The following is a 57671-nucleotide window of genomic DNA, read 5'->3' as shown; positions in this document are numbered from 1 at the left end:
GCGAAACGCTGAGGGTTCCGGCCGGGCGACCAAGACCAGCGTGGTCGCCCGGGCGTCGGCGAGCGTCTCGACCGTCTGGCGATAGACCGCAGCCTGGGCCTGCAGTCCCGCCAAGGGCCCCAGACAGGACGTACCGGTCGTGTTGGCCTCGATGTAACCGGTCCAGGCCGACGGCAATGTCAACAGCCGCAGGGTATGCCCGGTGGGTGCGGTGTCAAACACCACATGGTCGAACTGTGCCGTCGCCTGCTCGTCACCGAGCAGCTTGGCAAACTCGTCAAAGGCCGCAATCTCAATCGTGCACGAGCCGGAAAATTGCTCTTCCATGCTTTGCACGGCCGCTTCGGGCAACACCCCGCGATACGGTCCGACCATCCGCTCTCGATACTCCGCCGCGGCCGCCTCCGGGTCGAGGTTCAAGGCGAGCAGGTTCGGTACCGATTCGACCGGCGTGGGCTGCGTACCCAGCTCGGTGCCCAACACCTCGTCCAGGTTCGAAGCCGGATCGGTCGAAACCAACAGTACCCGCCGGCCGCGATCCGCCAACCGTACCGCCGTCGCACAGGCCATCGACGTCTTGCCGACTCCGCCTTTTCCGGTGAAGAACAGGTTGCGTGTGGGAGAATCAAGAAAACTCATTGCGAAGGGCCTGAACGTTGCGAAGGTGTCGGGTGTTAAACGTGGTGTCGGGTGTTAAGCACGTCGCAACATTTCATTCGGCTTTACTCTCCCGCTGCGCGGGAGGGTGTTGTCGCGGGGTTTCACCGAAAGATTCATGCCGACGTGCTTAAACGTGGTGCCGGGGGTTAAACGTGGTGTCGGGTGTTGGACGTTGCGAAGGTGTTGAACGATGAACGAGCGAGATCAACAGCACCCTGGCGTGCCCCCGCAGCAACCCGAGTCGGCAGCGGTGGGCAGCGAGGTTTTGGCTTTCATGGTGGTCCCGGTCCACAACGCGAGGTTTTCTCGCGAGGGATACTCGCTGCGGCTGACCACGCGATCCTCCACGATCACCAGCGGCAGACACTCGACGCCCTCCTCGTCCAACAAGCGTTGGACGGTCGGGTTCTGGGCGAACCGGGCCGGGTCCTGGGCGAGATTCAAACGCTCCACGTCGTGGCCCTGCGATCGCAACCAATCCAGGTCGGCGGCGAAACGCGGCAACACCGGATCGACTTGGGGGCCGCACACGCCGGTAGAACAGCACAGGGCTTTATCGAATACTTGGACTCGGGTCATCGGGTCATCCTTTGGGGGTAACGGAATCGAAAACTCTAAAAACGTCTATCGACGATCAACGATAGGTCGGGCCAAGAAAAAAAGACCGATTACAGTTCCGCAATCAGACCTTTCAATCTCTCCAGCCGCTCGGGGTGGATGCAGTAGCAGACCTTGGGGCCATCGACTTCGCCCTGAATCAGCCCCGACTTCTTGAGGATCTTCAGGTGCTGCGACACGGTCGACTGCGCCAGCGGCAAGCAGTCGACGATCTCGCCGCACATGCAGGCTTGGCGACCGATCAGGAGCCGAACGATTTGCACCCGAGCCGGATGAGCGATCGCCCAAGCCAGCCCGGCGAGCTCCTCTGCCGTCGCGTCCGCTTGCAGGTGAACCGGAGCCGAGTCGCAGCGCTTCGCAGCGGCTTTTTCCGGGGTCGTCGTCGCGGTCGTCCTTTTCTTCGCCATCGGATCCTCTCGTTCGTTGATCTACGATGGACGATAGGCTGCAGCGGCCCGGCGGTCAATCCTGCTTCTGCCACGTTTTAGCTCGCACTGTAAAACCGCTCCGAACCGCCGCGGGTGCGTTTTGACAGGCCCCCAAAGGACGGGTAGACTTTAGTCCCGAAGCGTCGTTCGCCGCAGTGGCGGCGTCGGCTGCCGCGCTTTGAACTTGTCTACCGAAAAAAAACGATGGCAGACGAACCCACAATCGATTCGGGCTCGACCATCGCCGGCAGGGTCGCGCAGGACAATGGCCGGCTGGATTTTTCTCTTCACGCGGACACGGCGGCGGCGACCAGTCCTGAAACCGGCCCGGAAGTGATGCGGGCAACCGCCCCCAGAAGTCGTCTCGGGGACTACAAGATCGTCCGGGAAATCGGCCGGGGCGGAATGGGCATCGTCTTCGAGGCGATTCAGTTGTCGTTGAATCGCCGCGTGGCCCTGAAGGTCCTGCCGCTGGGGTGCGAGACCAGTCCCACGCGAATCGAACGCTTTGAACGCGAAGCCCTGGCGGTCGCGCATCTGGAACATCCGCGCATCGCCAGCGCGTACACGCACGGAAAACTCGAAGGCGTGTACTGCTTGGCGATGCAGTATATCGACGGCGAGAATCTCTCTCGATTTGTGTCGCGGCAACGACGCTTGCTCAGCGGATCGGAGCGACCGACCAGCGACCGAGACACCGTGGCGGAGAGATCGCACAGCGAGCCTGCGGCGGTCGACCCAGCGAGTGTCCGGCGACCGGAAATCAATCGCCAGGCATCGCCGACGGAGTATTTTGCGGCGGTCGCGACGATGGGCTATCAAGCCGCCGATGCGATCGCCTACGCGCACGGGCAGGGCATCATCCACCGGGACATCAAACCCTCGAATCTGATCTTGGATCGTGATGGAAACCTTTCCATTGCGGATTTCGGTCTGGCCCTGATGGACTCCAGCGACGCGCTGACGGCGACCGGCCAACCGCTGGGCACGCTGCGATACAGCAGTCCCGAACAGGCGGTCGGCGACCGCGAGATCACCGCCGCGACGGACATCTATTCCTTGGGTGCAACCCTTTACGAACTGGCTACGCTCCGTCCTCCCTATCTGCAGCTGAGTCCCGTGGCGATGCTGCACCAGATCATCGAACGGTCACCGGTCGCACCCCGAGTGTTGGATCCGAGCGTGCCGGCGGACCTGGAATGCATCATCCTCAAAGCGATGAGCAAACGCCCGCGGGACCGCTATGCCAGCGCCGCCGAACTGGCCGCGGACCTGCAGCGTTTCGTCAATCACGAACCCATTCTCGCTCGACCACCATCGGCAATCCGCCTGGGGCTCCATTGGTTTCGCCGCAATCCGCTTTACGGCATGACGGTCCTGCTGGCGGTGTTGTTGTTGTTGACCGTCCTGGGGGAATTAATTGTCCTGAATCTCCAGCGTTCACGATTTGTACGAGAACTGTCGACGAAGAACGTCCAGTTGCAGGACCTGCTGGAAAAGAAGCGGCGGGAGTCGTTGGTGCTCGAGCAGCAGCGCAGCGAGCTGGAGTCCCACTATTACGCGGCCGAGATGGAGTCGCTGGGCCGACTGGTCCAGAACAAGCAGTTTTCGGCCCTAGCGAGGCAACTCGAACAGGATCGCCGGCTCCGCCCTGGCCGGCAGACTTCGCATGGCTTCCTCGCCCGTTATCTGCGCTCGTTTGTCAATCCATCCGTGCAAACGTTACGTGCGCATGACGATCCGGTTCTCTCGTCGGCCTATTGCCAGAGGCGGTCGGTTCTGGTCACAGGCGATAAGAACGATCGGATCTTGGTGTGGGACACTCGTTCCTGGCAGGTGATTGCGGAGATGGCTTTTCCCGGCGAGGTCCGGGACCTGGAGTTTTCGCCCGATCAAAATCTGCTGGTCGCCGCCGGCAGCGGTGGAGAGTTGCGGATTTTCCGATGCGACGATTGGCAACTGGTCCACGGGATGGTCGAACACCAAGACGCGATCCAGGGCATCGCGTTCACGCCCGATGGCAGGCAGCTGATCTCCGGTGCGAGGGACGGCCGGGTGATTTTCTGGGATACCACGACTTGGCGACCAACACGCACCACCGACGCCCACGATAAGGTGTATGACGTCAGCGTCTCGGGCGACGGAATGTGGTTGGTCACCTCCGGCAGCGATTGCCGGACCAGGGTTTGGAAGATCGCCACCGGCGAACTTGATGGCGACTTCTGCCAGCACGAGCAAACGGTTCTCAAGACGGCGATTTCCCGCGATGGCCGCCTGATTGCCAGCGGCGGTTACGACGATCGCGTCGTCATCTGGGACCGAGAATCCAAAGAGCAGTTGGCGCGTGTGTCGATAGACGAACAAACTTGGTGCTTGGAGTTTCTGCATGACGAAAACGTTTTGGCGGTCGGCACCAACTTTGGCACCGTCTGCTTGTTCGATTTAGACAATCCTCGCCAGCCGGAGCTGAGCCGCGAAATTCACGCGGAGTCCGGTTGGGTGCGGTCCTTGTCGTGGCTAGAAGGTCAAGACCTGCTGGCGACCACGGCGCAGGATGGCAGCATCCAGCTTTTCAAAGGGCCGGTGGCTCCCGTCCATCGCCGGTTCGCCACGCCAACCGTCCGCCAGATCCGCTTCTCGCCAGACGGAAAGCAATTCGCGGCCGCCGAGTACGACGGCGGCTTTGCGGTTTACGAAGCGTCCGCCCCACAGCGGGCAACGCCCATTCGATTGGACCCGCAATGGGAAGGACTGATCGACAAGGTCCGGCAGGTCAGCTATCTACCCGACGGTCGGCTTCGCATCTCAGCCATTCGAAATGACTATCGTGCGGTGCTGGTCATGACGATCGACCAAGGCCAGAGACAGTCTCACGAACTTCATTTCGACGCCGATCTGGAACGTTTCTTTCTCAGCGCCAATGGGCGACTTGGTGTGAGCGTTGAAACGAATCGCCGCTTGACCCTCTGGGACCTCCACTCGTTCACCGCGATCACTTCGTTCCACACCCCCGACAAGGTCAACGATGTGGCCTTCTCGCCGACCGACGCGAATTGCCTCGCGATCGCTTGTCGGGCGGGTGACAAAGGCTACAGCGACATTTTCTTAAAGGACGGCGATCATCCATCGCTTCAGCAGCCATTGTTTCACCAGACCCAGCACGGACTCTATACGCTCGACTTTTCACCGGACGGAACGACGCTGGCCGCAGCCGGCTATTACGGTCGGATTCTGCTTTGGGACGTCTCCACACGAGAACCCGCCGGCAGCATAGAGGCCGGCGAACAGATCGTTTCGCTGTGTTTCTCAAACGATGGCAGGCATTTGGCCACGGGCGGTAACCAACTGAAACTTTGGCATGTGCCCACCGGCCGCATGTTGATTCACTTGGGACCCAAGTACGAATGGAAACGCTACGAGACGCTCGCGTTCGCTCCTGACAACCGCGTGCTGGTGACGGCCGCCGATCGCGTCGAGCATTCGGAATTGCACCTCTTTGGTACCCCGGAAAGGCCACGAGAGGAATCGCCCCAGCCGTAATACCAAATTTTGCCGGCGATTCTCTGCCGCGTTTGTCGCAGGGTTGCACCGAGAGATGCACGTTCGACGTGCTCAGCGAGGCTCTTTGCCCGACGGTCCGATGTACTCCTTCGCGATGACCACGTTATCAAAGCTGACGATGTTCTTGGTCTGCTTCGTCCAGCGATCGGTGACGTAGCTTTCCAAGGTAAACGCATTGGCGAACAGATTGGGGCTGGTTCGCCAATTAATCCCACTCCAGTGACCACGCAGCTGGCCGTCGATCCAGTAGGCCTGTTCGCCGTCGCTCTCTCCGGACGTGTTGTGCTGGAGCATAAACTCGACACAAATCCAAGTGCCTCGCGGGATGTTCGGTTGGGAGGCCGGCCGAAAGCCATTGCCCCAGTACTTGCCATCACCGCTAGCCTTCATTGTGTGCCAGTAACTGTAGAAATTCCAGCGACCCGGCGGAGCCCACCGGCCCCAGTTGCCCCAAGGCTCGATCGCGGTCGAGAAGCGTTCGTCTCCGTTGGGACGCTCGCCCGCTCCGCCGAAACCGCTCCACCTGTCCGCACCCTGCAGCGACTTGTTGGCTCGCAGCGTACAGAAATGATGCACGTAGTCGCAGTCTTCATCGAATTTGGTGTAGAAACGGATGAACAGACGGTCGGCCGACTCGAACCATTTGGTGAACCCACCGCCGGTATTCTTGCCCAACGTCGCGGTCACCTGCAGCGATCGTTTGCCCAATACGTTCTGGGACGTCAGAACGTTCTGGGACGTCGGAACGTTCTGGGACGTCGGAACGTTCTGGGACGTCGGGCGCTTGGCGGACGCCGGATCGACGTAGGCCAGCACACCGCCTCGGTCGCGCACTTCATCCCAGCGTTCTCCGAGGCCTCCGGTTTCGAAGTTGTCGGCGAAGATCACCGCCGGGTGCTCGGCAATCTTTTCATCGCCGGAATAGTTGGCCGCCAACCCTGTGCCCGCGGGCAGGGGACTTTCGTCGACCTGTTCGATTTCGGGCCCCGTTTGAGCGGAGGCGGGAGCCGGTGCACCGAAGCCGCCGGGCAGAAGAAGGACCGTCAGAGAGATCGCGGCCCGCGAAAACACAGCCCGCGGAAAGGCGATCGGCGAAAAGGCAATCGGCCGGGCCGCGGCCGAGCAGGTCCGTTCGCTTCGATCGATGTCAGGAACACTTCGCACGGCAACATCCTTTCGACGGCTATTCGCAACGGGAGGTGAACAGACCGATTGTAGCCGTTTCCGTCCCGGTGATGGCACAGTAGTTGCTTTAAAGCACAGTCGTCTCGCTTGGGCCGTTGGCGTGGCAGCCTCTTCATGAACGGCAACTTACACGCTGGAGCCGGTTCGGATGACGAGATACACACGCTATTTTGCAAGCTTGATCGGGCTTGCCGCGATCGGGGCGTGCGCGTGGGCACAGACCGAACGCGAGGGGTATGAGTCAGCCGGTTACAAGGTCATCGAATCCGATGGTGCTATCGAAATCCGCGAGTATCCCGACCTGATGCTCGCGGCAACGGATTCCAAATCGGACGCCACAGACCGCGACGGCAGCTTCATGCGACTGTTTCAGTACATCAGCGGAGCCAACGAGGCCGAACAGAAAATCGCCATGACGACCCCCGTCTTCATGGAAGGCGAACTCGGCCAGTCCAGCGGCTCGATGGGGTTCGTCATGCCTGCCGAAGTCGCGGCGCAGGGGCCACCCGACCCGAACAACGATCAAGTGAAACTGCGAAAACGCAAAGGCGGACGGTTCGCGGTCATCCGCTTCTCGGGTCGGCTCGATGCAGAACTTGCGAAGAAGCAAGAAGCCAAACTTCGCCAGTGGATGAAATCCCGCGAGTTGCAAGCAGAACCGTCGGCCGAAGCCGCCGGTTACGATCCACCCTTCACACCGCCACAGCAGCGCCGCAACGAGATCTTGATCAGGGTGAAGTCTGATGCGGCCGCAGATGGGGACGCCGACGTAAAGGCGAAAACCGAAGCAGAGGAATGACGCGTCAGAAAACAGCACTCTCTCTTCTTCCGCATTACCACGAGCCGATCATGATCGACTGGACCTGGCTATCAACTACTTGGAAAGAGCTGCTCATGGTCCTGCTGTCAGGACTGGGCATCTATGTGACGCTGCTGCTGCTGACGAGGCTGTCCGGACTGCGAAGTTTTTCGAAGATGTCCAGTTTCGACTTCGCGATCACCATCGCCTTCGGGTCCGTGATCGCTTCGACGTTGCTGACCAAATCGCCCTCCTTGGCCGCCGGTTGTTTCGGACTGGCCGTGCTGTTTTTGATTCAGTTCATCGTTTCGCGGAGCCGACGACTGGCGGGATTCGTCGAGGCCGTCGTCGACAACGAGCCGATGTTGCTGATGGCCGGAGAGCGGATTTTGGAAGACAATCTAACGCGGGCTCGGGTGACGAATAAGGATTTACTGTCTCACCTGCGGATCGCCGGCGTCACGCACCCCAAGCAGGTTTTTGCGGTGGTGATGGAATCCACCGGCGACGTCGCTGTCCTGAAGAACTCCGATCAGATTGACCCCTCGCTGTTCGCCGGCGTACGCGGCTCGGAACAGTTGAACTACGACGCGTAAACCGTGTTACGACGCGTAAACCGTGTTATATGGGGTCTTCCTGCTCGATCTCTTCACCCTGGTCGTCGACGGCGCTTCCCTGGGTATTCTCACTTTCCTCCGCTCGTTCAATTCGTCGGTTGGCTTTTCTTTTGTCCCCGGCTTGCTGCTGCAGGGGATCGTGCCGTTGGGAGGCGGACGGCGCAAGTCGTAGTTCAACGAGGATCGGAAAGTGATCCGAGCCGACATCCGGCAACCGTTCCAACCGGTTTAGCGTGAAGTGAGTCGAAAAGAAAACGTGATCCAACGGAAACCGCAGGTACGGACGCGTTGCATCGAAGGAGTTGTACATGCCGCGACCGCGTCGGGGATCCAATAATTGGCTGGTCCGCAGGAACAGACGCGTGGTACGCGACCAAGCCACGTCGTTCAAATCACCGCCGATAACGACCGGCCGTCTCTCATCGTCTAATTCACGACCCCACAGAATCAGTTCCGCGTCGCGAGCCGTAGCAGACGTGTCGCGGATCGGCACTGGCGGTCGCGGATGCACCGCGACGAAGCGGAAAGCTTCTCCGTTCTCGAGCCGGATGATGGTATCGATTGACGGGATATCCTCCTGGACCAGATACCGTACTTCCTGTGATTCGATCGGCAAACTGGACAGCAGCGTCATCCCATACCAGTTGTCCTGAGGCACCTCCACACGGTGCTGGAATGTTTCAAACAACGGTGCCATGCCTCGCATCCAATCCTGATTCACTTCCAGAGCGACCACCAGATCCGGAGCGGCGTCCTGGATCGCCCGCGTCCAACGTTCGAACTCTTGGTTCTCCATTTTGACATTCGAAAAGACGATCCGGACTACGTTGGGATCGCCGGCATCGATCGGCAGTAGAGCGGTCTCGGTCGCTTTGGCTTGAGTCGCCGCCAACACGGTATACGGGTAGATCCGGTAGCCATGCCAAACGCTGAGGAACAGAGTCATCCCCAGGGCGACGCCGCTGATCCACCGCGACCAGGTTTGCGAGAAATACTGGACGATCAGGACGACGCCGAACAGCAGATACGCCACCGCCACGATTTGGACCCGAGGAAAATCCCAACCGCGGACGAACCAATGAGCGCTGGAGCTGAGGTTCAGCAGCGAACCGGCCGAAAGAAAGGCAAGACCGGCCAGGGCGGCGATCAGAATGATGCGAGAAAACATGGCCGGGGTCCTTAAACAAACGGCTGGGTGTTAACGCAAATGGCAGCCGGTGACGGGATTTCCGGTGACGGGTTTCCCGGCGATGGGGCACGTCCGAAGATCTCTGGCAAGACCAGCATTCCAACGCGTGGATGGTTCTCAAACGTGTGGTTTCTCCCGATCGTCGACAGCGAAGTTAATTCTTTGCCTCGGCGCCCCGTTCTTCACCGGCCGGGGGAGGCTCGCCGCCGGCAAGAAACTCGCTGATCGGTTCCAACGGTTCGACGTGGTCGCACAGCGTCTTGACCGTCACCAGAATCGGAACGGCGATGATCATTCCCGCGATCCCCCACAAAAATCCCCAGAACGCCAGGGATAGAAAAATCACTACCGGGTTGAGGTTCAAACGGTTGCCGATCGTCAACGGGGTGACGATATTCGCTTCGACGATGTTCAATCCGAGGACGACCAGCGGCGGCACCGCGGCCATCCACAGTTCGTCAAAGGACAGCAGCCCGACGAGGGCCAGGACGATCATCGCCATCCCCGGACCCAGATACGGGATGAAATTCAAGGTGCCGACCAGCACGCCCCACAAGATGGGACTGGGCACGCCCACCATCCACAGCAACAGGCTGGCGGTGGCACCGAGGCCCATATTGATCAACGTGATCGTTCCCAAGTAATAGGAAACGTCGCATTCGATCTGCCGAAAAATCTCCACCGCCAGACGCTTGTCATGCAGCGTCGGTAGGACCCGCACCAATTTGTGCAGGAACAGTTCGTCGGAACATACCAGGAACAACAGCAGGATAAAGGCGGCCAACAATCCCGCGCTGGTCGATTGCACATAACCAATCGCCGATTCCAACAGCCCGGGCCCGCGGATCGTCACCGCGGGCGGGGCTTCGGTGTCGGCGGTCACCTGTTCGACCTCCCGAGCCGTCTCCTGCACCTGCTCGATCGGCTGCGACGCTTCTCGCAGTTTCTCTTTCAAGCTGCCGATGCGTTGCCGAGCGTCCTGGGCAAAACTCGTCGCCGGGATACTCAAGGTATACAGTCCGAAGCCCAGGCCGCTGACCAACAGCACAATCAGAATCAGACCGCTGACCGGACGTGGAATGCCGCGGCGGTGCGTCCAACGTACGATCGGCGAGAGCAAGAAATTGACGAGGACCGCAACGACGATCGGCAGAATCAGTTGCTTGGCGAGATAAAGAAAACCGAGCAGCGCCAGGGTGAACAGCCCGGTCAGCATCACGGCCGATATCGAGATCGGCTTGCGGAGGCCCTTCAGCTGAGTGACGTCGGAATACTCGTCGCTTTCACCGCCTTGCAGAAGGGATTCCGGGTCTTCGGTTTCTTCCCGCTCTTTTCGGCCGGTCGGCTTTCGGTCGCCAGAGTTCCTTCTTGATTCGGTCGTCATAGAAACATTCCGATCCGCCCAGCACGGCGATTGGCAGCACCGTGATCTTGGCTTGCGAGTAGTTAGGCCTACTCATGATCGTAGCAGCTCCCGGAGGGCTCTGGCAGCGGATAGATCGGCCGAATCTCAACGGTCCCCTTGTGAGCAGGCGGAAGCCTGCCAGCGATGGCGATGGCTTCGTCCAGGTCCTCGACATCGATGATGTAATAACCGCCCAGTTGTTCCGTCGTTTCCGCGAAAGGTCCATCGGTGATCTGCCGCCGGCCTTCGCGGACGCGTACGCTGGTCGCCGTATCGACCGGGTGCAGCGGCGAGGAGGCGATCCATTTGCCTTCGGCTGCCAGTTCCTTGCAAATCGCCATCGATTCGCGCATGCACCCTTCGCGTTCGTCCTCCGTCCAACTGTCCTCGGCACCGTAGATCAACAGCATATACTTCATCGTCCTAGCCCTCGTAAGCTTGCGTCTGTTTCGCAACGTCCAGCTCGACCATTTGCGGCATCGCTGTTCGCATAAGTAAATTCCTTTAGTGTTCTCTTCCTTGCTTGCCTCCAGCTGTTTCCCGCTGTGGCGGTTCAACCTTGCGGCTCCGCGCAGGGCACCATGACCATCCAGCCCACACCGAACTTGTCGGTGACCATGCCGTAGCGTGGCGACCAGAAGGTTCTGTCCAGCGGCATGTCGATGTTTCCGCCCTCGGCAAGGGCGGCGAAGACACGGTCGCATTCCGCTTCGGACTGGACCGACAGCGAAAGTCGAAAACCTGCAAAGTTCGCGCGGTCGCCGCATCCATCGGATGCCATCAGCGTCATCTCGCCGACTCGGAACGCGGCGTGCATCACCTTATCTTCGGATCCCGGCGGGACCACGTCTTCGGGAAGGGGGGCGGGACTATCCTTAAAGCGCATCAACATCGTGACGACCGCGCCGAGCGATTCCTGGTAGAACTCCAGTGCCTCTTCGCAGCGACCGGAGAAGAACAGATAGGGCTGGACGACCGTGGACTGCAGGGCCAGCGTGGTCCGGAGCGCGTCTTCGCTTGCCGCCACCGATCCGTCGGGGTCGTTTTCGGCAAAGTCCTCCATCTGATACACCAGCCGGATTTCGATTCCCGATTCCTCCGGCATCGGATTCGGACATCGCTTGACCCACTCGACGGCCTGCTCCATGGAATCAACTTGCCACAACCAGTAACCGGCGATCAATTCTTTGGTTTCCGCGAACGGACCATCGACAACCGTCCGCTCGCTGCCGCGGAACACCACTCGTTTGCCCTCCGCCGTCGGTTTTAATCCTTCGCCCGCCTGCATGATGCCGGCTTTGACAAGTTCCTCGTTGTACTTGCCCATCGCTTCGAGCAACTCGGTGCTGGGCAATTCGCCCGCTTCGGAACTCGGTGTAGCCTTGACGATGACCATAACTTTCATAGCGTTCTCTTCTTGTTGTCGAGGTTCTTCGGCTGGCGGGAGATCACTTGATCATTCCCGTCTACCTGCTTCGTCGATCGGCGAAGCCTAGCATCGACAACCGCGCAGAAAGTTTTCGGGAATTATTCCTCCCAGCGATGCCTGGGAAACTTAATTGGCCTGCAATTCCGCTAACTTTTTCCGCAACAAACGCTGTTCGGCAATCTGTTCGGTAAGCCCGAGAGCCGTTTCGAGAGCAGCGATCGCATCCTCGGTGCGGCCCGCCCGGCGAAGCAGCTCTCCGCGAGCGGCGTGGGCCAGGGGGTAATTGGCGAGGTCGCCGCGTTCGAGAATCGCGGCGATCAGCTTCAGTCCGGGTTCGGCTCCGTCCCGCATCGCCACCGCGACGGCGCGGTTCAGCTCGACGACCGGCGTCGGTTGCAGGCGGAGCAGCACGTCGTAGAGTGCAACGATTTGTCCCCAGTCGGTGTCCTCCGCGGCGGCCGCCTCCGCATGAACCGCGGAAATGGCGGCCTGGACCGTATAGGAACCAAACCGCCGCGACGCCAGCGATCGTTCGATTAATTGCTGACCCTCGGCGATCAATCGGCGGTCCCAGCGGCTGCGGTCTTGATCCTCCAGCAGGACGACGTCGCCCTCGGGCGTTTGGCGAGTTTCACGACGCGAATCGTGCAGCAGCATCAGCGCCAACAGGCCCATCACTTCGGCGTCTTCGGTCAGCTGGAGGACCAGGCGACACAGCCGAATGGCCTCTTGTGACAGATCGGCTCGCGTCACGGATTCGCCGCTGGACGCCGAATACCCCTCGTTGAAGATCAGATAGATCACCGAAAGCACCGAGGCGAGACGCGTGGGCAGCTCGCCCAGTTCAGGGATCACAAACGGGATCCCCGCATCACGGATCTTGGCCTTGCCGCGCACGATACGTTGGGCCATCGTTGCCGGCGTCGTGAGAAAGGCTCGAGCGATTTCGTCAGTGCTCAATCCGCAGACTTCCCGAAGGGTCAGCGGGACTTGAATCTTGACATCGATCGCAGGATGACAGCAGGCAAAAATTAACCGCAACCGATCGTCTTCAATTTCGGTCGCCGCGCGGGTCGCGTTGGTTCTCGCGATTTCGTGCATTCGCAGGGCAACGTCGCTGCGGATCTGCTTGAACTTTTCGCGGCGGCGAATCGCGTCGACCGCTTTGTAACGCCCGGTCGTAATCAGCCACGCGATCGGATTTGCCGGGATGCCCTCGCGAGGCCACTGCACGGCAGCTGTGGCAAAAGCTTCCTGCAGCGCGTCTTCAGCAAGATCAAGGTCCCGCAGGAAGCGCGCCAGCGAAGCGAAGGCCTGGCCGGACGCTTCGTGAAAGATTTGCTCGATCTGCTGCTGAACCGGTTCCATCATCCGAGCGATTGTCGCGGCCGCCACACCGTTTGCAAACCACACAAAAGTCCCCGCAGCTGAACTCGCCAGAGTTTTGATCGGGGGCATGAGAGATAGGGCCGAGCCTCCAGCCGGTTCGCGTTCCGGTTGCGGACGGCTAAAGCCTGGACTCCAGCATCCCATCCACCATCAACCACCCGCGCTAGCCCATTCTCGCCACCAGCTTGCGTAGGGCGTATTCTTGACCAGGTATCGGTTATAGTCGGGGGCATCGTCCCACCACGTGGGGCCGCGTTCCCCGAGGGCGACCTTGGCGGCGTGGACCCGCCGGCGAGCGTCCGCCACCGCGTCATCGTCACCGGCTCGCCGCGCCGCGGCGACATCGCGGCGAGCTGCCATCAACTGGCGGACCAAACGCGAGCGCTGCTCCGGATCCAAAGTCGGATCGCTACATCGCCACAGGCGTCCTTTGTGGACAAAATAGCGTCCGTCCGGGGTGGTCGGGTACGGCGGTTTCTCGCGGTCAGACGAATGCTCGGTGGACACGGTTTTGCTTTTCCCACGGAATCGTTGTAAGACTTGCGACACACAGCAGCAGCCACACCCTGGCCCAGTCCATTATGCCCCAGCAGGAAAGCTCCCCAGTGGAAGAAACCCGGCCGAGTTTGCTCGTTTCGCAAACCCAGGAAATCGTTCGCCAGCGGATGACCGGCCAGGGGGCCGGCCACGATTTCGACCACGTCCTGCGTGTGCTCGCTGCCGCTCGGACGATTCAGTCCGAAGTCGGCGGCGATCGGACGATCGTCGAATTGGCCGCCTTGCTGCATGACGTGGGGGACGCCAAATTCCACGACGGCGTCGAACGAAGTGCTGAGTTTTCCCGGAAGATCCTTTCACAGTTGAAGGCTCCCGATCGGGTGATCCAGCACGTCGCGCACATTGTGGATAACCTTTCGTTTCGCAAGACCCAGACCGCAGAGGCTTTGTCCTTGGAAGGCCAAGTCGTGCAGGATGCCGATCGGCTGGACGCTCTGGGCGCGGTCGGAATCGTCCGGACCATCGAATACGGAGCGGCGTTTGGCCAGCCGTTCTACTTGCCGGACGCCGGCGAGCGAAAAACTGGTGTCGGGCACTTCCACGAGAAACTGTTCAAGCTGAAGTCGTTGATGAACACCGACGCCGGCCGTCGGCTGGCCAGCGAGCGCGAAGCCTTCATGCGAACGTTTCTGGACCAGTTTCTGCGGGAAGTGGGCTAGGGTAACTCGTCTGAGGACCGGCCCCTTCAGCTACGTGTTTTCGCTGATGCTGTCCAAACTCTGGCGAGTTCAGCTACCTGGTTCTCCCGAGATTGTTTCCGATGATTCGGCGTTGTATTCCCCCAGCTTTTCCTCGGCCGGTAGGTGCTCGCTCAGTTTGAACTTTGGCCGCTGGTGACTGTTGACGAACGCCGCGATGTCGAACGCTTCTTCCTCCGACAGGAAGGGATCGTCCAGCGGCATGGCGACCTTCAGCCACGAAGCCAGTTTCGGTACGCGGCTCAACCCCGCGCCGTCGTTGTAAGAGTCCGGTCCCCAAACCGGCGGCCCGTCGACCAGTCCCTGTCCGTCCTCGCCATGGCACGACGCACAGTGATCTGCGTACAACACGCGGCCGTGATCGACGTTCGGCCTGTGCTGTCCCGGATCCAGCATCACAACGGCGTTTGGTCCCAGCGGACGTTGGTGGTTCATTTTTATCGGCTGGCCTTCGGACAAAGACGTGATGTACGTCGTAACCGCCGTGGCGACCTTGCCGCCGATCGGTGGCCGAACCCCGTTTTCGCTCCGCATAAAACAGTTCAACACGCGATCCTGCAACGTGATCACCCGCTTTTCGCGAGGCGACCAGGCGGGATACGCCGTGGCGATGCCGATAAAACTGGCTGCTTCCTCATGCCGCCCATTGTCCAGATGGCATGACGTGCAGTTCAACGCATTGCCAACATAGGGTTTGGATAGCGGATGCGTCCGCGTGTTCTCCACGATCGCCTCCCCCAGCTCGATTGTCGCCGCCAGGCCGTTCTTGACTTCGGCAACCTTCTCGGCAGACTCCGCAGCTCCGGGCTGCTGCGACACAGCAACTGAAGAGACCAGCAGCCCAACGCACACCACCACCACACCAAACCAACGCATCCCAATCACCTCCGAATGATACCGAGCATCGCGGACCCGAAAGCGAACCTTGCCGAGCAATCGACACGCCGCTCAGGTCTCAGGCTGCCGCAAACGGCGGTGCATTTACCATGCCATCGGCGTTAACAGCAAACGGCAGTCGCATACTCCAGGACCGTCTATTCCGCGGGCGGGGTGGCCAGCATTCGTTCCGGGAATTCGGCGCGACTTGATCCGGCAGCGCTGCGTTTGTTCGCCCCGTGTCCGCGTTTGAATCCCAAAGGAATCGCCAATCCGCCGGTGGACCGCAGCTTTTCGTGCAGTTGTTTCCGCATCCGCTGGACTCGGCCCTGATGCTCGGGATCATGGATCAGATTGTTCGTTTCCTGCGGATCGGTAACGATGTCGTACAGCTCGTCGGTGTCCCAGATGCCGTGGTACTGGATCAGTTTGTAACGCGGCGTCCGCAGTGCGAAGGTGGTCGGTGTTTGCGGGAAATTGGGTTCCCAGTAGTACTCGTACAGCAAACGGCTGCGACTGGGCCGGACGGCCTCCGGTGCGTTCAGTAACTCCGCAAAGCTTGCTCCGTCCATCGTGTTGGGAACCCCGATCCCCGCCAGTTCTAGCAGGGTCGGTGCGACATCGATGTTGGCCACCAATGCGTCGCAGCGCACGCCGGGTTGAACGTGGCGGGGGCCGTAGACCACCAGCGGAATCCGGATCGATTCTTCGTAGGCACAGCGTTTGTCGATCAATCCGTGCTCGCCCCATAGGTGGCCGCCATCGCTGGTGAAGATGACCAAGGTGTTCTGGTCCAGACCGCGATCACCGAGCACCTGCATGACACGGCCCACGCTGTCGTCGATCGAGAGGATCATTTCGCAGTAGTGCCGATACATCTCGGCGATCGTTTGCTTGGCGCGTCCGTGATAGGGGAACTCCGTACCGTGCCAGCTGTTCTTTTGGTCATGCACCCACATCGGTTTGCCGTCCGAACGGTCGTCGCCGCGATTGGCCTGCGGCGGCAGAGGTTCGTCTTTGTAGCGGTCCAGATGCCGCGGTGCCGGATCGTACAACCCGTGCACGCCCTTGTGCGATAGATACAACATGAAGGGTTGGTCGGAGCTGCGGCCCTGCAACCACTCGGCGGCGTAGTCGGTCAACTCATCGGTCATGTACTTTTTCCGCGGGACCTGCCGACCGTTGACGTTCAGCGTCTGTTGCTCGGGCCAGTACGTGCCCTGGCCCCGGAAGCTGATCCAATGATCGAAACCGGGGCGAGCCGCATCGCTGGAACCGCCCATGTGCCATTTGCCGATAAATGCCGTTTCGTAGCCCGCTTGTCGAAGGTGCTGGGGGAAGGTGACGGTATCCGCCGGCATCAAATCCTGGTTGTCGACGACTTTGTGATGATGCGTGTACTGGCCGGTCAAAAACGAAGCCCGCGAGGGCGAGCACAGCGAGGTGGTAACGAAGGCATTGGTAAACTGCAGTCCCCGCTCCGCCAGGCGATCGATGTGAGGCGTTTCGACGAAGGGGTGGCCCATGAATCCAAACGTGTCGTAGCGCAGGTCGTCGACCAAAATAAAAACCACGTTCGGTCTTTGCTCAGCCGTAACCGGTGGCGAGAAAGCAAGCCCCCATACCGCAACGATCAACAACCAAGGCCAGCGATTTCCCAACGTCGTCATAGCGTCTCCAAAAGTTCTTCAGGCCGCGGCCACGGCCTTGGCAAAAGCTTCCAGCTCGCCATCGTAGCCGAACTCGCCAGAGTTTGGACCGCCTTCTGACTCTCACGGATTCTATGGACGAAAAGAATCTCTTACTCCCCTCTCCCCCGAAGCCTGGCGAGCCTAAGCGAGTCAGGCTTCGGGGGAGAGGGGCCGGGGGTGAGGGGGACAGCAGAGCGGCAACGCCCGCATCATCTTTCCTCGCTTTGATGCCGGACGCGGCAGTTGGAGCCGATGCAAGGAGTCAGGCCATTGCGCCGGAGGCCCCTCACCCCCAACCCCTCTCCCCGCCAACCTGAGCGAGCTCCACTCGCTCAGGTTGGCGGGGAGAGGGGAGTAAACATCAGGATACATAGAATCCGCCGGAGTCAGGGACCGATCAAGCCGTAGCTGAAGTCGCCAGAGTTTGGACCGATCCGCCGCTTCGAAACCGAACTCGCCTGAATTAGGGCGAACGGTTGTACTTTGATGCCCGTCCAAAGTCTGGCGACTTCAGCTACGGACCTACCCCGATCTCCGCGTCGATCCCTTGCTACTTCCGCTTCTTCTTCGAGGGCTTGCGCAGCCGTTGCCATACCGCCCGGCCGCTGTCGCCGTCGAGCCGGACGAGTTGTTTCTGGCGAGTGTCGAAGATCTCCGTTCCGCCTTTGGGACGTTCGGCGTAGACGAACGGCAGACACACCTCGATGACTTTGAAGGGCTGCCCCGCCTCGCCGGGCATCAGTCGCATGCGAACCGGCTCATCGGGGGCAAACGAAGCGCCCGAGCAGCTCCAGAGGAACGAGGGCAGCTCGACAATCTCGTTCAAGACCGTCACAAAGTCGCCGCGGCGGATGTCTTCGCCAGCGACGCGTGCGGCTACGCGAGTCTCGAATTCGGTTCCGGTCGTGGTTGCCATGGGATCGTTCGACGGTTGAGGAAGGCTTCCATAACGCATGTGATGGAAAGGGGGGAGTGCCACCGCAGCCTAGGCTTCCAGCTGTGCCATTTGTGATTCACGAGTTCAAAGCCAATGCCACGGTTCTGGTCGTATAGACCCCGGCCCGGCGGACCTGGTTCGCGGTAAACGACTTCGTCGATGCAACATTAAGCACGTCGCAACCTTTAATTCGGCATCACTCTCCCTTTGGGAGAGTCGGGCTCTTAGGCCCGGAGAGGGTTTTCGCAGGGCCCTCCCCGGGCCTAAGAGCCCGACCCTCCCGCTGCGCGGGAGGGTGTTGTCGCGGAGTTTCACCGAAAGATTCATGCCGACGTGCTTAGCGTTCGCTGATCGCTCGACCGGCACCGTCCCGGATCCGGTCTCGATCCAGGTGTCGTGAGCGTACGCGGTCGCTGCGGCAAAAGACACGACGAAAGCGAACAGAAGCGTTGAATAGGCGGTTTTCATGAAGATCCTCTCGTGATTTCAAAAAGGTTGTAAACGAAAAAGGTTGCTTGCTGCGGTCTCACCATTCCCCCGGCGTTTCGTTGCCGCTGCGCGTCCCGGCGGCACGCCACGTCTGGAGGTCGATGCTTTCGGTAACGAACTTGACGCTGCCATCGCACATCGCGACATGAAGTCCGCCCGGATGATTGCTTCTCGCCGCAAAGACGCCCCAGCCGCAGGTCTGCATATCGGGCACCGCGCTCTGGGGCCGGTGATAGTGTGTGTATCCGGTCCAGTATTCACGGCCATTGATCCAGCCAGCGCCGCGCTGGCCAGACCATCCGCGAAACAGGGAACTTCCCCGCGTATAAGCTTCCAGCTGGGTTGGATCATCGGGCAAACTGTAACCGGCCATGCCTGCGGTTGTGGGACGCCGCGCACGATCGATGAAGGCACAGCGGACATTCATCATCGTTCGACGGCGAAGACCGTCACTGGTCGGTGCGGATGGACTCTGCTCGACCACCCCCAGTAACGACTCGGAAAACGCCGCGGTGTTGCTTAATCCGTCGGTGATCGCATTGAATCCGACGCCGGCGTTGATCCAGTGAATGCCATCGGTGGGAACTCGCGTGTCGTACAACGACCCGACCCCGGTGCCGAAGTTCATCACATAGTTTGTTCCGGCGTAGGTTTCGGTGGGGCCGCTGCCTGAGAGCGTTGTGACTGGAAATAAGCGGCTGTTCGACTCGCTCGGGCACGAAAGCAGCGGCAGCGGCGTGGCGGCGGCGACATCATGCGGTGGCACCAGCGTGCCGGGACAGCAACCGGTCGTGAGTGGCTGGCCAAAGTCGATCAAGTCGACCACGTTGCCTTGTTCGTAGTAGGGGGCCAACTGCGCAAAGACGGAGAAATTCCCCGATATATTGGCTGCGGTTGTATAGTTCGTTGGAAGCCGTTGGTGAGCACTTTCATAGTTGTGCATCGCCAGCACGATCTGTTTGAGATTGTTGCTACAGCTCATCCGTCTTGCGGCTTCTCTCGCCGCCTGGACTGCCGGCAGCAACAGACCGACGAGGAGCCCGATGATTGCAATCACGACGAGCAGTTCGATCAGAGTAAACGCGGTGCGAGTCGTTCCGGGTAGTGACGTTGTATTCTGGTGGTCCTTCATCTTCATGCGCTGAGGTGAGGGGGAGGAAATGTGCGTACCGATAGCCAGGTCCGACAGAAGGTGAGTTCTGCGGGGCAATGCGTGCGCGCAGGTCGAGGTCGCTTCCACGCCAAAGGGACGAAAACCACGTTGGTGTGAGGAACGAGCCGTCGTCGATCCTTGGCGATGGAAGCGGTATCGAGGGCGCAAGTGCGCACCGGCTGGCCGTGGCCGCTATCAACGGCCTGGCGCACTGAGAGACCTGGAAAAAAGCTGCTAAGCACGTCGCAACCTTTAATTCGGCATCACCCTCCCGCTGCGCGGGAGGGTGTTGTCGCGGGGTTTCACCGAAAGATTCATGCCGACGTGCTTAGGCAGATAGAACTGCCGCAATCCAGCGAGCTACGGAATCGGGGGTTCCGACTCCGGAATGTACGAGCCGGCACGCTCGTCATGCATAGGAATCCAACCCAAGAACGGAGGATCCGGGAGAGGAACGGCCGAGGTCAACGGTACGTAAACCGAGCCTACCAACGTCCACAGGTAATCAACACCGCGACACTGTGCGGCTTTCCACAACAGGACGAACTGAGTGTTCTGAGTGGCGAGCGTTGTGGATTCCGGCGGAGCCTCAGAAGCGGCGATCTGGCACGATTGCGATTGCCCACCTGGACAATGAGAACACTGTGGCGTGTCGACCGTCGCGGATGTGTCACCGGTTCGGTGGACTCTTGCGACGAGGAACTCCGGCGGAGTCACGCCGTTGCGTTCCGCCCAGTCCAGCTTTTCGCGATCGCTGTGGCAACAGCAGCGGTCCCAGCAGTATTGGGCGCTGGAACAACCGCACGGGCAGTTCTCGCACGGATATCGCTCGGCACTCCGTTCGGCCGACGACCGGACCGCCGGAGCGGCGATGATTCCCGAGAGCGCAAAGACAACCGCCAGCAGCAACAGCCAGGACAGGCTCCGTCTCGCTGTGCAATCGCGAATACAGATTCGTTTTAGATTAATCAAAGTGGACAATCGAAAGAGATGACAGCCACTCGTTCCTCACGCACAGCAGTATAGACAGAGGCTCCTGGCCGAGCAACGCTTTGCAACAATCTGTGGCGGTTTGCCACACCACGCACAGCCGTCGGCACGGATTGTTTTCACCATGCTCAGGGTGAGAGCGGTTTACAACCTGCGGACCTGCACATTCGGTCGAGGCAAGCCGGCGCGACGGTTCCTCGTATCACCGCTAAACCAGAATCTCAGCACTGGACAGGCCGGTGCGCAGCCGTTCAACTCCCTCTTCGGAAAGCTCTGTGTCGGCGACGTCGATGTAGTTCAGCTCCATCGCGATCAGCGTCGACACCGATGCATCCGTGACTCGCGTCCCGCACAGGTTCAGCCGTGTCAGTTGACGAAGCTCGGAGATCAGTTCGATCGCGCGATCCGAAACGCCGGTCTTCCAGAAGCTGATCCCTTCCAGATTGCGCAGCGGCCGCAGCGCCGCGACATCTCCATCGGTGATCTCCGCCCGGCTGAAGTCGATTTCGACAATGTCGTCATTCGGGATCCTGGGCCGACCTCGAAACGGATCGCCGACGAACGAGAAGCGCACGCCCCGTTCCGTTAACTCAATCAAAGCGTCGTCCATCGAGCATGCCTCCCAAACGATCACGGTTCCTCACCGACAAACGCTGCAACTCCCGCGCCCTCCCGTAGCGGAAGTTGCCCTCCCGTAGCGGAAGTCGCCAGACTTTGGAACCGGGTAACAATCTCTCCAAACTCTGGCGAGTTCGGCTACGGCGCGTTCGTGTGTTATCATGGCAGCCCCGGTGGTTTACCTCGCTGCACCCCATCAATCAAGACTTGCCGACTCTAACGGATGCTACCTGATGGAACTCACCGATCAAAACAGGTTCTGTCAATGCAGACTCGCCGCACCGTTGGTGCTTGTTCTGTTCTTTTCCGTCTCCAGCATCGCGGCCGAGCAGCCGGCCTGGATCGCGGCGATGCGAGAGGTGCACGCTCGGGGCAGCGGCGAGGCCGGCGTAGTCCTGAACGTCGGAGATTCGATTACCTATTCGATGGCCTACTTCGCTCCGCTGCAGTACCTCGAAGGGGATGATCTGCCGGCGCCGGTCCGCAGCGCCCTGGCCACGGTCCATTCGCACATCCAACCGGAATGCTAACGCTGGAAGGGCGCCGACAAAGGAAACCAGGGAAGCCAGACGGCCGCTTGGGCTCTGGAACATGTCGACCGCTGGGTGGAAACGCTAAATCCCGAGGTCGCGATCATCATGTTCGGAACCAATGATGTCGCTCACGGAAGCGTTGCGGATCACGAACAGAACCTTCGGTGACTCGTCCAAAGCTTACCTCTCGCTGATGGCGTACGCCGAGGTCATCGATGTGGTCATCAAGGGGAATCCGCCGTGTTCGATTTCGACGTCTGTGCTCGGCCCACAACCGACGCTGCAAACGGAGCAGCCGAACGCGAAAAGCGATGGCGACGCGGGCGCTGCCGGCTGCTGACGAGCATCCAGCGAGCGTGGCGGTTGACCGGTGAAAAAAACGCGACTATCTTAAAGCCGCCCGGCTCTTCAGCTGCCGTTCCCGTTACTTTGCTTCCGTAAAGCCCAATGCCAGCTGGCTTGCAGAAACACATCTCGACGCCCCTCACCGTGCTGTTGCTGCTCACGGCCCTGACGTGGCCTGCGCCGCTTCCGGTGGGACACTGTCATAGTGACGGCGGTCTGGACTGGTCAGAGCAGCAGATGATGCTTCATTTGCAAACCTGTCATGGCGGGTTTGGCAATGTATGCAACTGGCCGACGGGCTGGCATTGGCACTGGGTCATGCAACTAGAAAGCGGCTTGGGGGGCAATGATGCGGTTTCCAGGATCCAGTGTGAACCGCTGGTTGAAAGGACAAACCGTGATGTCTGCTGTCATCCATTAAAAGAACCTTTGGATACGTGGCTCGGGGAGGACCCTTCGATCTCACCGTCCGTCCCCATGCACCGTCGTCACTCTTTCACGACGATTGGGTTATTGGCAAGCCGCCATTCGCTTCCCGAACTTCTCGGCGTTATTCGTTGTTAACGCAACGATTCTTCTGATCGCCTTGAGATCCGCCCTTACCGGGCATTGATGCCTCCTGCAATTTGGCCGCTGTGGTCGTGCATGCGCGGGCCTGCAAAGCGGTGTGGCTTTGTTGCGGACACGAGTGTTGTTGTGTCCCTGCTGTCTTTAGAAAACGTTGGCTTCCGGAATCCCGATAATGAATCGTTACGCCCACCTAGCTATCCACAGGCGTCGCAGGCTTGACCGTTGGATGTTGACCTTGTCATTCGTATTACTGCTGGGCTCGCCTGGGATGGTAGCTTCGGCCCAGTCAGGAGGCCCCTCGGTCCATAGGGTCGACCCCGCGGATACCGCTGTGGTCAGTTTGCCACCGGCGCAGTGGCAGGCGTCTGGTATTCGAATCGAGCCGGCACGTCGCGAATCGCTCGAGCGGATTTTGCGGCTGACCGGAAAAGTGGCTCTCAACCAGGATCGCGTGGCTCACATTTACTCGATGGTGGAGGGAACGGTCGACGACGTATCGGCGCGGCTTGGACAGACTGTGAAAGCCAACGACCTGTTGGTGTTAGTTCATAGCCGCGAAGTGGGTTCCGCCAAATTGGAGCTATATCAAGCTCGGCTCCAACTCGAGCTCGCCCGCACCAAGAACGAACTGCAAAGGACGATTGCTGAGAACGCCGCGGAGTTGCTAGAAGCGTTACGAGACCACGTCGATATCCAGGAGATTGAGACGAGGTTTCGCAACCGTCCCATGGGGGATTATCGCGAACGGGCACTGGCATCCTATGCCGCCTTCCTAAAGTCCGCAGCGGACGTCGAACGGCTGGAAGGGGTGTCCCAATCGGGTGCCGTGTCCGGAAAAACTTTGCTCGCCGCAATCGCAAAACGCAACGCGGATCAAGCGACCTTCCAAGCACGCCTGGAACAGATTCAACACGAGTTGCAGACCGGCACCCTGATGTCAAGCCAAGCGGTTAAGGAGGCCGAAGCCAAGGTGCTGGTCGCGGCGACCAACCTGCGAATCCTGAATGTCGCTGCCGAGGACATCGCCAAGATCGATCCCGCCGCCCACGGCGAAACCCTGTCCCATTACGCCATTCGTGCCCCCTTCGACGGAACGGTTTTGACCAAGGACGTGGTGCTCCGCGAGCAGGTGCGGACCGACGGGATGTTGCTCAGTATTGCCGATCTGTCCACCGTGTGGGTCACGGCCGACGTTTACGAAGAACACTTACCATTCCTGGATTCTTTCAAAGACCAAACGATCACCCTTCGCAACGCCGCCTTGCCGGATCGCGTTTTCCAGGCCCAGGTTTTCTATACCGGGGAAATCATGGATGAGAGCACCAGGACAATCTCACTGCGGGCGGTTGCCGACAATCCGGACCACCAACTGAAACCCGGCATGTTTGTGAACATCGAGTTGCCCATTCGCCAAGCGGAGGCAGTGGTTGTTCCCGCGACCGCAGTGCAGCAACACGAAGGGAAGGATTTCGTTTTCGTATTGAATGCAAAGAATCAATTCCAGCGGCGCGACGTCCGCATCGGACCAATCAGTGGTGATTCGGTGGTTATCCACTCGGGACTGCAGAAAGACGAGCAGGTAGTTACGGCGGGCGGTTTTGTCTTGAAGTCGCAGTTGCTCGCCGATTTGCTGGGGGAGGAATAAGATGGTCAACGCCTTGATCGATTTTTCGCTCAACAATCGGTTCATCGTGATCCTCTTGTCGTTAGCGATCCTGGGGATTGGGGGCCTCGCCGTGGCAACAATACCGCTCGACGCGGTTCCGGACCTGACGAATGTTCAAGTGCAGGTGCTAACGGATTCGCCAGCTCTCGGGCCGGTCGAAGTTGAACAGTTCATTACGTTCCCCATTGAGAATGCGATGAGCGGGATCCCCAAGGTAGAGGAAATCCGGTCGATCAGCCGTTTTGGGCTGTCCGCCGTTACCGTGGCCTTCGAAGACGGTACGGATATTTACTGGGCCAGAAACCTGATCAGCGAGAGGTTGCTGCAAGCTCGCGATGAGATTCCGCCTGGAATGGGGACGCCTGAACTGGGGCCGATTGCCACCGGCATGAGCGAAATCTATCAATTCGAGGTTCGCGCCGAACCCGGGTTCGAGCATTCGCTGACCGATCTTCGCACGGTTTTGGATTGGCAGATTGCGTTCCAGCTCCGTAGCGTCCCCGGCGTGATTGAAGTCAACACGTTCGGCGGATCCCTGAAGACGTACGAGGTGCAGATCGACCCTGCCAAGCTGCAGAACTACGGCATCTCATTAACGCAGATCATGGATGCCCTGCAACAGAACAATGCGAACACCGGTGGCGGATACATCGCACATAATGCCGAGCAGCGACTCATTCGCGGTGAAGGCTTGGTGAGCTCGCTGGATGACATTCGGATGATTGTTTTAGACAGTCGTGAAGGGACGCCCATTCGCATTGCCGATCTCGCGGAAGTCGAGTTCGCTCCGATGCTCCGCCAGGGGGCGGTGACGCGAGATGGCGACCGTGAGGCCGTGGTCGGCATGGTGATGATGTTGATGGGGGGCAACTCCCGTCAGGTCGTGAGCGACGTGAAAGCCAAGATCGCGGAAATCCAGAAGACACTGCCCGAAGGCATCGTGATTGACACCTTCTATGATCGCACACAACTGGTCGCCAAAACGATTCATACCGTCGGCGAGAATATCGGGCTGGGCGTGATCCTTGTGATTCTTACTCTGTTTGTTCTGCTGGGCGATGTCCGCGCTGGGTTGATCGTGGCGGCTGCAATTCCTTTATCGGCGATGTGTGCTTTGATCGCGATGCGCTACGCCGGGATTTCAGCCAACCTGATGAGTCTGGGCGCGGTCGACTTCGGTGTGATCGTCGATGGTGCGGTCGTGATGATCGAAAACTGTGTGCGACGCGCGATGCAGTACCAAAAGGAACACGACGGCGAACGGGTGCCCCAAGGCGTTTTTCGCGAGTCGGCGAAGGAGGTTGGCAAACCCATCCTTTTCGCAGGCCTGATCGTGATCATCGTGTTTCTTCCGATCCTCAGTTTGCAAGGAATGGAAGGCAAGATGTTTCGACCGATGGCGTTCACTTTCATGACCGCCCTCTCTTCGGCGCTGGTTCTGTCGGTGACCGTGATGCCCGTCTTGGCGTCATTGTTTTTGGCGCGTCGGGTCAAGCAGCGCGAGACGGTTGTGGTGCGCCGTTTAAAGTCGGCCTATCGTCCGATGCTGATGTTCGCCATGGAACGCCCTCTGTTGATGTTGGTCGTTTCGGTCGTCTCCTTCGTGAGCAGTGTTTTCCTGGCTAGCGGTTTCGGCGTCGAGTTCGTTCCCAAGTTGGATGAAGGAGACATTGCGATTCAAGCGACGCGGTTGCCTAGCGTTTCACTAGAGACTTCGATCGACATGACCAAAGCGATGGAGCGAACATTGTTGAAGTTTCCTCAAGTCGACACCGTCGTGTCCAAGACCGGTCGTCCGGAGATCGCCAACGATCCTATGGGCGTCTATCAAACAGATATCTTTGTAGGGCTCGCCCCCGATGCCGAATACGGTAGGGGGAAAACCAAGGCCGACCTGATCGAAGAGATGCAAGCCGCGCTGGTTAGGGAGGTGCCTGGTAACGCGTACAGTTTTACCCAGCCGATCGAACTGCGAGTCCAAGAGTTGGTGGCAGGCGTTCGGAGCGATATCGGGTTGAGCCTGTACGGTGACGATCTGGATGTGCTCAAGGCCAAAGGCGATGAGTTGGTCCGTGCGCTCAATCAGGTGGATGGAGCGGCCGACGTGGCGGCTCAGCAAATTGCCGGATTGTCGTACTTGCGGGTTAGGGTTCGACGACAGGACCTGGCTCGATACGGTATCAGCACTCGAGACGTGCTCGACGCCGTCAGTTCGGTCGGAGGGATTACGGTAGGCCAAGTGTTCGAGGGACAGCGTCGCTTCCCTTTGCAGATTCGATTACGTCCCGAGGCGCGGATGAACACTTCGCAGCTGCTCGCCCTTAAGGTGGATGACTCGCAGGGCCGTCCCATTCCCATCTCTCAACTTGCTGATATTGTCGTGGAAGATGGGCCGGTTGAGATCAGTCGAGACGCGGTCCGCCGCCGATTGCTCGTTCAGTGCAACGTCCGGGGACGTGACTTGGCGGGTTTTGTCGCCGAAGCGCAGGACGTAGTCGAACGTAGCGTGGATTTGCCCCCGGGATACATGCTCCGATGGGGCGGACAGTTTGAGAATCTTCAACAAGCCACGGGACGGTTAGCCATCGCTGTTCCTGTCGCTTTGGTGTTGATCTTTGCGTTGTTGTACCTGACGTTCCACTCCGTCAAGTTGGCCATGCTGATCTATCTGAATGTCCCCATCGCGGCTACTGGCGGTGTACTGGCGCTGTGGATTCGCGACCTGTCATTTTCAATTTCTGCCGGTGTCGGGTTCATTGCCTTGTTTGGGATCGCCGTCATGAATGGGGTGGTACTGATCGAGCATGTCCGGCACCTGCGTCAGGGTGGCGATTCGCAGCGCGATGCGGTTATCAAGGGAGCGATGGATCGCGTGCGACCGGTTCTGATGACAGCCATGTGTGGGGCTTTGGGATTCATTCCGATGGCCCTCTCTTCAAGTTCCGGTGCCGAAGTCCAGCGCCCATTAGCAACGGTGGTCATCGGAGGTCTGATAACGTCGACCACCCTGACATTGTTGGTCCTGCCGACGATTTACCGTTGGTTCGAACCGCCGACGAAGCCAATACCCGCACGCCTTTGATCGCTCGCTGGCCGGAAGGGATCGCCTAGCACCCAGAGCGGCGCGGCTCAGTTGAGCGAGATCCGCAAGACGGTTCGTCAAATGGTAGTGCCAGCCACGTCGAAGCGGCTCCGCAGCCGAAGTCGGCCTCAACGATGTCGTTCAAGCAGATTCGCCGATGCACGGAGTTCCTGACCAGTTGCTGGCGAATCGCGGAACCTTCTGCTCACACTTGCAGCCCTAAGTGATGGCTGCGACACAGGTTACGCACGCATTGACTGCTCGTTGCGAATTTATTTCTTGGCCGCACCGCGTGCGCCGCTGAGAGCCCGCTACCTGACGACGGATGAAGGCAGCGCCGAAGACCAGATCCGTTTGTCCGTGGGCGCGGAGAACGCTCGGAAACAACTGATCGACCATCATCTGCGACAATTGGAAAAATCGGTCGCGCGGCGAATTGGCGTCGATGCGATTTTTTAGGTTTGCCGACGATGCAATTCCGAATCTCGGGCACCTTCACCGATAGCCTTACCCGCCTGACCGCGGACGAGCAAAAGGCGGTGAAGACGACGGCGTTTGACTTGCAGGTTAATCCGGCGAATCCCGGGCTGCAGTTCCATCGCATCGAGCGCTGCAAGGACAAGCACTTCTGGTCAATCCTCGCTGGGCGGGACATTCGCGTGATCGTCCATAAAACGGATGCGAGTCTGCTACTGTGCTAGGTCGACCCGAACCGGGAAGCGTTGCTGCAACGGACGCCGATCCTTTCAGCCACCCCGATGCGTAGCGGCGGTTTCGAGTCCTGGACAACGCCGACGAGCTTGCGGCGGCCCTCGAGGCGCCGTGGGAAAAGTCGATCGTGTTCCTGCATCCCTCTCAGCGCGGCTTCGTGGATCGCCGCTTCAACGGACCGACTCGCGTCTCGGGAAGCGCCGGCACCGGCAAGACGATCGTTGCCATCCATCGCGCGGTCGCCGCGCTGACGGCGGCCCAAGGCCGCGTCCTGCTGACGACGTTTTCAGATGAGTTGGCCAAGTCCTTGCGGAAGAAGACACAGCTGCTGATTCCCGCAGACCGCTTAACCGATCGTTTGCCCGAGTTCGACAGTCCCTCCACGCTGGTGGTCGCGTCCCTTGAGGGGATCGCGACGCAGCTGATGACACGTGAAGCCGGTCAGCAGAGGACGGTCACAGATGCCGAACTGCTGGAGATGATCGAAACGATTGCCAACGAAGATAAAAGCGTTTCGCTGTCCTCGCGTTTCCTGCTGGATGAATGAAACAACGTCGTCGACGGGTGGAATTTAGATGACTGGGCCGAGTATCGCGACTTCCGACGGCTGGGCCGCAAGACGCGACTGGGGGAATCCGGACGCCGACAGGCTTGGGACGTCTTTGAGCGACTCCGCCAGCAACTTTCGCGGCGGAGCGAAAGGCGACTCTGGCGAGTTCGGCTACGGACGATTAGGATCGGTGTGCTACGGTTTCCCAGGGCTAACGCCAAAACGGCTGCTACGCCGGAAGACGCCTGCCTACCGCTTTGTCCGTTGCTTTTTCTGGGATCGTGATGTCTGTTCGCTGGATCGGTTGCTTGCTGAGTTGCCTGGTTGCAGGCTGGGGGGAGCCGGCGCATGCCGAACCGCCAGCCGTCTCACGCGTGCTGTTCGGATCCTGCGTGAACCAGAACCTGCCCGCCCCCATCTTCGAACGGATGCTGCAAGCGGATCCCGAGCTGCTGATCTTCCTGGGTGATAATGTCTACGCCGATACCGCGGGCATGCAGGTCATGCGGGACAAGTACCAGCAACTGGCCGCCCTGCCGCGGTTTGAAGAACTTCGGCAGCATTGTCCGGTGCTGGCCATCTGGGATGATCATGACTATGGCCAAAACGATGGCGGCGCCGACTTTGAACAGCGCGCGGCCGCACAGGAAGTGTTTGTCGACTTCTGGGGCGATCCGCCCGATTCGCCGCGCCGCAAGCGGCCGGGCGTGTATGACGCCCACCTGTTCGGTCCGGCGGGCCAACGGCTGCAGGTGATCCTGCTGGATACGCGATACTTCCGCTCGCCGCTGCAGCGGGGCGAGCGGCGAACGGGTGGACCTTACGTCGCCGATCCCGATCCAAACAAGACGATGCTGGGAGAGGCTCAGTGGCAATGGCTCGAAAAACAACTACGCGAGCCGGCGGAGCTGCGGATTATTGCGACGGGCATCCAGTTCGCCGCCGAAGCCGCTGGCCAAGAAACCTGGTCGAACCTGCCGGCCGAACGCCAGCGGATGATCCAGCTGATCCGACGCACCGGCGCCGAGGGCGTGTTGTTCCTGAGCGGGGACCGTCACTGGTCCGAAGTCTCGGCGGTTCGCGATGGGGCTCCCTACGTTCTGTACGACATCACGTCCAGCAGTTTGAACCAGATCCATCCGCGGGGCACTCCGACCGACAATCGTAATCGCATTCACGACACGACCTGCCACGTTCCGAACTTTGGAATCTTGCAGATCGATTGGTCGGCACCGCACCCCACGGTGATGGCCAGCATCGTCTGCGTGGACGGCTCGGTGCCGATCCAAATTCGAATCACCGGTGACGAACTGCGGAAGCCGTGATGCCGCCTCGTTCGGCCAGCGGTTATAGTGTGGGCAAGCCGCTACCTAGCCTTGCCCCGATCACTCCCGCCGATTTGCTTCGCACCAACCTTTCCCTGCTCCCACCAACCGCGCGTTCCACTGCCCCATGTCCATTGATCCCACCTCGCGTCGCTCGTTCTTGCGGCATTCCGCCGTCCTCGCTTCTTCGACCGCGCTGCTGTCTTCGCCGCTGCGGGCGCAGTCCCCAGCCGGCCCTCGGCCGATGATGGCCTACGTCGGCACGTTCAGCTCTCCGCTGCGTGACGTTTTGCCGACGCAGGTCGACCTGCCGCCGGGCAATGGCCGGGGCATTCACATCTTCGAGGTGGATCGCGACAGCGGGGCGCTGACGGACGCCGGGAACGTGCGGATGGGCAATAGTCCCAGCTGCTTGACGATCAATGCCGCTGGCACACGGCTGTACAGCGCCAATGAAACCGACCGCGTGGGCGACGACAACCACGGGACCGTGACTTCCTTTGCGATCGATCCCGCCAACGGCCAGCTCCGTAAACTTAACACCGTGGCGTCCGGTGGTGCTGGCCCGACCTATGTGAGCATTCATCCCAGCGGCCGCTATCTGTTGGTCGCCAATTACTTTGGCGGATCGGTCGCCGTGCTGCCCATCGGTGAGGACGGCGAACTGGGGCCAGCGACCGACGTGAAAGTCGATCAAGGCACGATCGGTCCGACCACCGCGACCAACGCTCCGCCCGGCAGCTTTGCGATCAGCGGACATGACCGCACGCACGCCCATATGATCGCAGCCGATCCGTCGGGACGCTTTGTGCTGCATGTCGACCTGGGCCTGGACAAGATCTATATCTGGCGGTTCGATGCCCAGAGCGGCAAGCTGGTCGCTAACGATCCGGCCGACGTGTCGTTGCCGCCCGGTGACGGGCCACGCCACTTCGACTTCCATCCCAACGGCAACTGGTTCTACTCCATCCAGGAGGAAGGCTCGACGGTCGTCCTGTTTGATTACAACGCCACGGCGGGCCGGCTCACTCCACGGCAGACCGTCTCGACCTTGCCGCCCGGATACGCCGGCAGCAATTTCTGTTCGGCGATCGTGGTCTCCGGCGATGGCCGCTTCGTCTACGTCGGCAATCGTTTGCACGACAGCATCGGGATCTTCGCCGTCGGCCCGACCGGCGAGCTGACGTACGTCGGCGAGGAGTGGACGCGGGGCGACTACCCCCGCAGCTTCAACTTCGATCCCACGGGCCAGTTCCTGTATTCCTGCAACCAGCGGGCCGACAACCTCGCCGTGTTCAAAGTGGATCGCAAGACCGGCCGGCTAAGTTTCACCGGCCATTACACCCCGGTGGGCAACCCCTCGATGATCACCTTTCTGGATCTGAATCGCGCCGGCGGGTGATGGGTCGTAGTGTTTGAGTCTGACGCCGTCGGCTACTTGCGGCGGAGCGAAAGGCGACACTGCGGCTACTTTCGGCGGAGCGAAAGGCGACACTGCGGCTACTTTCGGCGGAGCGAAAGGCGACACTGTGGCTACTTTCGGCGGAGCGAAAGGCGACACTGTGGCAACTTTCGGCGGAGCGAAAGGCGACTCTGCGGCAACTTTCGGCGGAGCGAAAGGCGACACTGTGGCTACTTGCGGCGGAGCGAAAGGCGACACTGCGGCTACTCGCCGAGCGGCAGCCCCGATGCTTTCAGCAAGGTCCGCTGCACGGCCAGGTCGTGGGCGTAGGAGAAATCCGACGCTTTCTCACCGCGGATGATCTGGGCCATATCGGCCGCATCGGCAACGTAACGGGTGAACTTGGGGAATGTTACGTCCTGGTAACCGGCCTTGTAGGGGCCACGTGGCTTCGAAAGCGCGACCCGGGCGGACGGGTTATCGAGCGGTTGGATGTGGAACGTGCCTTCGCTGCCACAGACGACAAAATGTCGCCTTCCAAATCCCGCGACTTCTTGGGCGCTGGATTTGACGGTCGCCAGGGCTTGCGGATACTGCAAAACCGCCAGCATGTTGTCTTTCAAACTGTCGTCGTGCTCGCTGGAAGCGTGCTGGATAAACGGTGTGACATTCGCCGGCTCGCCCAGCACCCCGACGACCAGATCGAGGATGTGGCAGCCCAGTTCGAACATCGTCCCGCCGCGGTACTCGGCCAGCGATCGCCGTGATGCGGCCGGGATCACTTTGCTCATCACCGTGTGGATTTCGAAGACCTCGCCCAGCCAACCGCGCTGTAGAAAATCATGCAGCAACAGTATCGCGGGGTTGTACCGGTACATGTATCCCAGCTGCACCAGCAGCCCCTGCCGCTCGGCCGCGGCGAGAATGCGTTCGAACTGCGGAAGGGACTCCCCGGCGGGTTTATCCAAGTGAATATGTTTGCCGGCGGCGATGCAGGCTTCGGCGTTGTCGAGCAAGTCGCGAACCCGGGTTTCAACCAGCACCGCTTGCACACCCGCGGTGTCAAGCAGCTGTTGGCGGGTCATTCGCGGCAGGCCTCGATAAGCCGGCTGGGACTTTGCACGCTGCCACAGCGCATCGTCCGGTTCGACGATGCCGACCACTTCGTAGTCGGGCGAATCGCGATAGACGGCCAGTTTGCTCGCGTGCGCGTGCCCCACACCAATCTGTCCGATGCGGATTCTTTTGGGTTCAGCGTCGGCAGCCTCTACGCCGCCGGAGCTGATCATCAAACCAGCCGCACTGGCTGCGATAAACCTTCGCCGATTCACACTCATTACTGACACCTTTACTCCGGTTGCTCGTTCAAGGGGCGACCCGCCGCGCGGCCAGGTTTCGTCCCATCATACTAGGCCTCGGAGGTGCCGGGGAGTTGCAGTCCGTGCTGGAGTCCAGACGCTAGCCGCCCGCGGCTGAAGTCGCCAGACTTTGGACGGGGCAGGGTTGATGGTTGATGGTTGATGGTTGATGGTTGATGGTTGATGGTTGATGGTTGATGGTTGATGGTTGATGGTTGATGGTTGATGGTTGATGGTTGATCGGAAGAGGTAATAACCGGTCCAAACTCTGGCGAGTTCAGCTACGGGGGTGGGGAACTTTCGGCGGAGCGAAAGGCGACACTCCTCTAAACACTGGCGAGTTCAGCTACGGGGGTGGGGAACTTTCGGCGGAGCGAAAGGCGACACTCATCAGTGCCGCGTTTTAGAAGAGGCTTGCGGGGTCGGCGTGCAGCAGCTTTCTTAGGGCTAGCAGTCCGCTGATCAGACACATGGCGACCGTCCACAACAAAACGATGCCGATCCGCAGCGGATCTAAAATCATCGGCAGCCCCACGACGGCCTCGAGCAACTGAAACAGCCCCCAACTGGCCAGCAGGGCGGGCACGAATCCGATCAGCGACAGGTAGAGCGATTGGCGGATGACCAACGTCAAAAAGAAGCGGTTCGAATAGCCCATCGCCTTCAGCGTTGCGAACTCGGGCATTGCGTCGTGAATGCTGGTGAACAGGATCTGGTAACAGATGATGACGCCGACGGCGAAGCCCATCAACGAACCGACCAAGAAGATCATGCCGATCGGGGTTTGGTTGCTCCAGAAATTGATCTCCCGCTGAATCAATGCGCCGCGCGGCATCACTTCCCACTCGCCGGCGCCCTGTTCTCGCAGCCGGCTGGCGACGGTTCTTGGGTCCGCGCCCGGACGCAGCCGGATCAAGCCGAGATCAACCGTTTGCAGCGGAGCACCGTCGCCACGAAAGGGAAAGTAATCGGCGAAATTGTCTTCGCTCATGATCAACGTGCCTTCGTTGGCAAAGTCGGTTCCGATTCGGACCGTGCCGACGATATCCAGGTCGCGATTGGACAGCTCAATAGCCTGGTTGGATAAACGCTCCCAGTCCCTGGTCGCCAGTGCGTACTCACGCCGCGTACTGCGGTCCAAAAGCGCTGTCCGAGGCCGGCGCAAGGCGGGCAGGGCGGCCTCGATCTCGGGATCGGTGAACACGGTGGACTCGAGCGATACGCCCAGGACGCGGATCGGACGGCGGGCGTTTTCCTGCACGCGGAGCTGGGCTCGCTGGCGTTCGATGTACAGCGGAATGACGTCGGTGACGTCCGGATCGGTCGCCGCCCGCTGCAGCAGGTTCAAGGGAAAACGATGTTCGCTAGGCAGGGAGTACCGAGCGGGACTGATCGCGACCAAGTCGGCATCCAACATCCGCACCATTTGTACGGGGCTGTCCAGCAGGGCGTTGCGAAACCCGTTCTGCATGAACATCAAGACCACGGCAAACCCCACGCCCGCGACGCCCAGCGACAGACGCCGCCAGTCGGCGGTCAAATTCTTCCAGGCCAGGGGAGTTCGCATAGGGGAATCGATCAAGGACGAAGGGCGACGATAGCGGGATCAGGCGATCTTTTTAGAACAGGTTTGCCGGTTCGGCTTTGGATAGTTTTCGCAGCGCGATGATTCCGGCCGCGCTGCACATCAGGATGCTCAGGCAGGCGATCAGGGCGATCCGCAGTCCGGTCATGCGAATCGGCACGCCGGCAAAGTACGACGTCACTTCGTACAGGGCCAGTGCCGCCAACAAGGCCGGCGGCAGAGCAAAGAGGGCCAACAGGCCGGCCTGGACCAAGAGGACGCGGCCCAGAAATCCATTGGAATAGCCGATCGCTTTCAACGTGGCGTACTCGGGCAGATGAGCCAACACGTCGGCGGCCAAGACCATGTAACAGATCACACCACCGACGATCACCGCCAGGGCGACTCCCATCGCGAAGATAATTCCGATCGGCGTTTCTTGATACCAGCGCCGACGTTCGGCTTGCATGGCTTCCTGTACGGTCAAAACGTCGATCGAGGCCGCTTCGTCGCCGCGCGCGGCCAGCGCCGTTTGGATGCTGCGTCTCGCTCGCTGTGCGGTCACACCTTGCGGCGTTCGCACCAACAGCATCGAGACGCGATCCGGTTCGGCCGTCGGCGAGATTTCCAGGAACCCGTCACGGCTGGTCAGAATCTGGCCGTTGGCCGCCAGCCCGGTGCCCATGGCAAAGGTGCCGACGATGCGAACCGTCTGGCCGAGGGCGGTGGTGGTGCGGCCCACATCGGCAGCGCCGAAGCGGCGGCCGTCGACCGGGCCGAGATCCGCGCTGCTGGTGCGATCGATCAAGACGTGATCGGGGTGCATCAACAGCGGCAGCTGGGATTCGACCTCAGGCAAACGCAACGGGTTGTTGTGGATGTCCACGCCGATCACCGCGACCACGCGAAACTCATGATTGTGCGGGTTCTGCCACGAGGACATGCCCAGGTCCAGCGGTTTGACCGAGGCCACCTCATCCAGGACGGCAACCTGCCGGAGCACGTCGCGGGGAATCGAACGCGGGTCGTACACGTGCAGGTATTCGGGAGACCGCAGCACCAGATCGCTGTCCAGCCGCTGGTAGACGTTGTTGGCGGTATCGCCGACGGCGCCCAAAAAACCCAGTTGCATGAACATCAAAAGGACGGCGAACGCGATGCCGCCGATCGAGACGATCGTCCGCGCGGGCTGGTGGGTCAGGTTCTTCCATGCCAGAGGCGTACGGTTCATGGCCTAATCTTCGCGAGCGATCGCAACGTCGACCTGCAAGTGAATCAGCTGGGCGGCCCGGGCGACATCCTCGGGTTTGATTTGAATGGTTACCCTTCCGCTGCGATAGTCGACGCGAGCCATGGGGTTGGCGTTGGGCAATTGGGGCGATCCGATCAGGCGACTGATCGACTGGACGGTCCCCTCCAGGGCACCTTCGAACGCGGGGCTGGTGATCGTGGCGCGAGCGCCGGTGCGGATCTTGGCCAGCTGCGACACATTGACTTCGGCCTCGCAGATCATCTCCGATAGATCGGCGATCTGCAGGATCGGCTGGCCGGTCGTCGGTTGGCCGGGAGATTGGTGCACGGCCACGACCGTCCCGTCGCTGGGGCTGACCAAGCGGCTGCTGGCGAGCTGCAGTTCCAGAAGCTTGAGTTGTTCGTCCAGCGAAGCGAGGGGAAGTGCCGCTTTGCCCGACTCGATGGCGACTTCGGCGGCCCGCAGTTCCTGCTCGGCCGCTCGCACAGCCAGCTCGCCGGCGTCGATCGCCGAGCGTGCCTCGGCTCGCGCCGCGGCCAGGTCCGCACGGGCCTGATCGACCGCCAACTGTTGTTGTTCCAGATTGGAGCTGGTGATCAGGCGGCCCCCGGTCGGGTCCTCGGCGGCAGAACGCATCTGTTGTAGTTTGTTTTCGGCCAGCTGCAGCTCTTGCTGCAGTAGGCCCAGCCGGCCACCGTTCTCTTCGGCGATGCGCAGTTCATCTTTGGCCTGTTGGAGTTTCAACCGAGCTTTTTCCAGTTCGATCTTGGCGACGTCCAATTTGGCCATGGCCACCCGCTGTTCCGCCTCGGCCGTGGTTTCGGCTTCTTGGCGTTTCGCCCGGGCCACGGCCAGTTCGCCTTCGCGGGCGGCCTGGCTGGCCAACCGGCCCAGCACCTGACCGGCTTGGACCTGGTCGCCTTGTTGGACCTCCAAGGATTCCAGACGGTCGCCGGGTGGGCCGGGAATCGCCAGTACACCGCCGGCGGGTTTTAGTTGGCCCTGTGCCAACACGGCCTGATCGATCTCGGTGCCCAGGGCGGCCAGCGCCGGCACCCGGGTGGGCGCATCGGCCGGCGGTGGCGGAGCAGGCGTTGAATCGCATCCGATCGTTGTAAGTGCGACCACCGGTCCGGTCAGGACAAGCCCTGCAAGATTTCTCAGGCGGATCATCGATTGTCGGTTTGCAGGCATTAGACTTGCTGTGTGAGGAATCGCTGGTCGATCGTCAGAACAGTGAATGGAAAGTCGAAGTCAATCGAAAGAAAACCGTCTCCCGCCAAAGGGTAGGTCATCGTCCAATGCCTGCTGCCGCCAGTTCGACAGAAAGCGTGCCCGCGACGCAATTCGATTCGCAGTCTGGCCGGTCCGCCGCGATCGAAGTCTGCGGCGTGCAACACTTCTACGGCCAGGGCGATGCGCGCAAGCAGGTCCTGTACGATAATAATCTGATCGTACGGCCAGGGGAAATTGTGATCATGACCGGACAGAGCGGTTCCGGGAAAACCACCTTGCTGACGCTGATCGGGACCCTTCGCCGCGTGCAGGAAGGCGAACTGTTCGTGCTGGGCCATCCGCTGCACACCGCTTCACCGCCAGAGATCAACCGTTTGCGGCGACGGTTGGGATTCGTGTTCCAAGCCCACAATCTGTTTTCGTCTTTAACGGCCCTGCAGAATGTGCGGATGGCGCTGGAGTTGCAGCCACAGCGGTCATCGCGGGCGGAAGAAAACCGTCGCTGCCAGCAGATGCTGGAAGCCGTCGGGCTGGGCGACCGCGTGCATTACAAGCCTCGCGGATTATCCGGCGGTCAGAAGCAGCGGGTCGCGGTCGCTCGAGGTCTGGTGCACCAACCCGACATCCTGCTGGCCGACGAGCCTACAGCCGCCTTGGACGAAGCCTCCGGCCGCAAGGTGGTGACCTTGTTTCAGGAACAAGCACGCCAGCGGGGCACCGCCATTGTGATCGTCACGCACGACAACCGTATCCTGGACGTGGCCGACCGCATCGTGAAAATGGACTTCGGCACGATCGCTCGCGATACCCGGGTCAGCGAAGCGTCGAAGATCGGCGAGATGTTGTCGGGCTGCAGCATCTTTGATGGCGTGACGATTCGAACCATGACGCAGTTGGCCGATCGGATGTCGGTCCAGCAGCATTCCGCAGGCACCCGCGTGATCCGTCAAGGTGACCCCGGCGACACGTTCTATCTGATTCGCGACGGACAGATGGAGGTGCGTCGCGAACCGGGCGAGCAATGGGTCGCCGAAATCGGCCCGGGCGACTTTTTTGGCGAAACAGCACTCCTGACCGGCGAACCTCGGAACGCTCACGTCGATGCCAAGACCGACTGCGTGCTGTACACGCTGGATGCAAAATCGTTCCAGGAAGCCATGAACGAACGAGCTTCGTTGGATCAAGAAGTTCGCAGCACGCTGTTTGCCGACTGAACACGCCTTTGCCGATCAAGCGACACACGAATCGATGACTTTGAGAGAACCTGTCCAGTGGGTCGAGCGGCTCGACGATTCGCGGCTGGACGCCTATCGCGATCTCCGCCGCGTCGCGGCCGGCAGCCCCGAGGGATGTTTCATCGCCGAGGGCCGCACGGTCGTCCAGCGATTATTGCACAGCGATTACCGCGTGACGTCGATCCTGACTTGCGTCGATTGCCTGGATTGGCTCGATGGCCAGCCGATTCCTGCCGGAACGCCGGTGCTGCGGATGAGCAAAACGCGGCTATGCGAACTGGTCGGCTACGACTTTCACCGTGGCATCATGGCCTGCGGAGTCCGCAAAGGTGCCAGCGGAAAGAATCGCTTTCCGGCCGCGGGCCCGGAGCAGACGATGATTGGATTGTGTAATGTCACCGATCCGGAAAACGTGGGCGCGATCATCCGCACCGCGACGGCCTTCGGCGTGAAGGATGTCCTGCTGGACCGAACCTGTGCGGATCCGTTGTCACGACGCGTGTTGCGAGTCAGCATGGGCACGGCGCTACAGCAGCGGTTCTGGTTCTATGATGATTGGACCGCGGCCCTGCCGGAGTTGGTCGACCGGCATGGTTGCCGCGTGATCGCCACCACGCTCTCGCCGCAGGCGCAAAGTATCGGCGCCTTGGCCCACGACCGCTCGCCCTACCTGGTGCTGCTGGGCAACGAAGGCCACGGCTTGCCCACTCCGGTGCAGGCATTGGCAACCGACGCGGTCACGATTCCGATTCAAGCGACGAACAGTTTGAACGTCGCCGCCGCCGCGGCGGTCGTGCTGTACGAACTGTCTGGGCGGGGCGCAGTAGCTCCTTTGGACCCGTAGCTGAAGTCGCCAGACTTTTGGACGTTTTATCGCTTCGGCCCAATCTCTGGCGAGATCAGCTACCCTGCAGGTCCCGGCTGTGACGCTGGTGGATGGCTTCGAGTTCGGCGACGATGCCGGGATGTTTTTCGGCCAGATTTGTCGTTTCGCCGATGTCCTCCTGCAAGTTGACCAGGAACCGCTTCTCGACCCGCTCGGGCGAGCGACGGTCGCTGAGGTCGCGGCCGTTGCCGAGCAGTTTCCAGGGACCCTTGCGGACCGCCCACTGAGCGGATTTTCCACCGCCCAGCAACCAGTAGAAATGATCGTGGGGACTGGGGGCACCGGCTTGCTTCAGGACCGGCACCAGGCTCTTGCCGTCCAGCGACGGCTGCGCACTTGTCGCCAGATCCACGCCGCACAGCTGGGCGATGGTCGGGTACCAGTCGCAGCCGGTGGCCAGTTGGTCGCGGACTTCGTTCTCGGCCAATGTTCCGGGCATCGATACGATCGAGGGCACGCGGATGCCGCCTTCGAACAGACAACCCTTGGCGCCGCGGTAGGGACCGGCATTGCCGCCGCCCCAAAACGCCCGTTCCTCGGTCGAATGGCCGTGATCCGACTGGACGATGATCAGGGTTCGCTCGCGCAGCTGCAAACGGTCCAGGGTGTCGACCAGATGGCCGATCGCCTCGTCAACCGTCGAAACGAACTCCGCGTACTGTCGCCGCGGTGCGTCCAAGTCCTTGTAGTGTTCCCGCCACTTGGCCGTGCCCTGCATCGGGTAGTGCGGCGCGTTGATGGCCCAGTACAGAAAGAAGGGTTGTCCTTGATGATCTTCGATGAACTGCTGGCCTTCGCTGACCATCATGTCCAAGAAGAATTCACCGTCGCGAAAAACCTCTTTGCCGTCGCGCCACAGGTCGTGCCGGTTGGGACCATTCCAGTAGAAGAAATGCGAGTAGTTGTCGATGCAACCGCCCATGTGTCCGAAGGAGCGGTCGAAGCCTTGGCCGCCCGGCATCGTCTCGGGAGTGTAGCCCAGATGCCATTTGCCGACGTGTCCGGTGGCGTAGCCGGCGGAGCCCAGCATTTCGGCGATGGTTCGTTGCTCGCTGGGCATGCCAGCGTGCCCCCGTGCACTGGAAACGTTGCCGGGTACGCCGGCCCGAGCGGGAAAGCGTCCGGTCAACAGGCCGGCTCGGGACGCCGAACAGATGGCCGACGGCGCATACATCTGAGTAAAGCGAATGCCTTGCTGGGCCAACCGATCCAGATGCGGTGTATGCAGGTCCGTCGAACCGTAGCAGTTCGCATCCAAGCTGCCCTGATCGTCGGTGTAGATGATCACGACGTTGGGCTGTGCGGCCTCGGTGGCTACAGCAGCAGACGAAACGTCCCCGGCCGCGAGGCAGAGCAAGAACGAGGTCAATCCAAACCGACAAATACGCAACACGGTGTGTCTCCAAAGCAATGGTGGCAGCATGACTCGCCGAGTCGTGCCCGCGTGGCATAGGCTGGAAGCCAATGCCACAACTACCTTGACGATTGTACGCTACCGGGCGGCGTCGATGGGACGGGCCAGGGCCCTGGAAAGGGCAGGGCCCTGGGAACAGATGGCCCGGTCAGTTGCCGGTGAGCGTGTCGGCGGTTTCCACCGCCGCGGTTTCGAAGAACTCGATTTGGCCGTTCTTGACGTCGTACAGCGCGCCGACGACGCGCAACCTTCCGGCCTCGACCGCGCTGCGAATCACATTGCTGCGATTGACGATCGCTTCGACGGTGTGTTCGACATTGCGTCTGGCCACTTCGTCGACCACGTCCTCACGCTCACTGGCGCTCAGCCGATCCAGTTGACCATCGGCCAGTTCGGGGACGCTCGGTGCGATCTCTTCGACAATCGCTTGCAGGTGCTGGCACCCGGTTTCCCCGTTGGCAGAAAGGTTCTTTGAAACCAGTTCGACCGAAGACGTCACGGCACCGCAGCGAGTGTGCCCCAGCACGACGACCAGCTTCACGCCGGCCACGCCCACGCCGTACTCGATGCTGCCCAGCGATTTGGTGCCGACCACATTGCCGGCCACCCGGACGCTGAAGATGTCACCCAGGCCGACGTCGAAGACCAATTCCGCGGGCACTCGGGAATCGATACAGCTGAGCACGACGGCCAGGGGATTCTGTTCCTGAGCCGTGGCGTGCACCTGTGTGCCGAAGTCGCGTGAGAGACGGTCGCCACTGACGAAACGCCGGTTGCCTTCTTGCAGGATTCTCAGCGCCTCGTCCGGGGTCAACTTGTCTTGCAGTTCGCGAGTGCAGTAATCGGCGAACTGGACTTCGTCTTGCAGGGAGTACTTGTCGCGGAAACCACGGAGACTGACCTTGATGTCATGAGCCGGTCCGACGTTTTCTTTGAAATTGCGAATCAAGCTCAAGACGTCCGGGTCGATGTAATCCGACTGCGTCGCGTCGATCAATAAACTCGAACCGCGTGGCATGGAGTGAAACAAGCGGTCCAGGGCGGCCCGGTTCAGGAAGCTGACCTGATTCGATAGTTCGATGTGCGTGACATCGCCGTCGATGTGGGTTTCCACGATCCGGCGAATCGGGCGACGCAGGTTGCTGTTCAAGATAAACAACACGCTGACGGCCAGTCCGATCAGGATCCCGATCAACAGGTCCGTAAAGACGATACTGACCAGGGTGACGATGAACGGAATGAATTGATAACGACCTTCGTTCCACATCTGCTTGAACAGCTGCGGGCTGGCCAGTTTAAAGCCGGTGACGATCAGGATGGCCGCCAAGGCCGACAGGGGAATTAGATTCAGGTAGTAGGGAAAGAAGGCGACGCAAACCAGCAGCAAGAATCCGTGGAAGATGGCCGACAACTTGGTTCGGCTGCCGGAGTTGACATTGACCGAGCTGCGGATGATCACCGAGGTCATCGGCAGACCACCGATCAGACCGCACACCGTGTTGCCGACGCCTTGGGCAATCAGCTCGCGGCTGGCTGGCGATTTGCGCTGGAACTTGTCCAGTTTGTCGACCGCTTCCAGATTCAATAGGGTTTCCAGCGAAGCCACGATCGCGATCGTAAAGCCGGCGATATAGACCTCGGGACGGTTCCAAACCGAGAAATCCGGTTGCTCTCGAAAGTTCAGGAACTCCCGTACGCTCTCGGCGACCGGGACCTGGACCAAATGATCGCCACCGAGGAACCACTGTCCGCCCAGGGCCCGGAAAAGAATCGTCAGTCCGACGCCCATCAGGACGACGACCAGGGGACCGGGGATGACCAGTTTCTGCAGGAATTTGCTGCGGTTCCAGGTCACCAGTACGGCGACCGACAGCAGACCAATCACGATCGCCCCGAGCTGAACGTCACCTTGAATTAAGGTCTGAAAGACCGTCCACAATTCGGAAAAAGTGTTTTCCTGATCGGGTTGGTTGAAGGACATTTCGCCTTCCGGATCGGAATCATGACCGACCAGATGGGGCGTCTGCTTCAAGATCAGGATCACCCCGATCGCGGCCAGCAGACCCTTGACCACGCTGGAAGGAAAGAACGCCGAAAGGGCGCCGCCGCGAGCGATCCCGAAACCGATCTGGATCAGGCCCCCGATGAATACCGCGGCAAGGAAGGCCTCGAAGGAACCCAGCAAGGCGATCTGAGCGGCGACGATCGCCGTCAAACCCGCCGCCGGACCGCTGACGCTGGTGTGCGAACCGCTGAGCACGCCGACGATTAAGCCGCCCACGATGCCGGTTACGAGGCCGCTGAACAGCGGCGCCCCGGACGCCAGCGCGATGCCTAAACACAGCGGCAAGGCGACCAGAAAGACGACCGTGCCGGATACCAGGTCACGGACCCAGTTCGATGGTGAAAGTAACGAGAATTCGTTTTTTGTGGTGGGAGAGGTTGTGGTTGAAGTCATAGGTTTGTGATCGCTGTTGGTCGCATGAGAACAGGGGTTGCTGCAGCCGCCTGGGCCATGAGGACCGAGTCGACCAGAGGGTCGACGGTCCCGTAAAGGACCCGGGCGGGGAAACGCAGCGCCGAAAAAGACAAGCATCTCGGCAGCGCGACTGCCAAAGCGATCGAGCCGAGTCGCAGCGGCGACCGCGGAGCCGGCTGGCCGAACCAACCAAACAAGCACGCGTCACCGGCGGATCGCACCTCGATCACTCGACGACACAACGCCACCGAGCGCGCAGCAACCCGCTAGACCAACAGCGGTGCTCGGAGGCCGTTATACCAACAGTGGCCGACGACCGGATGCCGCGCACCCAGGTCGTTTCGTTTTGGCAAAGAGAGCGGAGCCCCGATGCGGAGCATCCTGGGGGAGCGCTGCAAACGGCGCGAACGGGCCTTTTGCGAAGGAGCCGAAGCGTGGATTTCCTCCTCGGCTTGGCTCCACGAGCCTTTTTCGGTGGCCAACCGATTCAGCGATCCACCCAGGACCAGGGTTCCGGGTAGGCTGAGCACCAATCCGATGAACAGCACCGCGACCCAGTCGCGACGTGTCGACAGATTGGAGACAGCTTGCAACGTCATCGAAGTGCTCGGCAAGGACGGCCGGGTGGGAAGGGCTCGCTTTCCTAAAGCGTAGGCAAGCCGCACGCCGCGTCAATACGGGTTTTTCCCATAGTAAGTACGTCGCAACATTTACTTCGGCAATACTCGCCCTCTGGGAGAGTCGGGCTCTTAGGCCCGGAGAGGGTTTTCGCAGGGCCCTCCCCGGGCCTAAGAGCCCGACCCTCCCGCTGCGCGGGAGGGTGTTGTTGCGGGGTTTCACCGAAAGATTCATGCCGTCGTGCTTAGCTCGGCTGTCCCAGCCGAGCTACTCTGGACAGCCGTGCTACTTTGCCGTTCACAGCTCGGCGGCTTTGATCGCTAGCTCGACGTCTTCGTTGCCGTAGATGATCGACAGGAACGCCGGGTGGTAGCGTTCGATCATGGCTCCGCCCAGCGGCAGCAGGCAGTCGAGCGTTTCGTCGGCGGGAAACTGGTCGGACAGGGGCACCGCGATGCGGTACCGCAGCTCGCCATCGTCCATGTCCAGCTCGAACTGTCCGATGCGGAGGCCAAAGTTGGCCCGCACGACCGCATGAGCGATGCTCAGCCGCTGGCGGTCGACGACCTTGTTGGGCGGATAGGTCAGGATCTGCAGCAGGTCGTCCGAGACCAGCACCAACACGCGGTTGATGCCGTGATCGCTGTCGAAGCACATCTGAAAAGCCGTGCCATCGTCGCTTTGCTGGAACTGTAGGCCGGATTGATCCAGGTAGGCACACAACTGCTCAGCGAACACGGACATAGTCGATCTTCTCCTCTACACGAAACAGTGCCGAGCCCTGCACCGGGGCTTGCCTCAGCGGCGAGGCGTGTCGGCCAACAGTTGTGCCAAGGCGCTGCGCAGCTGCCGGACTTTCAGGGGCAGCGGCAACAGGCGTCGATGAGGTGCCTGCTTGGCTGCACTAATCATATTCTCCTGGCGGCGGTCGACCAACATGATGGCCGGGACCTCGGCCGTGTGCTCGTCCTCGCCAAAGCGATTGAAGGCCTCCACCGCCTGGGCTCCCAGTTCCAGGGTGCTGAAGACCACGCAGTCGGCCGGCGAGTCGTCCAGCGGATCGAATCGCCGCAGCGCTCGCTCGGGATCGGAAATCATCAGGACGCGATAACCGCGATTTTTCAGTTTGGCCCGGATCACGTCCTGCATCTTGACGATCGACTCGACGACCATCACCACCAAACCTTCGCCTTCGCTGGCCGCTTCTTCTTCGTCCTCGCCGTAAGTGACTTCGACCTTGCCATCGGCACGGATTTTCTGCACCGGGCCGGCTTCCAGCCGTTGCATGCATTTCTTGAGATCGGCCTGGAACTCGGAGGCCGTCTGATACCGTTTGTCCGGTTTCAGCTCCATCGCCTTGTTGCAAACCTGGATCACCGGCGGCGGTAGGCCGGGGACCACCTGTTGGATCGGTTTGACCTGCTCGAAACGACTGACGTTCAAGCGTTGCAGGCGGTCGCGCGTCTCGGTCAGGGCCGGTTTGCCGCTGAGCAACTGGTACATCATGGCCCCAGCAAAATAAATATCGCTGCGAGGGTCGTCTTTGCGGACATTTGTGCCACGTTCCAGCGCCGCGTAGTCGATGGCCCGGGCGTTGGGGCAGTCGGCGATCTTTTCGGGGTTGTTGCGATCGGCCAAGGCGGCCAGGCCAAAGTCCACCAGTTTGGCCACGCCCTCGGAGCTGACCAGGACGTTCGACAGCTTCATGTCGCGGTGCGAAATGCCCATCGAGGCCGCGTGCGCGAGCCCCGAGGCGACGTCGTGCATCAGCTTGACCGCCGTCTTGGGCGGCAGGGCATCGCGAAGCTTCATCAGGTCGCGCAGCGTCTGCCCCTCGACGAACTCCATCGTCAGGAACGGATTGTAGGTGTCGGCGTTGATCTCGTAGATGCTGACGATGTTGGGGTGCCGCAGTTTCAGCCCCATGCGGCCCTCCCGCAGGAACTGGTCCAACTGGGCCACTTCGTCGCGGAAGCGTTTTCGCAGCACCTTGACCGCAAAAATGGCCTGGCCGCTGGTCTCGTCGTCGCCGCTTTTCACATTGGCGATTTTCTCCGCTCGATAAACCCGCGCAAACGTACCGGCGCCGATCAGGTACAGGACCTTGTAATCGCCGTAGAAAAACCCCTGCCGGTCGCCGCGGAGGATCTTCTCGGTCTGCAGGGTCGTCAGCACGCCGCGCCGCTGCATCACGCGAATCAAATCGTCCAGGTTCAGTTCGCCGGCGTCCAGTTCGCCACGCGCCTGCTCCACCTGCCGACGTTCGGCCAGGCCGACGTCGACGATACGTTGCATAAACTGTTCGGGGGTCGGAAGACTCATGCCTGCGATGACTTGAACGTCGTGGGATCCATAGGTGACATAGGCTTTCTGCCCGGGAATGCAAAACACGCATCGGGAAGCCTAGGCCATGACCGTCAGAACAAGGATAGTTCCGGCCCGGAACCTTTTCCTGGCCTTCCTCGCCTTCTTGGCTCTCCTAGCCGCGGAGTTCGTCCAGTTCGGCTTGCAGGCTCTCGCGTTCGCGGCGAGTCGCTTCCAGATCAAAGATCAAGTATTTCATGTCCAGCCGCAATTGCGAGAGGGCTTCCTGAACCAGGTTCAGGATTCGACGCCGGCGAGTGCTGCACTGGACGACCCGTTCGACGCAGGGCCGCAGGGCTTCGCGTTGGGCGGCCGGCAGCCCCTCCATCGCACGGACCAACTCCTTCAGCTCGTTGGGCAATTCTTCGGTGACTTGGGCGGAAGCAGGTTGGACCGATTTCTGCATAACAGCTAACTCCACAGGGAACACGCGTTGACGCCCACGTCGAACCGTTGGCGTTTCTTGACTAGGTGCAAATGCACCTCCGATGCCGCATCCCTGCGATGACTGTCGAGAGCGAACGTAACTCAAACGCACGCTGGGGTTTACGAAAAATCTGCTGGGTGTGATGCGTTTTGGCAAGGTTGCCAAAAAGCAACGCGATCGATCTTGACCGGGTGCCGTAAATCACGTATTTCCAGCGACTTACGTCATTTCTCGGGAAAACACCCGACGTTTCGTTTTCGCAACAATCAGGTGTATTGTTCAGCCGTCGTGACTGTGGGTCAACGCAAACCGTTGTGGCCGAAGCGAATTCGGTCGCCTCGCCGGTCGCCCGAGCGGCCTGCGAAAACGCTCCGGCCTGCGGCGAGTTTGCCGCCGCGACGAGCGGCGGCATGCCGTGGAAGCAGCCAATTTGTCTCCGGTGGTCCGTTTGCCGGCGGTAGCCCGAGCCGTACCGGGAACACCGTGTCGACTGGGGCGGTGATGGCCGCTGTCCTGCTGTTCGGCCTGCTGTGGCCCACGCCGGCCACCGGACAATTGTTCGATGGACTGGAACGTTTGCCGGTTCGCTGGCAGATCGCCGAGAACGACTGCGGTGCAAAACTGCTGAACCACCAGATCGAGCCCACGGGCGGTCACGATCGCCGGCCCTGCGAAGCGATGACGCTGGCCGCGGGGCACGGGACGCGACTGTTGCTGGAATACCGGATCACGCCCTGTCACGTGATCGACGAACTGTACGCGACGCTGTGGCTGCGTCACGCCCGCGAAGGGGGCCGCATCGGAATGCGTGTGCGTTACCCGTACCTGCGCGATCCGCATACCGACCAAACCGTTACGGTCTTGGTGTTTGGCAGTGAACACCGCAAGGCCGGCAAGTGGGAACAGCTGCGGATCGGCAATCTGCCGCGGCTGCTGCGAAGCAAAGAGGTGGCCCTGCGCGTCCAGTACGGTGCCCGGGCGGACCTGCGCGGCGCATTCGTTGACGCCGTGGTCGTCGATGTGTACAGCCGGCCAGGCGCCATGACGGTCGGCCTCGACGACGTGGCTGTCGAACGCATGGTGCCGGTCGGCAGCGTGTCGGTCGCTTCGTCACGCACCGCGGCGCCGGGGCAAAACGCGGATCGAGCCGCGGAGCCCGTCCCGCAGCGCCTGGTCCAGACACCGCTGCCGCAGGACCGGGTTACCAAAATTCTCGAGCACAACGGTGAACCGCTGGCCTACCTGCGGAATCTGGGGTTCGATGCGGTGCTGCTGCCCGCGCCGCCGACCGACGAGATCCTCCGCGAGGCCAGTCGCGCTCGGATGCGGCTGTACGCGCCGCCGCCCTCGGCTCCAGACCCCGACTACGAAGCGTTGTTAGAGCCGGTTGCCGGTTGGTACCTGGGCACATCGCTGGACCGGGCGACGTTCGCTCGCGTCCAGCAGGAGGCTCGCCGGATCGAGCGTCTTCCCGCTCGCTGGCAACGTGGCACACTGGCCGCTCCGGCCGAAGATTGGTCGCGGTACGGATCGCTGTCACCGGCCTTGGTCTACGACCTGCCGCCGACGACACTGGGTCTGTCGGCCGCCGAACAGTACGACTACCTGCAGGACATTTCGACACGAACCCAGCATCCGGTGCAGCGGGTCATCGGTGTCCAGTCCTCACCGCCACGCGGCTTGGTGGCTCAATTGAACGCGTTTGCCAATCACGTGGGGGCTGCATCCGTCGATGATTACGGCTGGCAACCGCTCTGGAAACAGTCTCTGCAAGCCCTGCAGCAGTGCCCGCAAGCGATCCTGTTTCGCAGTGCCAGCTCGCTGGCCAGCGGCCAACCGGTGGATCAGAAGCGAGCCCTGGCATTGGGGTACGTCAATCGTTGGATCGAAGCGATCGGACCGTTGGCCGTACGCGGCCGGCCCGCTGGCGTGCTGCGGTCTCAGGGGCGTGAGTACCATGTACGGCGGATCCAGTGGGGCGGCACCGAACTGCTGCTGGCCACCGCTGCGGCACCGCCGGAAGACGCGGACGTGAGCGATCGGGCCGCCACCAGAGATGTCGCAGCCGACGAAACACTCGGCATCGAATTGCCGCCGACGATGGCCAACCGGCTGGTCTGGCGGTTGACGGGGATGACCATCGAGCGGCTGGACTTTCGGGATGCTCCGGCCGGCACGACGATCGAAATAGCTCGTCCGGATACGGTCGAAATCCTGTTGGTCTCGGACGATCCCGGTTTGGGCCACCGCATCGCCGCACGGCTGGGACAATCGGCGATGCCCGCTGCGCTGGACCGCTGGCAATTGACGACCGAGTCGGTGCTGCAAACGCGTCTGGATTGGGAATCGGTCGTGGCCGCGCGAATGGTTCCGCCCAGTGCGGTGCCCACCGAGGCTTTGGTCGCAGCGGCCAACACCCTGGTGCAGGGCGAACCGTTGTACCGTGGTGGCGACGGGCCGGGCACCCTGCGACTGGCTCGCCGGGCCGACGCCTGGACCGCTCGGTCGCGCCGTCCCCTGCTAGAGGTCCTGCGGCCTCGCGTCGACGGACGCACCAGTGTGCCGCCCCTGATGGTTCCCGGCGGCGTGTCCTTGCAGGTCGCGCTGATGGCTCAATTGCAAAACGGCCATTGGTCGCGCAACCTCTTGCCGCACGATGCCTTTTCCTCGCCTGCGGCGCTAGCGCATTCGGGATGGTTGCACGACCGGCGGATGGAAGCCGGCGGCGAGGCGCAGGTCCAGGTCACAGCTGACGGTCCCGAGGAAGGGCCGCAGCGGCTTCGCATGGAGGTGGTGCCGTCGGCGGGTCGAGACATGCCCGGTGGCTATGCCGGGACGGCGCTCCGAGTGCGCAGCCCCGCGGTGGATTGCCCACCGGATCGGCTGATGCGCATCGCGACGCGCGTCCGCACGCTGGGCTTCGGCGGCCCGTTTCAGGGGGTGCTGGTGTATGATTCACTGGGCGGCCCGGAGATGGGTGTGTTGGTTCGCAGCGGCGACCGCTGGCAGTCGGTCGAACTGTATCGCCACACCGGCGCAGCCGGTCCGTTGCAGGTGATGTTCGAGGTGATCGGTGCGGGCGAAGCGGTAATCGAAGACGTCTCGATCCGGATGTGGGACGAACGCCCGTTGGATGTGCCGCGGCTGCGGCCGATCACCCCCTGAGGAATCCATGGTCAAGCGACACGACGCTTTGAAGATTTGGCAGGCCGGCGTCGACGCGGTACGAGCCGACCGCGTGGTCGCCGAACAGGTTCGCTTTGTCGACGCCGCGGTGGAGATCGAAGAGCAGCGGTTTGCGGTGCCGCCCGGCGGGCGCGTGGAAGTCGTCGGCGCAGGCAAAGCGGCGACGGCTATGGCACAGGGTCTGGCCCGGGCCTATGCGGCGCAGCAGGCATTCGAGGCTCCGCTGCGAGGCTGGGTGAACGTTCCCGACCAGACGCAGGCCGCGGTTGCCGGTTTCGAGGTGCACGTCGGCCGCCCCGCCACGGTGAACGAACCGACCGAAGCCGCCATCGCCGGCACCGACGAAATCCTTCGGCGGGTCTCGCAACTGACGCCGGACGATGTCTGTATCGCATTGATTTCGGGAGGTGGTTCGGCGCTGTTGGCCGCGCCGGCCGGTGCGGTCTCGCTCCAACAGAAACTCGAGACCATCCGCTTGCTCAGCGGCGCCGGTGCGAACATCGAACAACTGAACACCGTCCGCAAACATCTCAGTAGAGTCAAAGGCGGCGGACTGGCGGCCGCCTGCGGCGCGGGCACGCTCCTGACCGTGATCATCTCCGACGTCCTGGGCGATCCCCTGGACCTGATCGCCTCGGGGCCCACGGTTCGCGACCGCTCCACCGCCGCCGACGCCCTGCGGGTTCTGGCTCAGTTCGATCCCGGCGTCAGCCTCCCGGCAAACATCTACGAACACCTGCACTCGGTTGCCGACACCCCGGAAGGTGCTGAGCGGGCTGGCAAAAATTTTCCACCGGTCTGCGAAGCCTTTGTGCTGGCCAATAATGCGATGGCCGTCGACGAGGCGGGTATTGCGGCCGAGCGGCTGGGCTACAACCATGCCATGCACTGTGCCCATGCCAGCGAGGACACGGCCGAAGAGGTGGGCCGGCATCTGGCCGACATGGCGGTCAGCATGCTGAACGATTCCAACGCCCATGCGGCGACGGCCGTTCAGAAGCCGATCGCTCCGGGACCCAATTGTTTGATTACCGGAGGCGAACCGGTCGTGCGCTTGGCACCGCCGGAAAAACGCGGTCGCGGTGGGCGCAACCAACAACTGGTGCTGGCCGCGATGCAGCGGTTGCTGGAGCACGAGCACCTGTCGCGCGAGGATCGCCACCGCATTGTCTTGCTGTCCGGCGGAACCGACGGCGAAGACGGACCCACCGATGCCGCCGGAGCCGTTCTCGACGCGGCGGTCTGGCAAGCCTTTGAGGAGCGGTCGCTGGACATCGGCGACCACCTCCGGCGCAACGACGCGTACACGTTTTTCGAAGCGACCGGAGGCCTGATCCGGACCGGCCCCACCCACACCAACGTGTGCGACCTGCGCGTCGTAACAATTGGCGCGCCGTGACTGTTTGGCTCTTGGATGAACTAAGCACGTCGGCATGAATCTTTCGGTGAAAGCCGGCGACAACACCCTCCCGCGCAGCGGGAGGGTAAAGCCGAATTAGATGTTGCGACGTGCTTAGCTGAAAGTAAGTCCGAAGGGCGGCATAGCCTCTAGCGGTGACCAGGTCTAATCGACCGACACGAGCTCGACGACGAAATGAAGGCTCGAGTGAGGCGGAATGGAGCCTGGAGAACCGCGTTCGCCGTAGCCAAGCCGGGAAGGCACCCACAGTTCGATCATTCCGCCTTGACCGACCAGCTGCATGCCTTCGGTCCAACCCGCGATGACATTCTGCAACGGAAATGTCGCCGGCTCACCTCGCTCATAGGAACTGTCAAACACGTTTCCGTTGTCGAGCCAACCTCGATAATGGACCGACACGGTACTCGAGGCCGTCGGCTTCTTGCCGTCGGATTGTCGCAAAACCCGATACCGCAGTCCTGAATCGGTCTTCGAAAACTTGGTCGCGGCACCGACATCCATGGCACCAGTTCCGGCTTGAAGCTCGGGTTTATCGACAAACGTGACAGGTTTCCAGGTCGCGCGTGGCGTCTCTGAAGTTGCCAGCGTGGCAGGATCGGTCGGGAGAGGAGACGCGGTAGAACGACAACCCGCGGGCAGCAGCACAACGCTCAACAGACACCATGGCAACCAAGTTTTCATCGCTGCTTCGACGCTCCACTTTCGCGTACCGCATCCATTCAATGCGCGGAATCGGAAGCGACCGCGGCCTCCATTGTTCGACCCCGAGGATAGCGATTCGAAGAAACGATCGAAAGTCCAGCATGCCCCCAGCGTCGCTTGCGATAAGCTTGCTGAACTGGGCCGAGTGATGCGGACGCGTCCGAATGTTCTGTTCCTTTGGCAGTTGGGCTGAACCCACGAGAATCCCAGATGGACCTTTAAATTTCAGTGCTGCTGCTATTGCCGGATGTAAGTCACCTCGAACGCCTTGCACGCTCGGTGTTTCTGCAAACGGTTGGCCAGTGTGAACGCGTCATTCATTTCGTACTTTTGGAAAACATCCAGGCCTCGATCGAGCAGGACTTTCCAGCCGGTGTCCGTGACGATGTGGCGGGCGTGGATGCCGTCTTCGAATTTCCAGGAAAACAGAATTCCGCTGGGCAAGCAGTTTTTTTGGATCTGCCCAAAGAACTCCTGTTGCTTTTCCGGGCTGAACTCTTCTTCAGACGTAATAAGCTCCACCTCCACCCGCTGATCGTCCGGCTTGACCCTCGCGACAGTCTCGATGAACTCCATCAGATTTCGGGCCTGATGGAACAGCCGGATATAGGGATCTGTCAGCACGATCTTCGTCGCCCCCTGTACGTAGGGACCGAACAAGGTGTCGAAGTCGACGCCACGCTGGTTCTCTTTGACTGTGACATGTCCTGCCTCAGGGCCGCTCGCCGCTGGCTGAGACGCCGCTGGAGCTGTCTCCGGCTGCGAAGGCGCAGATTCCTGCTCCTCTTCTGGATCCCCACTCTTGTAGTAGATCGCCGGATAGGTCTCTTCTTCGAGCGTCTTAACCAGCACTTCCTTCCCGTCTGGCCGGACATACGCGAATCGCACGTCCGCGTAGGTCTGGTCAATTCGCATCAGTTGATCTTTGACGCGTTTTCGTCCTTCGATCGCAAAGGCGAGCAACTCCTCGAGTTCTTCTTCAGTGGCATCTTGGTTCGGGAAAATGATCTTCACCAAGCCGGAGAACGTCTTGTTGATTGCATCTCGGTCGCGTGTCGAAATCTGCTCGGAAAGCTGGAAGTAGGGCGTGTACAGGTGCGAGTAATCGAAGTTCCGTTGCTGCTTCAAGATCTCCGCGAAGTAGTCGACGACGAAGCCGAAGTCGGCCGTGAACATGTCGCCGCGAATGATGTCGACTTCCCAGCCAGGAATGAAGAAGTGGATCCGGTCCAGAAACGCCGAGTCGTGGTACTTGGCCGGCAGTTCATCGAATAGATCGCTGTGCCGCAGCATGTGGGCCACGGTGTGCTGGGTATTGCCGACGAACGCCATCGACGCCTCTGCCCCGAGCGTCTCGATACCTCGCGAGAACGATTTGTTCGCCATGTAGTTCTTCATGATGTCGACAAGCGCTTTGTCGACGCGTTTGTTCTTGCCAGCGAACTCGTCGAAAGCAACGCAGTCCCAGTAACCCACCAAACCGATTTTGTAAGGTGCCCGATTCTCAACAAACAGCTTCGGGACGGTGACCTCACCACCGGAAATCAGCATCCCGTGCGGAGAGAACTCGCTGTAGACATGCGACTTACCGGTGCCCTTCGGCCCCAGTTCGATCAGGTTGTAGTTGCGTTCGCAAAAAGGGATCAGTCGGACCAGCTGAAGCAACTTGCTTCGCTTGCCAAAGGATTCGGGGTTGAATCCGATGCTCTGAATCAGCGTGTCGATCCATTCGTCGGTAGTGAAACGCTTTCTGGCTTCGAGGTAGCCGTCGAAATCAAAGCTTGACAGCTGAATCGGCTTCAACGACTCAAGAATCCACGGAACTGACTTTTCGTCCTCATCGTGCTGGTATTCGATATCGGCGATGCACCACACTCCGCCCGTTAACAGCTTCTGATGCTTCTTCACCGTGCTGGCGGGTACAGCGACCTTGTTGATACCAAGGTTGGCGAATGTCGCCTGGTAGATGTCTTCCTTGTCGTTCAGGTCGACGCTGATGCGGTCGATGATCTTTCGAAGCTTCTTCTCTCGGATTTGTGACCGGACTAAGCCCGCTTCGCTGCGATGCACGTAGTGTTTTGCCAGGATCTCCTTCACCGTCTGGATCCCGGTCTGGATCGAGTCTTCGTCGGAAGTCGCGCAGTACTGACCTAGCAGATACTCCAGCACGTAAGAAGGGACGATCGCGTTTCCCTTGACTGCCTTAACGAGATCCTTGCGGACGACTAGTCCCGCGAAGTGTTCGGTGATTTTTTTGTCCAGAGGCTTCATCGAATTGATTTCGGATTTTCGGTTTGCGATTTTGGATTGTTGGCTCGGATAGTCTTTTGGGACGCAACGACCATTGCCGTGATTTCGTCAAATTCTTTGAGCAGTTCAGATAGTCTCTCGCGTGGCATGAGACCGGATTCACCGATCAGCTCCAGCCAGTATCCGGACTCGTCTGCCTCCTCCTCAACAATCCGAAGTTTGTTGATCATGTCTGCGGACGACTTCGCCCGGCAAACAGCGCGATAGTTGGCGCCAACGCTGGTTGCCGACCGAAGTAGCTGCCTTCCGATGACATCGCTTGTCGACGAAGCAGGCAATGCCTCAACGAGTTTGATTACCCGCAATGCGATGGCCTTGGTCCGCTGCTTGAAGGCTTGCTCATCCATCTCCCTTTCCCAATCCAAAATCCGAAATCGCCAATCGAAAATCCCTAGTCAAAATCACTGGTGAATGAACGCCGGAGCGTAAATTGTGCTGACTTGTATTCCTTGAAATGATTTGTCCCGGCAACAGGCTCCTCGAGCTTCAGCGTGACCGGCTGTTGGTTGTATTCGTCCGCTTGTTTCGACAGGACAAGTCGGACTTTGAGCTCTCGTTCTCGAGCGTTCTCGCTCGAGAGATCGAAAACAAGCTCGTGACTATCGGAAATCAATTCGCCGTCGCCCGCGTAGATGCCGACTCGCAGTGTCCTGGCCTGAACCTTTTCCGTGACCGGTTCCGACTGATAGAAGGCGACCGAAAGCTGGCCCGTCGAAATCACACTCGTCGTCGTTGGCATGATGTCGACGTTCACCGCGCTCACATCGGTTTCCCGCCGTTTCTTGACCTGTAGTACTGGGACCAGAATCTCTTGTAACGTGCTTCCGCCGTGTAAGAAACGCGTCCCGCTGCCACTCTTGCGAAAGCGGTTGATTGACTTTGGGATGGCTATTTGGAAGTCACCGTCGAGCCCGAGTGATTCGGCCGAATACAGCAACGCTGCCCCTTCAACCTTCAAGTTGCGGCCGACTACGAAGCGGCGATCGGTACCGGAAATCTCCCCGGTGACCTCGGCTTGGCTGAAATCGCTTTCGGTGACTTCGTCCTGGTACAGAAATCCATGATCGGCAGTGATGACTACATTGCTCGCATTCGCGCTCGTTAGCTTCTTGACCAACCGCAGAATATCGTCCATCGCCTCTTCAGCCGCTCGAAATGCTTGACGCTCCGTATCGCGAGTGTGTCCCGTCTTATCGATGCGGTTGTGGTAGATGTAGATGACATCGTGGTCGCGGACGAGTGTCCGGACTTCCTCTTTGTTCTTGCCGAGGATTTCGTCTGCTTGAACGGCCAAAGCGTCGCCCTTCACTGCCGATTTCAAGATCTTGTCCCTGCCTGCCGTGCCCGAAGAAGAAACGCCATCGCAAGTCACCGTCATTCCTTTGTCGCCGTTGATGCTCAGCTTCTTGTGGGGCAGCAATGAAGCCATTCCCAACTGGGTATAGCTGGGCAGACAAGTCGCCATCGCGTCCAGGTTCGCATCGAACTTGTCCTCGCCGCGGATCCGGCGAGAAAGTTCTTCGCCAATCTCGTAGCGCATCGCGTCCGAAATGATCACAAAAACTTTGTTGTTCTTGTCCAACACGCGTTTGATGTAGCGATCGAAAAAGCCCGATTGCGGCTGCGTGCCAGGGATCTTCCATCGGTCCAACGCGTCAATGAACTCTTGCCAGCGATCACCGAGCGGCATCAAGAACGAATTCGTGTAGCGTCCGCATATCGTCTCCGTAAGCTTCTGGAAGAACGTTGCATTCCCAGCTCGTTCGCTGTGATAGACGAACTTGCGGTAAACCTGATCCACCCGGAACAGTGTCTCTTTGTAAACTTCGATCCCCTGGCTCAGCGAATCGAACTGAAGCGAAAGCGTATCCAGCAGTCCCGACAGGGCAGCCGCGTGCTCGACCGCCTCATAGAGATGTTCGAATTCACGAAACCAGTGACCGCGCCGGCGGGAGCGGATAACTTGCGTGACTTCCCCTGCGGTCATCGTCTTGTTCAGCACCGCCGCCGCAAGTTCGCTAAGTACCTTCAAGTCGATCAGTCGGAAGTAATCCACCTCCGCGAGTTGTTTCAGCGGCCGCTGTTCAAGATCCGACTGGATCGCAAGAACCTCGGCGCACTGGTTCGAAAGCGTTTCAAACGCCTGTTCATGCGTCCGAGAATCTTTCCATCGCTTCAGGAAGACCAGCGACTCCGTGGCCAACTTGGAATCGCCCTCGACCTCGCTTCGATAACAGGATTTGAATAGTTCAATCGCGAAGTCCTTCACCGACGGGCTGGACGACTTGTAGCCGTAGGCACGCTTGACGCTCTCCCACAGAAACTCTTCGAGCCCGCACTTCTGAATCAAAGTCAGCCGCTTCGATTCGCCCTCGGACAACTCCTCTAGCAAGTTCTCCCAGACGCTATCCAGCCGTAGATCGGCATCTGCGCAGATGCCCAGCATCTTCAACAGAATTTGTGACGGAGTATCCGTCTTTGTGACGCTTGCTCGCAATCTATCCCGACGACGCGCCAGCCCGAAGAAATGTTCATGCTTGGCGACAATCGGTTTGAACTCATACGGCAATTCGAGTTCGGTAAGCCACAGCGACGCCTTGTCGGTCCGGAAGTCGGTGTGAGCTAGCTGGACATCGAGCAGCCAATTGTTTTTGTCCTCCGGCTGGGGGCCGTCGTGGAAGAGCAAGAACTTTTGCTCCGGCTCCTGCCGCAGCAATCGATACTTCAGGCCGAACTGGTTGTTATCCAGCTCAACCTTGGCGACGTCGTCAATCTCGACGGCCTCAAAATCGTCTCGAAGATGGCTTTCGTCGTCGTACCAGAAGACGATCCGGTGTTTCTGGAACAGCTTTTCAAGTGCTTTGGTGATCCGTGACATGCTTTACTTCCCCGAGAGTCCGGGCACCTTCTTCAATGCCTTGCCGAAGAGCGGGTAGTTGTGTTTTACGCCGTCGTCGAGGTCGATTTCGATGCGTTTTTGGGCTAGAGGGAAAAGGGTTTCGGTTTCGTAATCTTCCAGCTCTTTGAGCTGCTTCTTCAGCGTGGCGACTTCTTTGAGAGCTTTGGTCTTTTCCGATTGGCTGGCCGAGCCGCTGTCGGCGACGGCTTGCCGGTGGTCGCGGCGATGGGCCAGCTTGTCGCGGAAGTCGCGGAGGTACTGCAGCACGGTGCTGACCGTGTCGGGGCGGTAACGGTGCATGTAGATCAGGGCGTTGAAGGTGCCCTTGGGGCTGCTGAAGAGCCAGTAGATGGGCCGCTTTTTGTAGAGCCTTACGTGGTGGTTGTAGAACTCTTTCAGGAAATAGTCGCGGATGGTTTTCCGCTTCCTCGCGGTTTCGTTCTCGGGATAAAGAGCGTTTTCCAGAAACGTGAGATTCTCTTCGTAGTGCTCGGTGCCGAAGGTGACTTTGAGAAACTCTTTGAAGCGTTCGGTGATATCGTCGGTGAACCAGTCGCCATCGAGCAGGGGGATGACGTTGTCTTCATCGGGCGCGAAGGTCGGCTCGGGAATCTGCTGGCGATAGTCGTCCGCCGTTTCGCCTTGATTGGCAAGGATCAGGCCCGGTTTGTCCAGCGAGTAGCGTCCCAACATGCAGCCCACCGCGTAGCTGATGAACTCTCGCATCGTGTCCGCAAGAAGAAGGGCTTCAAGTTCCGACCCACTCTTGTCTGAGCCGTAGCGATGGTGCGGGTTACACCACAGGGAGATTTCACCGAACGGAACCGTCGGATCAACTTCGGAACTT

47 protein-coding genes (1 of these 47 running past the window's edge) are annotated in these 57671 nt (G+C 60.3%); 17 read left to right on the top strand and 30 right to left on the bottom strand.

Going from position 1 to position 57671, the window contains the following annotated elements:
• The 3 genes from arsA to GE027_RS15315 form a co-directional block, all read right to left on the bottom strand.
• On the bottom strand, positions 1-639 hold the 5' end (the start) of the coding sequence (gene arsA / locus GE027_RS15325) for an arsenical pump-driving ATPase (RefSeq protein WP_153558086.1). Its footprint begins 1167 nt before the window's first position; 639 of the gene's 1806 nt are visible here — the first part of the coding sequence; the start codon lies at positions 637-639; its stop codon lies off the left edge, out of view.
• A gap of 225 nt (positions 640-864) precedes the next feature.
• Complete coding sequence (gene arsD / locus GE027_RS15320; RefSeq protein ID WP_153558085.1) at positions 865-1239, bottom strand: arsenite efflux transporter metallochaperone ArsD; 375 nt, start codon at positions 1237-1239, stop codon at positions 865-867.
• Between the two features lie 89 nt (positions 1240-1328).
• On the bottom strand, positions 1329-1685 hold the full coding sequence (locus GE027_RS15315; protein ID WP_153558084.1) for an ArsR/SmtB family transcription factor: 357 nt from the start codon (positions 1683-1685) through the stop codon (positions 1329-1331).
• Between the two features lie 225 nt (positions 1686-1910).
• On the opposite strand from GE027_RS15315, the gene GE027_RS15310 reads away from it, so the two are divergent.
• Positions 1911-5246, top strand: a complete 3336-nt coding sequence (locus tag GE027_RS15310) for a WD40 repeat domain-containing serine/threonine-protein kinase (RefSeq protein WP_153558083.1) — start codon at positions 1911-1913, stop codon at positions 5244-5246.
• 72 nt (positions 5247-5318) lie between these two features.
• On the opposite strand, the gene GE027_RS15305 is transcribed toward GE027_RS15310, so the two are convergent.
• Positions 5319-6431: a hypothetical protein gene (locus GE027_RS15305; protein ID WP_237607573.1), complete on the bottom strand. Its 1113-nt coding sequence runs from the start codon at positions 6429-6431 to the stop codon at positions 5319-5321.
• Positions 6432-6600: 169 nt separating this feature from the next.
• Here GE027_RS15305 and GE027_RS15300 point away from each other — a divergent pair, with 169 nt between their 5' ends.
• Together GE027_RS15300 and GE027_RS15295 are read left to right on the top strand one after the other, a co-directional pair.
• Positions 6601-7251, top strand: coding sequence for an SOUL family heme-binding protein (locus GE027_RS15300; RefSeq protein ID WP_153558082.1), 651 nt, complete (start codon positions 6601-6603; stop codon positions 7249-7251).
• Between the two features lie 95 nt (positions 7252-7346).
• Complete coding sequence (locus GE027_RS15295; protein ID WP_202617428.1) at positions 7347-7847, top strand: DUF421 domain-containing protein; 501 nt, start codon at positions 7347-7349, stop codon at positions 7845-7847.
• Between the two features lie 25 nt (positions 7848-7872).
• Here GE027_RS15295 and GE027_RS15290 read toward each other — a convergent pair whose 3' ends face one another.
• The 6 genes from GE027_RS15290 to GE027_RS15265 all read right to left on the bottom strand — a co-directional run bounded on the left by GE027_RS15290 (position 7873) and on the right by GE027_RS15265 (position 13787).
• Complete coding sequence (locus tag GE027_RS15290) at positions 7873-9036, bottom strand: endonuclease/exonuclease/phosphatase family protein (RefSeq protein ID WP_153558081.1); 1164 nt, start codon at positions 9034-9036, stop codon at positions 7873-7875.
• Positions 9037-9211: 175 nt separating this feature from the next.
• On the bottom strand, positions 9212-10441 hold the full coding sequence (locus tag GE027_RS15285; protein WP_153558080.1) for an AI-2E family transporter: 1230 nt from the start codon (positions 10439-10441) through the stop codon (positions 9212-9214).
• Positions 10442-10509: 68 nt separating this feature from the next.
• Complete coding sequence (locus GE027_RS15280; protein WP_153558079.1) at positions 10510-10881, bottom strand: YciI family protein; 372 nt, start codon at positions 10879-10881, stop codon at positions 10510-10512.
• A gap of 134 nt (positions 10882-11015) precedes the next feature.
• Positions 11016-11867 carry a YciI family protein gene (locus GE027_RS15275; protein ID WP_153558078.1) on the bottom strand — a complete coding sequence of 284 codons (852 nt, stop codon included), beginning with the start codon at positions 11865-11867 and terminating at the stop codon, positions 11016-11018.
• Positions 11868-12017: 150 nt separating this feature from the next.
• Entirely contained in the window at positions 12018-13259 is a 1242-nt protein-coding gene (locus tag GE027_RS15270) for an RNA polymerase sigma factor (protein ID WP_153558096.1), read from the bottom strand.
• 171 nt (positions 13260-13430) lie between these two features.
• Entirely contained in the window at positions 13431-13787 is a 357-nt protein-coding gene (locus tag GE027_RS15265; protein ID WP_153558077.1) for a hypothetical protein, read from the bottom strand.
• 158 nt (positions 13788-13945) lie between these two features.
• On the opposite strand from GE027_RS15265, the gene GE027_RS15260 reads away from it, so the two are divergent.
• A complete protein-coding gene (locus GE027_RS15260) occupies positions 13946-14497 on the top strand; it encodes an HD domain-containing protein (RefSeq protein ID WP_237607574.1) in 552 nt (183 codons plus the stop codon).
• Between the two features lie 69 nt (positions 14498-14566).
• Here the strand turns inward: GE027_RS15260 and GE027_RS15255 are convergent, their stop codons facing one another.
• The 5 genes from GE027_RS15255 to GE027_RS15235 form a co-directional block, all read right to left on the bottom strand.
• Positions 14567-15412 (bottom strand): c-type cytochrome, encoded by an 846-nt coding sequence (locus GE027_RS15255; RefSeq protein ID WP_153558075.1) that lies wholly within the window; start codon positions 15410-15412, stop codon positions 14567-14569.
• Positions 15413-15570: 158 nt separating this feature from the next.
• Positions 15571-17082 carry a sulfatase family protein gene (locus tag GE027_RS15250; RefSeq protein WP_153558074.1) on the bottom strand — a complete coding sequence of 504 codons (1512 nt, stop codon included), beginning with the start codon at positions 17080-17082 and terminating at the stop codon, positions 15571-15573.
• A gap of 571 nt (positions 17083-17653) precedes the next feature.
• Positions 17654-18019 (bottom strand): hypothetical protein, encoded by a 366-nt coding sequence (locus tag GE027_RS15245; protein WP_153558073.1) that lies wholly within the window; start codon positions 18017-18019, stop codon positions 17654-17656.
• Positions 18020-18566: 547 nt separating this feature from the next.
• Positions 18567-19661, bottom strand: coding sequence for a DUF1559 domain-containing protein (locus tag GE027_RS15240; RefSeq protein ID WP_153558095.1), 1095 nt, complete (start codon positions 19659-19661; stop codon positions 18567-18569).
• 1219 nt (positions 19662-20880) lie between these two features.
• Positions 20881-21282 (bottom strand): hypothetical protein, encoded by a 402-nt coding sequence (locus GE027_RS15235; protein ID WP_153558072.1) that lies wholly within the window; start codon positions 21280-21282, stop codon positions 20881-20883.
• Between the two features lie 295 nt (positions 21283-21577).
• Between GE027_RS15235 and GE027_RS15230 the strand changes: the two genes are divergently transcribed.
• The 9 genes from GE027_RS15230 (at position 21578) to GE027_RS15190 (ending at position 31474) form a co-directional block, all read left to right on the top strand.
• Positions 21578-21820 (top strand): hypothetical protein, encoded by a 243-nt coding sequence (locus GE027_RS15230; protein ID WP_153558071.1) that lies wholly within the window; start codon positions 21578-21580, stop codon positions 21818-21820.
• Positions 21821-21944: 124 nt separating this feature from the next.
• Complete coding sequence (locus GE027_RS15225; protein ID WP_153558070.1) at positions 21945-22163, top strand: hypothetical protein; 219 nt, start codon at positions 21945-21947, stop codon at positions 22161-22163.
• Positions 22164-22973: 810 nt separating this feature from the next.
• Positions 22974-24383 carry an efflux RND transporter periplasmic adaptor subunit gene (locus tag GE027_RS15220; protein ID WP_162006752.1) on the top strand — a complete coding sequence of 470 codons (1410 nt, stop codon included), beginning with the start codon at positions 22974-22976 and terminating at the stop codon, positions 24381-24383.
• A 1-nt stretch (position 24384) separates the two neighbouring features.
• Positions 24385-27486 carry an efflux RND transporter permease subunit gene (locus GE027_RS15215; RefSeq protein ID WP_153558068.1) on the top strand — a complete coding sequence of 1034 codons (3102 nt, stop codon included), beginning with the start codon at positions 24385-24387 and terminating at the stop codon, positions 27484-27486.
• Between the two features lie 264 nt (positions 27487-27750).
• A complete protein-coding gene (locus GE027_RS15210; protein ID WP_153558067.1) occupies positions 27751-27945 on the top strand; it encodes a hypothetical protein in 195 nt (64 codons plus the stop codon).
• Positions 27946-27956: 11 nt separating this feature from the next.
• Positions 27957-28187 carry a hypothetical protein gene (locus GE027_RS15205; RefSeq protein WP_153558066.1) on the top strand — a complete coding sequence of 77 codons (231 nt, stop codon included), beginning with the start codon at positions 27957-27959 and terminating at the stop codon, positions 28185-28187.
• 137 nt (positions 28188-28324) lie between these two features.
• Positions 28325-28744 carry a UvrD-helicase domain-containing protein gene (locus GE027_RS15200; RefSeq protein ID WP_162006751.1) on the top strand — a complete coding sequence of 140 codons (420 nt, stop codon included), beginning with the start codon at positions 28325-28327 and terminating at the stop codon, positions 28742-28744.
• A 287-nt stretch (positions 28745-29031) separates the two neighbouring features.
• Positions 29032-30072 (top strand): alkaline phosphatase D family protein, encoded by a 1041-nt coding sequence (locus tag GE027_RS15195; protein WP_153558064.1) that lies wholly within the window; start codon positions 29032-29034, stop codon positions 30070-30072.
• A gap of 127 nt (positions 30073-30199) precedes the next feature.
• A complete protein-coding gene (locus GE027_RS15190; RefSeq protein WP_153558063.1) occupies positions 30200-31474 on the top strand; it encodes a lactonase family protein in 1275 nt (424 codons plus the stop codon).
• Positions 31475-31737: 263 nt separating this feature from the next.
• Here the strand turns inward: GE027_RS15190 and GE027_RS15185 are convergent, their stop codons facing one another.
• From GE027_RS15185 to GE027_RS15170, 4 genes are all read right to left on the bottom strand, one after another.
• The gene (locus tag GE027_RS15185; RefSeq protein WP_153558062.1) at positions 31738-32811 is read right to left on the bottom strand and encodes a Gfo/Idh/MocA family protein; all 1074 of its coding nucleotides are present in this window, start codon (positions 32809-32811) and stop codon (positions 31738-31740) included.
• Positions 32812-33235: 424 nt separating this feature from the next.
• Entirely contained in the window at positions 33236-34399 is a 1164-nt protein-coding gene (devC, locus tag GE027_RS15180) for an ABC transporter permease DevC (RefSeq protein ID WP_153558061.1), read from the bottom strand.
• A 52-nt stretch (positions 34400-34451) separates the two neighbouring features.
• Positions 34452-35627, bottom strand: a complete 1176-nt coding sequence (locus GE027_RS15175) for an FtsX-like permease family protein (protein WP_153558060.1) — start codon at positions 35625-35627, stop codon at positions 34452-34454.
• A gap of 3 nt (positions 35628-35630) precedes the next feature.
• Entirely contained in the window at positions 35631-36821 is a 1191-nt protein-coding gene (locus tag GE027_RS15170) for an HlyD family efflux transporter periplasmic adaptor subunit (protein WP_162006750.1), read from the bottom strand.
• A 158-nt stretch (positions 36822-36979) separates the two neighbouring features.
• Here GE027_RS15170 and GE027_RS15165 point away from each other — a divergent pair, with 158 nt between their 5' ends.
• Both GE027_RS15165 and GE027_RS15160 read left to right on the top strand, forming a co-directional pair.
• Positions 36980-38098 carry an ATP-binding cassette domain-containing protein gene (locus GE027_RS15165; RefSeq protein ID WP_237607571.1) on the top strand — a complete coding sequence of 373 codons (1119 nt, stop codon included), beginning with the start codon at positions 36980-36982 and terminating at the stop codon, positions 38096-38098.
• Between the two features lie 34 nt (positions 38099-38132).
• Positions 38133-38963, top strand: a complete 831-nt coding sequence (locus tag GE027_RS15160) for a TrmH family RNA methyltransferase (protein ID WP_153558057.1) — start codon at positions 38133-38135, stop codon at positions 38961-38963.
• A 55-nt stretch (positions 38964-39018) separates the two neighbouring features.
• Here GE027_RS15160 and GE027_RS15155 read toward each other — a convergent pair whose 3' ends face one another.
• The 6 genes from GE027_RS15155 to GE027_RS15130 form a co-directional block, all read right to left on the bottom strand.
• A complete protein-coding gene (locus tag GE027_RS15155) occupies positions 39019-40398 on the bottom strand; it encodes a sulfatase-like hydrolase/transferase (protein ID WP_202617427.1) in 1380 nt (459 codons plus the stop codon).
• A gap of 169 nt (positions 40399-40567) precedes the next feature.
• The gene (locus tag GE027_RS15150) at positions 40568-42877 is read right to left on the bottom strand and encodes a bifunctional SulP family inorganic anion transporter/carbonic anhydrase (RefSeq protein ID WP_153558055.1); all 2310 of its coding nucleotides are present in this window, start codon (positions 42875-42877) and stop codon (positions 40568-40570) included.
• A gap of 287 nt (positions 42878-43164) precedes the next feature.
• Complete coding sequence (locus tag GE027_RS15145; RefSeq protein WP_153558054.1) at positions 43165-43497, bottom strand: hypothetical protein; 333 nt, start codon at positions 43495-43497, stop codon at positions 43165-43167.
• A 316-nt stretch (positions 43498-43813) separates the two neighbouring features.
• Positions 43814-44260 (bottom strand): YbjN domain-containing protein, encoded by a 447-nt coding sequence (locus GE027_RS15140; protein WP_153558053.1) that lies wholly within the window; start codon positions 44258-44260, stop codon positions 43814-43816.
• 54 nt (positions 44261-44314) lie between these two features.
• Complete coding sequence (locus tag GE027_RS15135) at positions 44315-45811, bottom strand: serine/threonine-protein kinase (protein WP_237607570.1); 1497 nt, start codon at positions 45809-45811, stop codon at positions 44315-44317.
• 184 nt (positions 45812-45995) lie between these two features.
• Complete coding sequence (locus GE027_RS15130; protein WP_153558051.1) at positions 45996-46286, bottom strand: transcriptional regulator; 291 nt, start codon at positions 46284-46286, stop codon at positions 45996-45998.
• A gap of 504 nt (positions 46287-46790) precedes the next feature.
• On the opposite strand from GE027_RS15130, the gene GE027_RS15125 reads away from it, so the two are divergent.
• Both GE027_RS15125 and GE027_RS15120 read left to right on the top strand, forming a co-directional pair.
• Positions 46791-49472, top strand: coding sequence for a hypothetical protein (locus GE027_RS15125; protein ID WP_153558050.1), 2682 nt, complete (start codon positions 46791-46793; stop codon positions 49470-49472).
• A 7-nt stretch (positions 49473-49479) separates the two neighbouring features.
• Positions 49480-50892, top strand: a complete 1413-nt coding sequence (locus GE027_RS15120) for a glycerate kinase type-2 family protein (RefSeq protein ID WP_153558049.1) — start codon at positions 49480-49482, stop codon at positions 50890-50892.
• Between the two features lie 165 nt (positions 50893-51057).
• Here the strand turns inward: GE027_RS15120 and GE027_RS15115 are convergent, their stop codons facing one another.
• The 5 genes from GE027_RS15115 to GE027_RS15095 form a co-directional block, all read right to left on the bottom strand.
• Entirely contained in the window at positions 51058-51594 is a 537-nt protein-coding gene (locus GE027_RS15115) for an FKBP-type peptidyl-prolyl cis-trans isomerase (protein WP_153558048.1), read from the bottom strand.
• A gap of 258 nt (positions 51595-51852) precedes the next feature.
• On the bottom strand, positions 51853-53886 hold the full coding sequence (gene brxL, locus GE027_RS15110) for a BREX system Lon protease-like protein BrxL (protein WP_153558047.1): 2034 nt from the start codon (positions 53884-53886) through the stop codon (positions 51853-51855).
• Complete coding sequence (locus GE027_RS15105; RefSeq protein ID WP_153558046.1) at positions 53883-54272, bottom strand: four helix bundle protein; 390 nt, start codon at positions 54270-54272, stop codon at positions 53883-53885. The genes brxL and GE027_RS15105 overlap by 4 nt, the downstream gene beginning before the upstream one ends.
• A gap of 44 nt (positions 54273-54316) precedes the next feature.
• Positions 54317-56803 carry a BREX-1 system phosphatase PglZ type A gene (pglZ, locus tag GE027_RS15100; RefSeq protein ID WP_153558045.1) on the bottom strand — a complete coding sequence of 829 codons (2487 nt, stop codon included), beginning with the start codon at positions 56801-56803 and terminating at the stop codon, positions 54317-54319.
• 3 nt (positions 56804-56806) lie between these two features.
• Positions 56807-57550: a hypothetical protein gene (locus GE027_RS15095; RefSeq protein WP_202617426.1), complete on the bottom strand. Its 744-nt coding sequence runs from the start codon at positions 57548-57550 to the stop codon at positions 56807-56809.
• Positions 57551-57671 lie beyond the last annotated feature (121 nt).

The organism is Roseimaritima sediminicola (genome assembly GCF_009618275.1).
GTDB lineage: Bacteria > Planctomycetota > Planctomycetia > Pirellulales > Pirellulaceae > Roseimaritima > Roseimaritima sediminicola.
Note: the sequence above shows the minus strand (reverse complement) of the source record. Positions and strands in the feature narration are given on the sequence as shown.

Bases quoted from the DNA above. Each gene is read 5' to 3' on its own strand.
- arsD (WP_153558085.1), bottom strand. From the start codon at position 1,239: ATGACCCGAGTCCAAGTATTCGATAAAGCCCTGTGCTGTTCTACCGGC.
- GE027_RS15315 (WP_153558084.1), bottom strand. From the start codon at position 1,685: ATGGCGAAGAAAAGGACGACCGCGACGACGACCCCGGAAAAAGCCGCT.
- GE027_RS15310 (WP_153558083.1), top strand. From the start codon at position 1,911: ATGGCAGACGAACCCACAATCGATTCGGGCTCGACCATCGCCGGCAGG.
- GE027_RS15300 (WP_153558082.1), top strand. From the start codon at position 6,601: ATGACGAGATACACACGCTATTTTGCAAGCTTGATCGGGCTTGCCGCG.
- GE027_RS15295 (WP_202617428.1), top strand. From the start codon at position 7,347: ATGGTCCTGCTGTCAGGACTGGGCATCTATGTGACGCTGCTGCTGCTG.
- GE027_RS15290 (WP_153558081.1), bottom strand. From the start codon at position 9,036: ATGTTTTCTCGCATCATTCTGATCGCCGCCCTGGCCGGTCTTGCCTTT.
- GE027_RS15285 (WP_153558080.1), bottom strand. From the start codon at position 10,441: ATGACGACCGAATCAAGAAGGAACTCTGGCGACCGAAAGCCGACCGGC.
- GE027_RS15280 (WP_153558079.1), bottom strand. From the start codon at position 10,881: ATGAAGTATATGCTGTTGATCTACGGTGCCGAGGACAGTTGGACGGAG.
- GE027_RS15275 (WP_153558078.1), bottom strand. From the start codon at position 11,867: ATGAAAGTTATGGTCATCGTCAAGGCTACACCGAGTTCCGAAGCGGGC.
- GE027_RS15270 (WP_153558096.1), bottom strand. From the start codon at position 13,259: ATGGAACCGGTTCAGCAGCAGATCGAGCAAATCTTTCACGAAGCGTCC.
- GE027_RS15260 (WP_237607574.1), top strand. From the start codon at position 13,946: ATGACCGGCCAGGGGGCCGGCCACGATTTCGACCACGTCCTGCGTGTG.
- GE027_RS15255 (WP_153558075.1), bottom strand. From the start codon at position 15,412: ATGCGTTGGTTTGGTGTGGTGGTGGTGTGCGTTGGGCTGCTGGTCTCT.
- GE027_RS15250 (WP_153558074.1), bottom strand. From the start codon at position 17,082: ATGACGACGTTGGGAAATCGCTGGCCTTGGTTGTTGATCGTTGCGGTA.
- GE027_RS15245 (WP_153558073.1), bottom strand. From the start codon at position 18,019: ATGGCAACCACGACCGGAACCGAATTCGAGACTCGCGTAGCCGCACGC.
- GE027_RS15240 (WP_153558095.1), bottom strand. From the start codon at position 19,661: ATGAAGGACCACCAGAATACAACGTCACTACCCGGAACGACTCGCACC.
- GE027_RS15235 (WP_153558072.1), bottom strand. From the start codon at position 21,282: ATGGACGACGCTTTGATTGAGTTAACGGAACGGGGCGTGCGCTTCTCG.
- GE027_RS15225 (WP_153558070.1), top strand. From the start codon at position 21,945: ATGTCGCTCACGGAAGCGTTGCGGATCACGAACAGAACCTTCGGTGAC.
- GE027_RS15215 (WP_153558068.1), top strand. From the start codon at position 24,385: ATGGTCAACGCCTTGATCGATTTTTCGCTCAACAATCGGTTCATCGTG.
- GE027_RS15205 (WP_153558066.1), top strand. From the start codon at position 27,957: ATGCAATTCCGAATCTCGGGCACCTTCACCGATAGCCTTACCCGCCTG.
- GE027_RS15195 (WP_153558064.1), top strand. From the start codon at position 29,032: ATGTCTGTTCGCTGGATCGGTTGCTTGCTGAGTTGCCTGGTTGCAGGC.
- GE027_RS15190 (WP_153558063.1), top strand. From the start codon at position 30,200: ATGTCCATTGATCCCACCTCGCGTCGCTCGTTCTTGCGGCATTCCGCC.
- GE027_RS15185 (WP_153558062.1), bottom strand. From the start codon at position 32,811: ATGAGTGTGAATCGGCGAAGGTTTATCGCAGCCAGTGCGGCTGGTTTG.
- devC (WP_153558061.1), bottom strand. From the start codon at position 34,399: ATGCGAACTCCCCTGGCCTGGAAGAATTTGACCGCCGACTGGCGGCGT.
- GE027_RS15175 (WP_153558060.1), bottom strand. From the start codon at position 35,627: ATGAACCGTACGCCTCTGGCATGGAAGAACCTGACCCACCAGCCCGCG.
- GE027_RS15170 (WP_162006750.1), bottom strand. From the start codon at position 36,821: ATGATCCGCCTGAGAAATCTTGCAGGGCTTGTCCTGACCGGACCGGTG.
- GE027_RS15160 (WP_153558057.1), top strand. From the start codon at position 38,133: ATGACTTTGAGAGAACCTGTCCAGTGGGTCGAGCGGCTCGACGATTCG.
- GE027_RS15150 (WP_153558055.1), bottom strand. From the start codon at position 42,877: ATGACTTCAACCACAACCTCTCCCACCACAAAAAACGAATTCTCGTTA.
- GE027_RS15145 (WP_153558054.1), bottom strand. From the start codon at position 43,497: ATGACGTTGCAAGCTGTCTCCAATCTGTCGACACGTCGCGACTGGGTC.
- GE027_RS15140 (WP_153558053.1), bottom strand. From the start codon at position 44,260: ATGTCCGTGTTCGCTGAGCAGTTGTGTGCCTACCTGGATCAATCCGGC.
- GE027_RS15135 (WP_237607570.1), bottom strand. From the start codon at position 45,811: ATGCAACGTATCGTCGACGTCGGCCTGGCCGAACGTCGGCAGGTGGAG.
- GE027_RS15130 (WP_153558051.1), bottom strand. From the start codon at position 46,286: ATGCAGAAATCGGTCCAACCTGCTTCCGCCCAAGTCACCGAAGAATTG.
- GE027_RS15120 (WP_153558049.1), top strand. From the start codon at position 49,480: ATGGTCAAGCGACACGACGCTTTGAAGATTTGGCAGGCCGGCGTCGAC.
- GE027_RS15115 (WP_153558048.1), bottom strand. From the start codon at position 51,594: ATGAAAACTTGGTTGCCATGGTGTCTGTTGAGCGTTGTGCTGCTGCCC.
- brxL (WP_153558047.1), bottom strand. From the start codon at position 53,886: ATGAAGCCTCTGGACAAAAAAATCACCGAACACTTCGCGGGACTAGTC.
- GE027_RS15105 (WP_153558046.1), bottom strand. From the start codon at position 54,272: ATGGATGAGCAAGCCTTCAAGCAGCGGACCAAGGCCATCGCATTGCGG.
- pglZ (WP_153558045.1), bottom strand. From the start codon at position 56,803: ATGTCACGGATCACCAAAGCACTTGAAAAGCTGTTCCAGAAACACCGG.
- GE027_RS15095 (WP_202617426.1), bottom strand. From the start codon at position 57,550: ATGCGAGAGTTCATCAGCTACGCGGTGGGCTGCATGTTGGGACGCTAC.